Annotated in this window: 44 protein-coding genes and 1 tRNA gene (1 of these 45 running past the window's edge); 15 read left to right on the forward strand and 30 right to left on the reverse strand. The window is 56.8% G+C overall.

The window, feature by feature from the left end; all coding sequences use genetic code 11:
- Window position 1: 1 nt before the first annotated feature.
- The 3 genes from H9C73_RS12095 to H9C73_RS12105 form a co-directional block, all read right to left on the reverse strand.
- A tRNA-Ala gene (locus H9C73_RS12095) sits at window positions 2-77 on the reverse strand.
- Between the two features lie 89 nt (window positions 78-166).
- Window positions 167-1651 (reverse strand): glutamate--tRNA ligase, encoded by a 1485-nt coding sequence (gene gltX / locus H9C73_RS12100; protein ID WP_209288087.1) that lies wholly within the window; start codon window positions 1649-1651, stop codon window positions 167-169.
- 88 nt (window positions 1652-1739) lie between these two features.
- A complete protein-coding gene (locus H9C73_RS12105) occupies window positions 1740-2117 on the reverse strand; it encodes a diacylglycerol kinase (protein ID WP_209288088.1) in 378 nt (125 codons plus the stop codon).
- Window positions 2118-2520: 403 nt separating this feature from the next.
- Between H9C73_RS12105 and dusA the strand changes: the two genes are divergently transcribed.
- Together dusA and tal are read left to right on the forward strand one after the other, a co-directional pair.
- Window positions 2521-3459 carry a tRNA dihydrouridine(20/20a) synthase DusA gene (gene dusA / locus H9C73_RS12110; RefSeq protein WP_407944012.1) on the forward strand — a complete coding sequence of 313 codons (939 nt, stop codon included), beginning with the start codon at window positions 2521-2523 and terminating at the stop codon, window positions 3457-3459.
- Between the two features lie 34 nt (window positions 3460-3493).
- The gene (gene tal / locus H9C73_RS12115) at window positions 3494-4429 is read left to right on the forward strand and encodes a transaldolase (RefSeq protein WP_328797977.1); all 936 of its coding nucleotides are present in this window, start codon (window positions 3494-3496) and stop codon (window positions 4427-4429) included.
- Window positions 4430-4452: 23 nt separating this feature from the next.
- Here tal and H9C73_RS12120 read toward each other — a convergent pair whose 3' ends face one another.
- The 10 genes from H9C73_RS12120 to ppnN all read right to left on the reverse strand — a co-directional run bounded on the left by H9C73_RS12120 (window position 4453) and on the right by ppnN (window position 17544).
- Window positions 4453-4938, reverse strand: a complete 486-nt coding sequence (locus H9C73_RS12120; protein ID WP_209288090.1) for an STAS domain-containing protein — start codon at window positions 4936-4938, stop codon at window positions 4453-4455.
- Window positions 4935-6080, reverse strand: a complete 1146-nt coding sequence (locus H9C73_RS12125) for a PP2C family protein-serine/threonine phosphatase (protein WP_209288091.1) — start codon at window positions 6078-6080, stop codon at window positions 4935-4937. The genes H9C73_RS12120 and H9C73_RS12125 overlap by 4 nt, the downstream gene beginning before the upstream one ends.
- A 119-nt stretch (window positions 6081-6199) precedes the next feature.
- Window positions 6200-6901 (reverse strand): MlaA family lipoprotein, encoded by a 702-nt coding sequence (locus H9C73_RS12130; RefSeq protein ID WP_209288092.1) that lies wholly within the window; start codon window positions 6899-6901, stop codon window positions 6200-6202.
- 144 nt (window positions 6902-7045) lie between these two features.
- Window positions 7046-7975: a porin gene (locus H9C73_RS12135; protein ID WP_236014258.1), complete on the reverse strand. Its 930-nt coding sequence runs from the start codon at window positions 7973-7975 to the stop codon at window positions 7046-7048.
- A 334-nt stretch (window positions 7976-8309) separates the two neighbouring features.
- Window positions 8310-12224, reverse strand: coding sequence for an ATP-dependent RNA helicase HrpA (gene hrpA / locus H9C73_RS12140; RefSeq protein ID WP_209288094.1), 3915 nt, complete (start codon window positions 12222-12224; stop codon window positions 8310-8312).
- A 61-nt stretch (window positions 12225-12285) separates the two neighbouring features.
- Window positions 12286-13944 (reverse strand): AMP-binding protein, encoded by a 1659-nt coding sequence (locus H9C73_RS12145; RefSeq protein WP_209288095.1) that lies wholly within the window; start codon window positions 13942-13944, stop codon window positions 12286-12288.
- Between the two features lie 3 nt (window positions 13945-13947).
- Window positions 13948-14730, reverse strand: coding sequence for a class II glutamine amidotransferase (locus H9C73_RS12150; protein WP_209288096.1), 783 nt, complete (start codon window positions 14728-14730; stop codon window positions 13948-13950).
- Window positions 14730-15146, reverse strand: a complete 417-nt coding sequence (locus tag H9C73_RS12155) for a bactofilin family protein (protein ID WP_209288097.1) — start codon at window positions 15144-15146, stop codon at window positions 14730-14732. The genes H9C73_RS12150 and H9C73_RS12155 overlap by 1 nt, the downstream gene beginning before the upstream one ends.
- 5 nt (window positions 15147-15151) lie before the next feature.
- Window positions 15152-16084 (reverse strand): M23 family metallopeptidase, encoded by a 933-nt coding sequence (locus H9C73_RS12160; RefSeq protein ID WP_209288098.1) that lies wholly within the window; start codon window positions 16082-16084, stop codon window positions 15152-15154.
- 89 nt (window positions 16085-16173) lie between these two features.
- Window positions 16174-17544, reverse strand: coding sequence for a nucleotide 5'-monophosphate nucleosidase PpnN (gene ppnN, locus H9C73_RS12165; protein WP_236014260.1), 1371 nt, complete (start codon window positions 17542-17544; stop codon window positions 16174-16176).
- A 210-nt stretch (window positions 17545-17754) separates the two neighbouring features.
- Between ppnN and H9C73_RS12170 the strand changes: the two genes are divergently transcribed.
- The 4 genes from H9C73_RS12170 to H9C73_RS12185 all read left to right on the forward strand — a co-directional run bounded on the left by H9C73_RS12170 (window position 17755) and on the right by H9C73_RS12185 (window position 23619).
- A complete protein-coding gene (locus H9C73_RS12170; RefSeq protein WP_209288099.1) occupies window positions 17755-19143 on the forward strand; it encodes a PhoH family protein in 1389 nt (462 codons plus the stop codon).
- Window positions 19144-19477: 334 nt separating this feature from the next.
- Complete coding sequence (gene mqo, locus H9C73_RS12175) at window positions 19478-20989, forward strand: malate dehydrogenase (quinone) (protein WP_268927239.1); 1512 nt, start codon at window positions 19478-19480, stop codon at window positions 20987-20989.
- A gap of 108 nt (window positions 20990-21097) precedes the next feature.
- On the forward strand, window positions 21098-21379 hold the full coding sequence (yidD, locus tag H9C73_RS12180; protein ID WP_209288101.1) for a membrane protein insertion efficiency factor YidD: 282 nt from the start codon (window positions 21098-21100) through the stop codon (window positions 21377-21379).
- Between the two features lie 38 nt (window positions 21380-21417).
- Window positions 21418-23619 carry a hypothetical protein gene (locus H9C73_RS12185; RefSeq protein ID WP_209288102.1) on the forward strand — a complete coding sequence of 734 codons (2202 nt, stop codon included), beginning with the start codon at window positions 21418-21420 and terminating at the stop codon, window positions 23617-23619.
- Between the two features lie 4 nt (window positions 23620-23623).
- Here the strand turns inward: H9C73_RS12185 and H9C73_RS12190 are convergent, their stop codons facing one another.
- Window positions 23624-24433: a mechanosensitive ion channel family protein gene (locus tag H9C73_RS12190; RefSeq protein WP_209288103.1), complete on the reverse strand. Its 810-nt coding sequence runs from the start codon at window positions 24431-24433 to the stop codon at window positions 23624-23626.
- Window positions 24434-24562: 129 nt separating this feature from the next.
- Here H9C73_RS12190 and H9C73_RS12195 point away from each other — a divergent pair, with 129 nt between their 5' ends.
- Window positions 24563-25135, forward strand: a complete 573-nt coding sequence (locus H9C73_RS12195; RefSeq protein ID WP_209288104.1) for a TIGR04211 family SH3 domain-containing protein — start codon at window positions 24563-24565, stop codon at window positions 25133-25135.
- A 94-nt stretch (window positions 25136-25229) separates the two neighbouring features.
- Window positions 25230-25379 (forward strand): hypothetical protein, encoded by a 150-nt coding sequence (locus H9C73_RS12200; protein ID WP_209288105.1) that lies wholly within the window; start codon window positions 25230-25232, stop codon window positions 25377-25379.
- Window positions 25380-25410: 31 nt separating this feature from the next.
- On the opposite strand, the gene H9C73_RS12205 is transcribed toward H9C73_RS12200, so the two are convergent.
- A complete protein-coding gene (locus H9C73_RS12205) occupies window positions 25411-25614 on the reverse strand; it encodes a hypothetical protein (RefSeq protein ID WP_209288106.1) in 204 nt (67 codons plus the stop codon).
- Window positions 25615-25650: 36 nt separating this feature from the next.
- Window positions 25651-28149: an EAL domain-containing protein gene (locus H9C73_RS12210; RefSeq protein WP_209288107.1), complete on the reverse strand. Its 2499-nt coding sequence runs from the start codon at window positions 28147-28149 to the stop codon at window positions 25651-25653.
- Between the two features lie 134 nt (window positions 28150-28283).
- On the opposite strand from H9C73_RS12210, the gene ptsP reads away from it, so the two are divergent.
- The 3 genes from ptsP to H9C73_RS12225 all read left to right on the forward strand — a co-directional run bounded on the left by ptsP (window position 28284) and on the right by H9C73_RS12225 (window position 33416).
- Window positions 28284-30548 (forward strand): phosphoenolpyruvate--protein phosphotransferase, encoded by a 2265-nt coding sequence (gene ptsP, locus H9C73_RS12215; RefSeq protein WP_209288108.1) that lies wholly within the window; start codon window positions 28284-28286, stop codon window positions 30546-30548.
- A 356-nt stretch (window positions 30549-30904) separates the two neighbouring features.
- The gene (locus H9C73_RS12220; protein WP_209288109.1) at window positions 30905-32869 is read left to right on the forward strand and encodes a flavohemoglobin expression-modulating QEGLA motif protein; all 1965 of its coding nucleotides are present in this window, start codon (window positions 30905-30907) and stop codon (window positions 32867-32869) included.
- A 13-nt stretch (window positions 32870-32882) separates the two neighbouring features.
- On the forward strand, window positions 32883-33416 hold the full coding sequence (locus tag H9C73_RS12225; RefSeq protein ID WP_209288110.1) for a mechanosensitive ion channel domain-containing protein: 534 nt from the start codon (window positions 32883-32885) through the stop codon (window positions 33414-33416).
- On the opposite strand, the gene H9C73_RS12230 is transcribed toward H9C73_RS12225, so the two are convergent.
- Window positions 33395-34234 carry a class II glutamine amidotransferase gene (locus H9C73_RS12230; protein WP_209288111.1) on the reverse strand — a complete coding sequence of 280 codons (840 nt, stop codon included), beginning with the start codon at window positions 34232-34234 and terminating at the stop codon, window positions 33395-33397. The genes H9C73_RS12225 and H9C73_RS12230 overlap by 22 nt on opposite strands.
- A 2-nt stretch (window positions 34235-34236) precedes the next feature.
- Complete coding sequence (locus H9C73_RS12235) at window positions 34237-35430, reverse strand: MFS transporter (protein WP_209288112.1); 1194 nt, start codon at window positions 35428-35430, stop codon at window positions 34237-34239.
- A gap of 236 nt (window positions 35431-35666) precedes the next feature.
- Between H9C73_RS12235 and H9C73_RS12240 the strand changes: the two genes are divergently transcribed.
- Complete coding sequence (locus H9C73_RS12240; protein ID WP_209288113.1) at window positions 35667-36470, forward strand: response regulator; 804 nt, start codon at window positions 35667-35669, stop codon at window positions 36468-36470.
- A gap of 74 nt (window positions 36471-36544) precedes the next feature.
- Here H9C73_RS12240 and H9C73_RS12245 read toward each other — a convergent pair whose 3' ends face one another.
- The 6 genes from H9C73_RS12245 to H9C73_RS12270 all read right to left on the reverse strand — a co-directional run bounded on the left by H9C73_RS12245 (window position 36545) and on the right by H9C73_RS12270 (window position 44033).
- Window positions 36545-38350, reverse strand: coding sequence for a methyl-accepting chemotaxis protein (locus tag H9C73_RS12245; protein WP_209288114.1), 1806 nt, complete (start codon window positions 38348-38350; stop codon window positions 36545-36547).
- A 110-nt stretch (window positions 38351-38460) separates the two neighbouring features.
- A complete protein-coding gene (locus H9C73_RS12250; RefSeq protein ID WP_209288115.1) occupies window positions 38461-39147 on the reverse strand; it encodes a M48 family metallopeptidase in 687 nt (228 codons plus the stop codon).
- Entirely contained in the window at window positions 39144-41120 is a 1977-nt protein-coding gene (locus tag H9C73_RS12255; RefSeq protein ID WP_209288116.1) for a transglutaminase family protein, read from the reverse strand. Before H9C73_RS12255 ends, H9C73_RS12250 begins: the two co-directional genes overlap by 4 nt.
- Entirely contained in the window at window positions 41117-42091 is a 975-nt protein-coding gene (locus tag H9C73_RS12260; RefSeq protein WP_209288117.1) for a DUF58 domain-containing protein, read from the reverse strand. The genes H9C73_RS12255 and H9C73_RS12260 overlap by 4 nt, the downstream gene beginning before the upstream one ends.
- Window positions 42078-43004 (reverse strand): AAA family ATPase, encoded by a 927-nt coding sequence (locus H9C73_RS12265; RefSeq protein ID WP_209288118.1) that lies wholly within the window; start codon window positions 43002-43004, stop codon window positions 42078-42080. The genes H9C73_RS12260 and H9C73_RS12265 overlap by 14 nt, the downstream gene beginning before the upstream one ends.
- 60 nt (window positions 43005-43064) lie before the next feature.
- Entirely contained in the window at window positions 43065-44033 is a 969-nt protein-coding gene (locus tag H9C73_RS12270; protein ID WP_209288119.1) for an NAD(P)/FAD-dependent oxidoreductase, read from the reverse strand.
- A gap of 236 nt (window positions 44034-44269) precedes the next feature.
- Between H9C73_RS12270 and H9C73_RS12275 the strand changes: the two genes are divergently transcribed.
- Window positions 44270-44752 carry an FKBP-type peptidyl-prolyl cis-trans isomerase gene (locus H9C73_RS12275; protein WP_209288120.1) on the forward strand — a complete coding sequence of 161 codons (483 nt, stop codon included), beginning with the start codon at window positions 44270-44272 and terminating at the stop codon, window positions 44750-44752.
- Window positions 44753-44801: 49 nt separating this feature from the next.
- Here the strand turns inward: H9C73_RS12275 and H9C73_RS12280 are convergent, their stop codons facing one another.
- Both H9C73_RS12280 and rlmKL read right to left on the reverse strand, forming a co-directional pair.
- Complete coding sequence (locus tag H9C73_RS12280) at window positions 44802-46013, reverse strand: ammonium transporter (RefSeq protein WP_209288121.1); 1212 nt, start codon at window positions 46011-46013, stop codon at window positions 44802-44804.
- A gap of 241 nt (window positions 46014-46254) precedes the next feature.
- On the reverse strand, window positions 46255-48396 hold the full coding sequence (gene rlmKL, locus H9C73_RS12285) for a bifunctional 23S rRNA (guanine(2069)-N(7))-methyltransferase RlmK/23S rRNA (guanine(2445)-N(2))-methyltransferase RlmL (RefSeq protein ID WP_209288122.1): 2142 nt from the start codon (window positions 48394-48396) through the stop codon (window positions 46255-46257).
- A gap of 305 nt (window positions 48397-48701) precedes the next feature.
- Between rlmKL and rmf the strand changes: the two genes are divergently transcribed.
- Window positions 48702-48908, forward strand: coding sequence for a ribosome modulation factor (gene rmf, locus H9C73_RS12290; protein ID WP_209288123.1), 207 nt, complete (start codon window positions 48702-48704; stop codon window positions 48906-48908).
- A 60-nt stretch (window positions 48909-48968) separates the two neighbouring features.
- Here the strand turns inward: rmf and H9C73_RS12295 are convergent, their stop codons facing one another.
- From H9C73_RS12295 to H9C73_RS12305, 3 genes are all read right to left on the reverse strand, one after another.
- On the reverse strand, window positions 48969-49997 hold the full coding sequence (locus tag H9C73_RS12295; protein WP_209288124.1) for a quinone-dependent dihydroorotate dehydrogenase: 1029 nt from the start codon (window positions 49995-49997) through the stop codon (window positions 48969-48971).
- A 66-nt stretch (window positions 49998-50063) separates the two neighbouring features.
- Complete coding sequence (locus tag H9C73_RS12300) at window positions 50064-50285, reverse strand: DUF2835 domain-containing protein (RefSeq protein ID WP_209288125.1); 222 nt, start codon at window positions 50283-50285, stop codon at window positions 50064-50066.
- A gap of 6 nt (window positions 50286-50291) precedes the next feature.
- Window positions 50292-55136 carry an NAD-glutamate dehydrogenase gene (locus tag H9C73_RS12305; RefSeq protein WP_209288126.1) on the reverse strand — a complete coding sequence of 1615 codons (4845 nt, stop codon included), beginning with the start codon at window positions 55134-55136 and terminating at the stop codon, window positions 50292-50294.
- A gap of 185 nt (window positions 55137-55321) precedes the next feature.
- On the opposite strand from H9C73_RS12305, the gene H9C73_RS12310 reads away from it, so the two are divergent.
- The gene (locus H9C73_RS12310; RefSeq protein ID WP_209288127.1) at window positions 55322-56956 is read left to right on the forward strand and encodes a BatD family protein; all 1635 of its coding nucleotides are present in this window, start codon (window positions 55322-55324) and stop codon (window positions 56954-56956) included.
- Window positions 56957-56961: 5 nt separating this feature from the next.
- On the opposite strand, the gene H9C73_RS12315 is transcribed toward H9C73_RS12310, so the two are convergent.
- Window positions 56962-57671, reverse strand: the 3' portion of a protein-coding gene (locus H9C73_RS12315) for a TIGR01777 family oxidoreductase (RefSeq protein WP_209288128.1). It continues 175 nt past the right edge of the window; 710 of the gene's 885 nt are visible here — the last part of the coding sequence; its start codon lies beyond the right edge, outside the window; the stop codon is at window positions 56962-56964.

Genomic DNA, 57671 nt, shown 5'->3' on the forward strand with positions numbered 1-57671 from the left:
TTGGTGGAGCCTAGCGGGATCGAACCGCTGACCTCAACACTGCCAGTGTTGCGCTCTCCCAGCTGAGCTAAGGCCCCTCGTCACAGGACGGGGCGTATATTAATCGCCCCACCCTGAGGTGTCAAACACTTTTTTACCAAAAAGTGACACCAAATATTCAGTCTAATCATGCGCTTAGCGCACGATACTCCTTCTCGAGCCGCTTGGTTGCCTTCTTGGAAGGCGCCCCTGCGATTTCCAGTGCATGGCGAAGGCGCGCACGTGTCATATCCGGTCCCAGGATCGACATGGCATCTACAACCGATACACTCTGCGAGGTGCCGGCAATGGCGACAAACAGCGGGAACAGGAAATCACGTATCTTCAGCTCCATGCCGTCTGCCAGTCCTTTCAGCTCGGCAAACAGGGTGTCACGGTCCCAGTGACGCTGCTGGTCCAGGTGCCAGACACTGAATTGCAGAATGCGCTGCACCTGCTCGGAATCCAGCTTCTTGTGTTCGAAGTCCGCCGCACTGATCGGCAGCATCCCGCTCAGGAAGAACCCGGCCAGAGGCGCGACATCGGAGAACTTCTCCACTCGAGGCTGAATCAGCGGGATAATCTGCATCAGGTACTCAGGGTTCAGCGCCCACTTCTGCATCTGTTCGGCAAACTGCTCGGTTGTCAGTTCTTCACGGATCCACAGGCCGTTCAACCAGCTCAGCTTTTCCTGATCGAATACCGGCCCCCCCAGGGACACGCGCTGAATATCAAAGCTGGCAAACATCTCATCCCGATTGAACTTCTCTCGCTCATCCGGCATGGACCAACCCATACGGCCCAGATAGTTCAGCAGCGCTTCCGGCAGATACCCCATACGCTGGTAGTAGAGAATGCTGGTCGGGTTCTTGCGCTTGGACAGCTTTGACTTGTCCGGGTTGCGCAGCAGCGGCATGTGGCACAGCTGCGGCATGTCCCAGCCGAAGTATTGGTACAGCAACTTGTGTTTGGGTGCCGAGTTGATCCACTCCTCACCACGGATCACGTGCGTGATCTTCATCAGGTGGTCGTCTACCACATTGGCCAGGTGATAGGTCGGCATGCCGTCGGATTTGAGCAGGATTTGAGCATCCACCTGCCCCCAGTCAAGCTCGATCGGGCCGCGCAGCATGTCGTCGATGACGCAGACGCCCTCTTCCGGCACCTTCATGCGCACGACGTAGGGCATGCCCTCGGCCATGCGACGCTCCACTTCTGCCTGCGGCAGCTCAAGGTCGCTTTGTTTCAGCGCGGTATGCTTGCCTTCGGCCTTGCGGCTTTCACGCAGCTCATCCAGCTCTTCCGCAGTACGGAAGCACAAAAAGGCAGTACCCTCTTCCACCAGGCGCATGGCAAAGTCCTTGTACATGTCCTTGCGCTCACTCTGGCGGTAGGGTCCATATTCGCCACCGACATCAGGCCCCTCATCCCACTCAAGGCCCAGCCAGCGCAGCGAGTCCAGAATCGCCTGTTCAGACTCATCGGTACTGCGTGTCTGGTCGGTATCCTCGATACGGAGAATGAATTGACCGCCGTGCTGGCGGGCAAAGGCGAGGTTGAACAGTGCGATATAGGCGGTGCCGACATGCGGATCGCCGGTAGGAGACGGCGCTACACGGGTGCGAACAGTCATATTTCCTGTACTCGGTCCTGTTGTGGTTGAGTAAAATGGTGAATTATAGCCTCTTGACCGGGTCAGCGACTATGCCAACCCCGCCAATTCAGGCTGCAATGAGATTATCGAAGATTACGCCGCCCCAGATGACCGCTACGATCAACAGGGAGAAGAGCACGGCTGCGGACCCCAGGTCCTTGGCCAGGCCGGCCAGCGTATTGAACTCGGTGCCTGCACGGTCCACCACGGCTTCTACGGCCGTGTTAATCAGCTCCATGGTCAACACCAGCAGCAATGAACTGACCAGCAAACCCAGCTGTAGACCGGACTCTGCCAGCCAAAAGGCGACCGGCAACAGGGCCAGAGCGACCCAGGCTTCATAACGAAAAGCGGGCTCGGATCGGTACGCTGCCTTCAGGCCTTTCCATGAATAGCGGGTGGCATGATAAAAGCGCGCAAGTCCTGTCGCTTTGGTCACTATCACTTAAGACTCCGTCGATTGTGATATGAATTCAGTTTGTCCTCATCGAGATAACATGCACTCAACATTTTTCAGAGCCATGTAAGCCAACCCCTTATATCACTCTATTCCTTGCTGTAGACATGTTAGAATACTGAGCTTGCTTTATATCACCTCATATTAACTTCATGAGAGCAGCACGACAGCTTCTTCACCTCCAGAAGCGAAGTGCCAAGCTTACTCATGCAGTATGACATGACTTGTCCAAGGTGGCAGCCGGGGACAAATCGCGGGACAACTGAGCCGGAAAAATAGCACAAAACGGGCAAAAATGAACGAAAACGCAACAGTAAAAAGTGCTGCAGAATCAGGCTCAAAGCCACACACCACGCGGGATACAGTGAATCGACGCTTCAGCGTAGCGCCGATGATGGACTGGACTACTTCTGATTGCAGGGTATTCCACCGCCTCATGTCACGTCACACGCTTCTCTATACCGAGATGGTGACCACTGGCGCGCTGATTCACGGCGATGCCGCACGGCACCTGGACTACGATGCCAGTGAACATCCGGTTGCGCTCCAGCTCGGCGGCAGTAACCCCAAAGAACTGGCTACCTGCGCCCGCATGGCACAGGAGTGGGGCTATGACGAAGTGAACCTTAACGTTGGCTGCCCCAGTGATCGTGTCCAAAACAACATGATCGGCGCCTGCCTGATGGAGTTTCCGGAGCGGGTTGCCGAGTGCCTGGCAGAGATGCAGGCCGCCGTGCATATCCCGGTAACGGTCAAGCATCGTTTGGGCATTGATGACCTGGACAGCTTTGAGCACCTGCACCGTTTTGTCGAGACGGTGAAACAGAGCGGGTGTACAAGTTTTACCATTCACGCCCGCAAAGCCATTCTGGATGGTTTGAGCCCCAAGGAAAACCGCGACATTCCACCTTTGATGTATGACCGCGTGTATCGCATCAAGCAGCTGTTCCCTGAGCTGGAGGTGGTGATCAACGGCGGCATCAAAACACTTGAAGAGTGTGACACACACCTGCAACAGGTTGATGGTGTCATGATTGGCCGCGAGGCCTACCAGAACCCCTGGCCCCTGCTGAGCCAAGTCGACAGCCGTTACTTTGGGGACGACCACGCAATACCCAGCCGACTGGAAACAGCCGAAGCCTTTATACCCCATTTGGAGCGCCGACTGGCTCAAGGCGCGCCTCTATACGCTGTCGTGAAACACCTGCTGGGGCTTTTCCATGGCCAGCGAGGCGGCAAGCAATTCAGGCGCTACCTGAGCGAAAACGGCCACAAACGGGATGCCGCCGTAGACACCTTTCGTGCGGCACTGGCTCTGGTACAGGGTTAAGCCGACCATTTCGATTACAACAGGACTTTCACTGATGGATCAACTGCAACAACTGAAACAGATGACAACCGTGGTTGCCGACACCGGCGATATCGATGCGATTCGCACCTACCAACCGGTTGACGCAACCACAAACCCGTCGCTTCTGTTGAAAGCTGCGCAGGACAGCAAGTATTCAGAGCTGCTGCAGGAGGCGCGCAGCTTTGCCACAGAGAGCACCTGCTCAGTTGAACAGATGACAGAGCGCTTCGGTGTATTGATCGGTCGCGAAGTCTGCGGTCTGATCCCCGGACGCATCTCGACTGAAGTAGACGCTCGCCTCTCCTTTGACACCCGGGCAACGATCGCAAAGGCCCACTCGATCATTAATCAGTATGAAGCGCTGGGCATTCCCAAAGAACGCGTGCTGATCAAGATTGCCTCAACCTGGGAAGGCATTGAAGCTGGCCGCCAACTGGAGCGTGAGGGCATTAACTGCAACCTGACACTGCTGTTCAGCTTTGCACAGGCACAGGCCTGTGCCGATGCGGGCATCTACCTGATCTCACCCTTTGTGGGACGCATTCTGGACTGGCATAAACAGCGCCAGCCGGAAGCGGATTTCAGCTTTGAGCGCGACCCCGGCGTGCAGTCCGTCAGCCGCATCTATCGCTACTACAAAACCCACGCCTACGACACTGTCGTGATGGGGGCCAGTTTCAGAAATACGGGCGAGATCCAGGCGCTGGCAGGCTGTGATCGACTCACGATCAGCCCGGCACTGATGCAGGCACTGGCCGAGGATGACAGCCCGCTGCCCCAGCGACTGAAACCCGGTACGAGCAGCGACGATGCCAAGACACAGCTGACAGAAAGCCAGTTCCGCTGGCAGATGAATGAAGATGTCATGGCTCAGGAAAAATTGGCGGAAGGGATTCGTAATTTTGCTGCTGACCAGATCAAGCTGGAACAGCTGCTGAAAGAGGCTTAAGACTGAAGCACGCTTGAGAGCTGTTAATGACAGTTCTCAAGCGTTGCCACCAGATCCTTGAAGGCTTCACGGTTACTGTCGTTGAGTTCGCTCAGCACCTTGTGCGCATCCAGAATCCGCGCGCGCACTTCCTCTTCAGATTCCTGAACGAAGGGCACCTGTTTCAACTCACACCGATCGGAAGGCAGTTCAGGCACCAGCACGAACACTTGATCAAACCCCATACTGAGCAGCACACGCGTGATATCTTCACTGGTCGAGACCAGTGTTGGCTTGGGCATACCCTTTTTCTCGGCCTTGATCGCCAGTTTCGCGATCAATCCAAGCGAGGTGCTGTCAATATTGTCGGTCTCGGTCAGATCGACCAAGCTGTCGGTAATATTGTCACGCTCCAGCACCGAGTCCAGATGACGCTCAATGGTCGAGCAGAGCGTCAAACGCACATCACCGAAGAACTTCAATACATAGTGCCCGTCACGACACGCATAGTAAATCGCGCCATCACTCATAAAGCGTCTCTACGCACTCTTAGAATCGCAACATCATCCGGGCTTTCATCCCGATCATCGTCGGGCATCATACTCTGCAAAAACTGCTCTGGCGAGTCCCATTCCTGCTCGCACAAACCGAGCAGCAGCGCTTCTTTTTCTGCCAGAGAGTCAGCCTCAATGACTTCAAGGATACCATCGGAGAAGACGCTGATCTCAAACGCGTCTGACAGCTCACATGAAAACGCCTCAAAAACCGGCTGCTCAAACAGCCCCAGCGGCATCCCCTTCCCTTCAAGATAGCGCACTTCGCCTTTTTGTCGCAGAACAGGCAGCGGGTGATGACCGCCTACCGCATATTCCAGTCGCTGCTCATGGTGATGATAAAGGCCCACAAACATGGTCAAGTGCTTGCCCAGCGAGGTCAGAAGCATCTCACGATTGATGCGCTCAAGCGTTGAAACAGGCGACAGGATGTCAAAACTGGAATGGCGCCGATAGTTGCGCAGCAACCTGTGAGTCATGTTTTTCAACAACACCGTCACCAGTGCCGAAGACGCGCCATGGCCGGATACATCAGCCAAATAAAACAGTGTCAAGTCATCACTGATCGGGAAGGCATCTACAAAATCGCCGCTCAGCAACAGGGAGGGTTTGAGCACATAGTCGAAGGACAGGCCATTAATGCGCTGTGAGGCCGGGGGCAGCAGATTAAGCTGCACCTGCTGCGCTGCATGCTGGTCATCGCGCAACTCATCCAGACTGCGCTCCAGACTGTCGCGCAGTCCATTCACCTCTTCAATATAGCGCGCCCGTTTAAGCTGCCGCTCAATGGAGCGGATAAACAGATCAGGGTGCAGATCCAGTTCACCCACTACATAGACATCATCGGCACCGTTACGCAGTGCTGCCACAAGGTGCTCGGCGGTGCCTTCAGCAATCAAGGCCACAACCGGCTTGGGGCTCAAGCGCTGAGCAAAGGCATCCATGGTGATGCTGGAGCCGACAGACGCCAGATCAAAGATCAACAGAGAGATGGGAAAGTGTTCAAGCTGCTGTTCGACCTCATCCACATCAACGCAGTGGACCAGCGTCAGACGCTGATGGTCGCAGGATTCACAGAGCTCGAAGATTCTGCCGGTGGTCGCTGCATTAGCAGACAACAGTAAAACACGCTGGTCGTGGAGGCCCATTAATCAGCCATGATCTCAAAAACTGACATATGAACCTCCACAGTAGTCGCAAGACATGTGGCTTGCAAGCTAATCAGGATCTACAGGCGTTAGAAGTCCTGATCGTACTGGACCTCAACCGTTCCATCATTGATCAGGAACTCACGGCGCTGCATGTAAGCATCACGGACGAAGCTGTATTTGTCGCCCGTAATGATCTGCTCTGCCTGCAGCAGCCGGCTGCGGGTATCAAGCAGACGCAGGCCATACAGACTGTTGCGCGTACGTACGTGATCAACATCGCCGACCGGATCGATACTGGCATCCACAAACAGAGAAACGCCATCACGCACATTGCTCGGGCCAAAGAACGGCAGCACCAGGTACGGGCCACTTTCAACACCCCAATACCCAAGGGTCTGGCCGAAGTCTTCTGGATGCTCTTTTACGCCAGCATAGGAAGCGAAATCAATCAGCCCACCAATTCCAAAGGTGGTGTTAAATGCCAAGCGTGCAGCAGTCTGACCAGCCGCTTCAAACTTAAACTGCAAGAGGTTATTTACGAGACTACCAACATCACCGATATTATCGAAAAAATTGCTGACAGCCGTCTCTGCGATATCAGGCGTGATATATCGGTAGCTTTTGGCCAGCGGCTTTACAGCATACCGATCAAGCTTCTCGTTAAACGCATATATTGAACGATTGAAGCCTTCCAAAGGATCATACTCCCCTGCTCCAACACTCAAAGGAAGCACACCGGCAACCACGACACCGGATACAAGAAAACTTCTACGCAAATAAGTCAGCATCTTTTTTCCTTAACTGGCTGAAGCATCATTCATCCCTAAATCTACCATACAACAAGCAAGCAGGCACACACGCCACACTATTCACAGACACAAAAAAGGCTCCCTGGGGAGCCTTTTTTAGATCAACTTCTTCTATAAATAATATTAGAAGTCTACGCGGTAGCCCAGCTCAACACCGTTACCGATGCTGTCATCACCGTGGTCAACGTAAGCTGCGAAGACGCGAGCCTGTTTACCCAGCTTCTGCTGAGCTTCAACAGACCATTTCTCGTCGTCGTTAGCGTCGTCGTCAGTGTAGTTAGCCAGCAGTTTGGTGTTGCCCATGGTGTAAGAACCAGCAACTTCCCAAGCATCCTGGTCGTCGCCAGCAACCATATCACGGTTTTCGTAACGAGCACCCAGGTACAGAGCGTCCATGCTGTAGGACAGACCTACAGATGTTACGTCGTCGTATGTGCTGCCACCGAACTTGGAAGCATCATCATCATAGCCGAGGTAAGACACAGCACCAGTGAAACCGCCCATCGCGTACTTGGCAGCAACGTGAGCAACGTCAACGGAAGCGTTGTTAGCAACTTCATCGTCCTGAGTAGCGTCAGTATCAGTAGTCAGAACAGCAGCCGCTACCTGGAAACCACCCATGTCAGGCGAAATGTAAGCCAGGGTTTCCGGAGTACGGTGCGCACCGATTACGTAACCAGTGTTACCGCTGGTACCGTTATCAACGATATCAGTAGTGAACACAGTCCACAGTGCGTACGGAGTCCACATGCGACCTACCTGAGCAGTACCGAAGTCGCCGGTAGCACCGATGTAGGACAGACGACCACCGCTCCAAGCACCAGCTTCAGAGTTAACAGCCTGCTCGAACTGGTAAATAGCCTTGGCACCAGAGAACAGCTCAGAAGAGCCCTTGATACCAATACGAGAAGAGTTGTCAGCGATATCCATGTCAACAGTATCGGTGTCAACCATCTTCACGCGCAGAGAGCCGTACAGAGTCGCGTCAGCCTGAGCGACCATCGGAGCAGTCATGGCACCAGCAACAGCCAGAGCAATCAGTGACTTTTTCATCAACATTTCCCCTTCATTCAACATACTAGTAGTGAATTCTAGTTTTTCTCAGCACTAATAGCGCTACAAGAAAAATACTATAAATCCAGTTTATTGCAAACCAGTGAATGTAAAAACATGAGTTTTTTCAACACGAAAGTCTGCGATGCTGCCTGGTAATTGCCATCCTTTGCGAGATTTGAGGCCCGCGTCGACTGAGCAACCACCTAAATTGGGGGCATTACACCACACCCCCTGACGCTTAACAACCCCTTACAGCCCTCTAAATACGGGGATTTGGTGAATAATCTTGATACCCATCAAGTCCCCGCATCCAGCAGGACTGGACTACTGTTCAAAGTGTCTGCAGCAGTTGACGCAACCGCTTGTTTGAAACGGTTTCTCGCGTCCCCAATTGTTGGGCAAACAGCGAGACGCGATATTCTTCCAGCATCCAGCGCATTTTAATGAGCCTTTCCGGTCGCTCATGTCGGCTGTCGTACTCTTTAACCTTTTTCAGATACTTCACGCGCCATTCGGCCAGCTCCTCCGACCATAAAACCTGCTGCCGCAGATCACGGGCATATTTTTCCAGGCGCAGTTCAATCGCCTCAAGATAGCGCGGCAGTTCATCCAGCCACTCCAGATCGGTCTCGACCAGATAATGCGGCACCATTAGCTCAGCCAACTGCTGTTTAATGTCATTCAGTACCGGCACAGCCTGCAAGTTCAGATTGCGCCGGTTCAGCTGCTTATTAATAGTATGTACGGCTCGGTGACAGCGATGAATAAATTGCCCGATGGACTGCAACTGGTCACTCATTTCTGACCGCATCCGCTTTAGGCACGCCTGAAACTGCTCGGCATCACGCGGCAGGCTTTCCCGTGAAAGCCCCGCCGCCCGAATCGCCGCCAGCAGCAGCGCGTCGTCTTCCAGGCTGCGGCGGTCAAACAGCTTGCCGGTCAGAATCACGCTTTCGTTCAGCTTCGGCAGCTCACGGCGCAGGTATTTCAACTGCTGAGCCGGCATGGCCAGCAATAAAAGACGCGCCACGCCTTTTACGCTTTCGCGCTTTGCCATATCGGTCGAGGGCAATACTTTTAATTGCACACTGGCGCCCTGATCAATCAACGCAGGCCAGGCATCGACCTCAATACCGCCTGCCTGCTTCAGCGAGACGACACTCGGCAGCTCCCCGAACGTCCAGGCGGTCAGGTCATCCTGCCCCCAGTGTTCAGAAGGCCCTGCCTGCAAGGCGGCTTCCGCACGGTCCCCAAAGCGCTGGTTCAACTTATCCCAGTCACGCCCCATGCCCAGGGTTTTACCCTGCTCATCCAGCAGACGAATATTGAAGCGCAGATGCGGCTCCAGCTCGACCTGACGCAAGGTATCTGCCTCAACCCGGGTACCGGTCATGCGCAGCAACTGCAAGGACAACGCCTCATAAAAGCTTCCTTCGCCAAAGGCGGCCGCTTCACAGAAGGCTGAGGCGTAATTGGGTACAGGCACAAAATGCTTGCGCAGCTGTTTGGGCAGCCCTTTCAGGACCGCAACAGTTTTCTCTTCCAGCAGCCCCGGCACCAGCCACTCCATTCTCTGCAACGGCGCCACCCTCAACAGCGCCAGCGGGATGTTCAGTGTAACGCCATCGTCGTCCGCACCCGGCTCGAACCGGTAGCTCAGCGCAAGCTCGACCCCATCCAGCATCAACGATGACGGATAGAGGTTATCCGACACATGGTCGCTGTCACGCTGAAGCACATCCTTTTCCTGCATGAACAGGGCATTGGGGTCCTGTTGTTCAACCTGCTTGCGCCAGTGCTCAAACCCCTTGCCATTGACCACATGGGTACCGTTCAGCTCGGTGAAACGTTCGGCGTAAAACTGATACAGCTGCTCCTCATCCACCAGCAGGTCACGGCGACGGGACTTGTCCTCAAGCAATTCAACACTGGCGAGCAGCTCCCGGTTATGCTGAAAAAACGGTGCGCGCGTGCTGTACTCCCCTTCCACCAGTGCACTGCGTATGAAGATCTCGTGGGATGTTTCGGGGTCGATGGCACCATAATTGACCTTCCGCTTGGGCACGATGATCACACCAAAGAGGCTCACCTGTTCATTGGCTATCACCTGTGCCCGCTTCTTCTCCCAGCGCGGCTCCGACCAGTTGCGCTTGACCAGGTGTTTGGCCAGCGGCTCAATCCATTCCGGTTCGATACGCGCCACCTGATGGGCAAAAAGCTGACTGGTTTCCAGCAGCTCGGCTGCAACTATCCACTTGGGGGCTTTCTTGAACACACCGGAGCCCGGAAAGATCTTGAAGCGACGATTGCGCGCACCCAGATATTCCCCCCTCTCCTGTTTGAAACCGATATGGCTCAGCAGGCCGGCCAGCAAGGATGTATGAATATCGCGGTACTCGGCTGGCTCATCGTTTTCACGCAGGTTCAGCTCACGGATACTGATATGTAACTGACGGTGAACGTCGCGCCACTCACGCAAGCGCATGAACGAGAGAAAACGCTTCTGACACCAGCGACGCAACTGGTTCTGGCTTAATTCGTCACGCTGCTCATGCCAAAGCTGCCACAGATTCAACAGCGTCATGAAGTCGGATTCTTCGTCGGCGTACTCGGCATGCTTCTGATCTGCCGCCTGACGCTTGTCATGTGGACGTTCACGCGGATCCTGTACGCTCAAGGCACTGGCAATGACCAACACCTCCTTCAGTGCGCCACGATGAGCGGCTTCAATCACCATACGCGCGATGCGCGGATCAACCGGCAGCCTTGCCAACTGGCGGCCGATTTTGGTCATTTTCCGCTTGGCATCGACCGCACCCAGCTCCTCCAGCAGTTTGAAGCCATCATTGATCAGCCGGGTATCCGGCGGGTCTACAAAGGGAAAGTCGCGAATATCTCCCAGCCGAAGCTGGAGCATCTGCAAGATGACCGCCGCCAGATTGGTGCGACGAATCTCGGCATCGGTAAACGCGGGGCGGGACTGAAAATCCTCCTCCGAGTAGAGGCGAATACAGACGCCCGGCGCCACACGGCCACAGCGCCCCGCGCGCTGATTGGCACTGGCCTGAGACACCGCCTCAACCGGCAGGCGCTGCACCTTTGAACGCACGCTGTAGCGTGAGATACGTGCCTGACCAGGATCGATCACGTAGCGGATGCCCGGCACCGTCAGCGAGGTTTCAGCCACGTTGGTCGACAGCACAATACGCCGACCGGCCTTGCGCTGCTCATGAAACACGCGATTCTGTTCGGCCAGCGAGAGCCGGGCATAGAGCGGTATCACCTCGGTATCCCGCAGATTCGCCTTGCGCAGCGTATCAGCGGTTTCACGAATTTCACGCTCGCCGGGCAGGAACACCAGAATATCCCCGGGGCCACCACTGCGCTTTTCCAGATCAATGGCGATCAGCTCATCGACGGCAGCCAGAATCCCCTGCTGCAGATCGACCGCCTTCTCATCGTCTGCTTCCATTTCATGCAGCGGGCGGTACAACACGTCAACCGGGTAGGTACGCCCGGATACTTCGATCACCGGGGCGTTATCGAAATGTTTGGAGAAACGCTCAAGATCGATTGTGGCCGAGGTAATGATGACCTTGAGATCAGGTCGACGTGGCAGTATGCGCTTGATATAGCCCAGCAAGAAATCGATATTGAGGCTGCGTTCATGCGCCTCATCGATGATCAGGACTTCGTACTGTTCAAGAAAGCGGTCATGCTGGGTTTCCGCCAACAGGATACCATCGGTCATCAACTTGACCTGTGTACTGTCCGACACCTGATCGTGAAAGCGCACCTGATAGCCTACGCGCTCACCCAGCGGGGTTTTCAACTCTTCCGCTATGCGCGAGGCCACCGTGCGCGCAGCGAGCCTGCGCGGCTGAGTATGGCCAATCATGCCGTAACACCCCAGCCCCAGCTCGAGGCACAACTTGGGGATCTGAGTGGTTTTGCCCGATCCGGTCTCGCCCGCAATCACCACCACCTGGTTGTCACGTATGGCATCGAGCAGCTCTTCACGGCGAGCGGATACCGGGAGGTCAGGGTACTCAGGTACAGTACCGGTCTGCTTGAGCGTTTCGACTCGCTCTATCGACGCCTCGACCCGGGCCTCCAGCTGCGCCAGCTGGTTTTCATTCGGCTGCGACTGTTCGCGCAAGGTGCGCAGACGGCGCCGGATAGGAAAGCGGTCGGCAATACGACAGTGTTGAAGCTGTTGTTCGAGAGTGCTGATTCGCTGAGACAAACTGGCCTGCCCTGTTACTGATCATGAAAGGGTGCCATTATCCATATACCACTGCTTATTTCTAATGCAGCGTACGCGCCACGCTTGCCCGTTCCCGCAGGCGGCGCCGACATACCTTGCCAATGGCCGTGCGCGGCAGACTGCGACAGAACTCGACGGACTTGGGCACCTTGTAGGCCGTCAGCCGCTCGCGGCAATAGTCACGCACCTGCTTGATGGTTAACTGATTGGTAGCAGGCACCACGTAGAGCTTGATCTGCTCTCCGGTAGCACTGTCCGGCAGCCCGATGGCGGCACACTCCAGAATATCCGGATGGCAGGCGATCACGTCTTCCAGTTCACTGGGATACACCTTGAATCCCGACACATTGATGATTTCCTTGCGCCGATCAATGATTTTGAGGTGACCTGCCGCATCAATCAGCCCTATATCCCCCGTATCCAAAAAACCGGACTGCATGACGGCCCGCGTTTCTTCGGCCTGTCGCCAATAGCCCTGCATCAGCTGGGGCCCCCGCACCAGGATACGGCCGGTTTCCCCCCTGGGCAGTTCACGCCCCTGCTCATCGGTAATCATGACAGCGGTATCCGGCAAAGGCTCGCCGACCGACCCGAGCCTGACTTTGTCAGGACGGTTAACGCTGACCACCGGAGAGCATTCGGTCAGCCCGTAGCCTTCGCAGATCTGATGACCCGTGACCTGATACCAGCGCTCTGCCACTGAACGGGTCAATGCCATTCCACCGGATATGGTTAACTTCAGACTGGCAAAGTCCAGGCGCTGAAACTCGGGCTGCTGGCAGAGATGAATAAACAGCGGATTGATGCCCGCGAGTACGGTCGGCTGCAGCCGGTCCCAGGTTTTGACCAACGCTCGCATACGACGCGGATCAGGCACCAGCTCCACATAAGCACCACGGCTCAGCAGCACCAGGGTCAGCATGAAGGCATAGATATGATAAAGCGGAAGCGGTTGCAGCAGACGCTCCTGCCCTTCGGAACAGAAGGGGTCAATGCGTGAGCGCAACTGCCCGAGGTTTGCCAACAGCGCCTGCTCGGTCAACATGGCGCCTTTGGAAGGCCCCGTTGTGCCACCCGTATATTGCAACAGGGCCAGAGGGTTGGCCGTTTCTACATCGGGCGGTTGCCATATCAAGCGTGAGCCGCGCTGCATCACGGCTTCAAAGCGCCAGTGCAGCACCTGCGGGCTTCTCCATTTTTGCGGCATCAATGCCCTGAAGCCTTGCAGCCTGACTCGCAGTGCAAGGTTGATCGCCCAGCGCCCCGGAGCCGGATGCAGGTCTGCAATCTGAGTCGTCACGAGGTACTCTACCGGGGTGTGTTCAAGGCGACGACGTGTCTCGCGGGCAAGGTAGTTCGTGGTCACGAGCATACGTGCTTCACTGTCACGCAACTGCCTGATCAACTCGTCATCACAACTCAATGGGCTGGTATTCACCACCACCAGCCCGGCCCGTCGCGCCCCAAAAAGCACAACCGGGTACTGCATGATGTTGGGAAGCTGAATCGCGATACGGTCCCCCGGCTTCAGGTCCGTATCATGCTGAACCCAGGCTGCAAAACGGCGCGAGAGTCGCTCAAGATCGGCAAAGCTGATCGAGGCACCCAGGTGGCCGCACGCAGGTTTTTCATCGTAGCTGCGCGCCAGATCATTCAGTAAACCCGACAGCGACAAGTACTCACTCGGCGGCTGCGCCATATTCTAGCTCCTGTGCCGGCCCACGACCTCACCATCCACGAATACGATCATCTCACCGGTATCCAGTTTTTCCCAGCGTTCGTTATCCGTCAGCGGCTCCGTGGTAATCACCGTAACCACATCGTCCGGGGTCGTTTCGGCTCCAAAGTCGACACTGACCTCGCAGTCTTTCAGGCGCGCTTCTCCAAACGGCGAACGACGGGTAATCCAGGCCAGCTTGGTGCTGCAATAGCAGAACAGGTGGGTCGACTCGCTCAGCAACATGTTGAAGACGCCCAAGCCCCGCAGCCGCTCACAACAGCCATGGATAAACGTCTGCAGTGCTTCCAAATCGTCAGGAGGCTCCGGGTAACGTTCACGAATCTGGTCCAGCAGCCAGCAGAAGGCATACTCGCTGTCGGTGGTCCCGACCGGCCGATAATAGTGCAGAGGCCTGTCAAACAGTGACGGATCAAGCTGACCGTTGTGCGCATAGGTCCAGGTGTAACCCCAGAGTTCACGACTGAACGGGTGCGTATTCTCCAGACAGACCGACCCCACATTGGCCTGTCGAATATGGCTGATCACCACTCGGCTTTTAATGGAATAGTCGGCCACCAGGCTGGCGATACGGGAATCGGCACTGGGTTCAGGATCATGAAAGCAGCGCAGCCCCTTACCCTCGTAGAAGGCGATACCCCAACCGTCACGGTGCGGACCGGTGCGTCCGCCACGCTGCATTAGGCCGGTAAAGCTGAAACAGATATCGGTCGGAACATTGGCGCTCATGCCCAGAAGTTCACACATCAGTCATCCTCTCCCCTGCTGAGGGTAATGCGGTCAGGCAGCGTATCAATCAACTGGTAATCAAGCCCTTCCAGACAATCGTCATCCGCTTCAGTGTCACTCCCCGGGGGCAACTCCGCCCGCTGCTGCATTCTGCGCTCACCGACAAAGGAGGCCTGAGGATCAACAATCAGTTCATCGCTGTATACCCGAGCACTCACACGCCCTCCCTTTTCAATATGCAGGGAGTCACAATGAAGCTCGCCCTCGAGCGTACCGTTAACCGTTACCTGGCGCGCACGCACTGTCCCTCTTACGACCCCCTGACGGCCCACCGCCAAGTCGTCCGACGAGTCAACATAACCTTCCAGTACTCCGTCAACATGCAGCCTGCCGGTCACCTGCAGCTCACCCTGAAGCCGGTTGCCTCTGGCCACGATCGTTACTGCGGACCGGCCTGATTGAGCGGATACATTGCGCTTAAGGATTCCCAAGGTATGTCCTCGACATCGGTAAACAAAAGATCAAAGTTTTCCAGTCCCCACTGCATAAAGGGTTTCGGGTTCAACGGCCGGTACAGGTGGCGTACCTCGTAGTGAAGGTGAGCACCGGTGGAGCGCCCGCTGTTACCGCTCAGAGCAATTTTCTGCCCCTTACTCACGAAGGTTCCACTCTTGACCAACACCTTCTGCAGGTGAGCATAGTAAGTCTTGAAGCCGAAATTATGCTGCAAAACCACCAGGTTGCCAAAGCCGCTCCCCTTGCGATAGCCGGCATATTCCACCACACCGTCGGCCGTCGCATAGACCGGCGTCCCCCGGTCGGCCTTGAAGTCCATTCCGTTATGCATCTTGCGACGTTTCAGGATGGGGTGCATGCGCATGCCATAGCTGTCATTGATCTGCTCAGCTTCAATGGGCACGCCGTTGGGGATGCTGTGCAGCATGAACAGGCGCTGCCGCGCTGCCACTTGCGCCAGTTCGATACGCTGCTCGAGCGTCTGAGCACTGCCCCGGTCGGAAAGCCCCAGGCGCGACTCAAGATCACTCAGGCTGGACCCCATGAGCGCGTTCTCTTCTTTCAGCTTGGCATATTCGCTGCTGAGGCTGTTGAGGGACTCACCCAGGTCGCCAAGTTCGGAAATGTATAACCGCTGAGTGCCCAGCAAAAGCTGATACTGCTCGTTCAAGGCCTCGTGGTTTCGCTCAAGGCTCACAAGGTCGTCCTGAGTCTTGACCAGCAGCCAGTTGGACACGAAGAAGCTGGCTGCAGACAGCAGCAGGAAAATCAGCAGCAGCCAGGCCAGCAGCTGGTGCAGGAATATCTGTCGGGACCCCCGCGTCGTCGTGAGGGTAAGAACCAGTTTACGTCGCAACTACGATACTCTTCGAACAAAGCGCGTATCATACCTGCTGACGCGGTGCAGCACCAAGGCCCGGGGCTTACCCGCCGGGCCTGTGCCGTTCAGGATGCCAGCTCGAAGCAGGGCTCGTATTCCTCATGGTTGATCTTCATTCGGCGCTGATTAACAAACGCCTGCAGCAGCTTGTCCAGTTCCTTGATCACTTCAGACTCGCCGTGCAACTGGAAGGGGCCATGCTCCTCGATCGCACGGATACCGGGCTCTTTCACATTCCCTGCCACAATGCCCGACAGGGCACAGCGTAACTGAGCCGCCAGTGCGTGCTCGGACTGCTGCCGAGACAGCAACAGCTGTCGCATCGCGTCATGGGTTGGCTCAAATGTCTGCTGCAGCGCATAGGGAATTTTAAGCTGCCAGTTGAAGTGGTAGGCCTCCCCTGTTGTCTTGCGGAAATCGGTTACGGTCTCCAGCCCCGCGCGCATGCGCTCGGCCACCTCGTGCGGATCATCGATTACCACCTCATACAGGCTCGCCGCTCGCTCGCCAAGCGTAGCCCGGATAAAGCTGTCGACGGTATCGAAGTAGGCTTCGCTGCCAGCCGGTCCGGTAAAAATCAGCGGGAACGGGTGCTCACGGTTTTCATCCTGCAGCAGAATGCCAAGGATATACAGGATCTCCTCAGCCGTACCCACACCTCCCGGAAATACCACAAACCCGTGCCCCAGCCGCACAAAGGCCTCCAGACGACGCTCAATGTCCGGCATGATGATGAGTTCGTTGACAATCGGGTTGGGTGACTCGGCCGCGATGATGCCCGGCTCGGAAATCCCCACATAGCGCCCATTGGCAATACGCTGCTTGGCATGGGCGATGGTGGCACCTTTCATCGGCCCCTTCATGGCACCGGGGCCACAGCCGGTACAGATATTCAGGCCGCGCAGGCCCAACTCATACCCCACCCGCTTGGTGTATTCATATTCCTCGTGCTGTATGGAATGCCCGCCCCAGCACACGACAAGATTGGGTTTTACGTGCGGGCGCAGCGCATCCGCGTGACGCAACATGTTGAACACCTGATTGGTGATCATCGCCGAGGGATCCAGCCCTTCACAGCAGCTTTCGACCTTGTCCGCCACATACAGCAGATCCCGCACCACCGCGAACAGGTGCTCATTAATCCCCTGTATCAGTTCACCGTCTACAAATGCCGTTGCAGGCGCGTTGATCAAGTCCAGCTGAACGCCTCGGTGTTTCTGGCTGATCTGGACATCAAATTCACGGAAGCGGTTCAGCACCTGACGCGTACTGTCGAGCTCGCTGCCGCAGTTCAATACCGCCAGTGCGCACTGACGAAAAAGCGAGTAAAGGCCACCCTGGCTCTTGTCCTGCAGTCGTGCCACCTCAAAAGGCGAGAGAACATCCAGGTTATCCAGCGGTGTCACACTGGAGGAGATGAAATGCTCGGTCATCATACTGACCTCCTTGTTCCTGTCGAACCTGTCTCACACGCACCAGAGTGGTTCGTGCCATTTAACTATGAACCCTGATACGCAGATTTACTACTGTTTGATGAACAAGGGGTTACAGGAACCAGCTGCGGAAATAACGGGGTGTTTGGATTGTATTTGCGCGGGGCTTGAATTAGTTTGAACCTGAAGCCAGTCGTACAAGGAAGCCTTCCGATGTCTGCATCCAAACTCTACATCCTCGACACCAACGTTCTGCTTCACGATCCCAAATGCCTGTTCCAGTTCAAGGAGCAGGACATCACCATACCGATGACCGTGCTTGAGGAGATGGACTCCATCAAGGACCGCAAACAGAGTGTTGCCCAGGAAGCGCGTCATGCCATCCGGGTAATTGATGACATCCTCTCCACGGCTACCAATGCAGGCCAGATTACCAAGGGGGTGCGCATCCAGCTTGCGGGCAAGGACCGTGAACAGAAGCTCGGCAAGCTGTCCATCTTCCCGGATCATGAGCTGACCAATCGGCAGGGCTTCCTGCCGGACATGAGCAACAAGGATAACCGAATCATCAACTGCGCCCTGCATCTGCAGGCGACCTTCCCGCACCGCCAGATCATCCTCGTCACCAAGGATATCAACATGCGCCTCAAGGCCATGGGTGCGGGGCTACAGCGCGTTGAGGACTATCGTACCGACCAGCTGGTCAGTGATGTGGAGATGCTTCCGGCCGGCCACCACCACCTGGACAGCCCGTTTTGGGAGCGCGTCGAGAAGGTCGACAGCTTCCAGAAAGACGGCCGCACCTACCACAAGGTGGACCGCAGCCTGCTGCCCGACACCTACCCGAACGAGTACATTTTTGACGACAGCAAGGACTTTGCCGCCCGCACCGAGTCCGTGGACGAAACCAGTGTTACCCTGCTGGACTTGGGTTATGAGCGCCTGATGGATCAGGTGTGTTGGGGGATTCAGCCAATCAACCTGCAGCAGGCCTTCGCCATGCAGTCGCTGATGGACCCGGAAGTGGACCTCAGCATCCTGCTGGGCGCCGCCGGCTCCGGCAAAACCCTGATCGCGCTGGCCTGTGCACTGGAGATGGTGATTGAGGAGCAGCGCTTCAACAAGATTATCGTGACGCGCTCCACGCCCCCGGTCGCTGAAGATATCGGCTTCCTGCCCGGCACCGAAGAAGAAAAAATGACGCCCTGGATGAGTTCAATCAACGACAACCTGGAAGCGATGCACGAGCAGGACGAACGCCCCCAGAGCAGCGTCAAGTACGCTATCGAGAAGGCCAATATCCAGTTCAAGTCGCTGAACTTCATCCGCGGTCGCAGCATCCAGAATGCCATCGTGCTGATCGATGAGGCCCAGAACCTGACGCCTCAGCAGCTGAAAACCATTCTGACCCGCTGTGGCAAGGGCACCAAGATGGTCTGCCTGGGCAACCTGGCGCAGATCGACTCCAACTATCTGACCCCACTCACCTCGGGCCTGACCTATATCGTGGAGCGTTTCCGTAACTTTGAAGGCGCCGCCAGCGTGCACTTCGAAGGCATCTTCCGCTCACGCTTGGCCGAATACGCCGAAGAACACCTCTGATAATGATCAAAATGCGGCGGGCACTTTGCCCGCTGCAACTCTCTGTTTCCATTCTGACAGACCAAAGTCTAAAAATGACCCTCAGCGCCACAGTGGCGCGGGTTACAGCCTGATGACAGCCGACCGGACAGCAGACCGGAAAGCCCTCTGTGTTTTCTTCTGTCGACAGTTGAATATAATGCACCGCACCAAAGTACTAAGCGTAAATGATCAAGCAATCTGCTCAGCGCATCACCCAATCGGAGGATAGCCGGAGCAGTGAGACGCAAAAGTCCTCAGTGAACACACCTGACTGGACGCGCCAAAAGCCACCTTTTGCGGTCTCTCAATCCCATTGTTTACGACCAAATGGCGAACTCTTATGACCACTAAAACTGTAGATGTACTGCTCGTCGGCGCCGGCGCAATGAGTACCACCCTCGGGATGATACTCAAACAGCTGGACCCGGCCCTGAAGATTGGCATGGTCGAACGGCTCGACCATGTTGCCCATGAAAGTACTGATGGCTGGAACAATGCCGGTACCGGTCACGCTGCCTACTGCGAGCTGAACTACACTCCGCAGCAGCCTGACGGCAGTATCAATACGACCAAGGCGTTCGCAATCAACACAGCGTTTGAAGTCAGCCTGCAGTTCTGGTCCTACCTGGTGGAGCAAGGCAAACTGCCCTCCCCGAAAGAGTTCATCAACCCGACACCTCACTGCAGCTTCGTCTGGGGCGAAAAAAACGTCGAGTTCCTGCGCAAGCGCCATGCGGCACTGGTCCAGCACCACTGCTTCCGCGACATGGAGTACACCGAAGACCATGACACTCTGCGCGAGTGGATGCCGCTGATCATGAAGGATCGCCAGCCGGACGAAAAGCTTGCGGCGACCCGCGTGCGCTACGGCTCCGATGTCAACTTCGGCCAGCTGGCACGCAACATGGTGACACACCTGGAGCAGCAGGATAATTTTGAACTGATGCTCGGCCGTGTGGTTGAAGATCTGGACAAACAGCCTGACGGCAGCTGGAACGTCACCCTGAAAAGTACCCAGGGTGGCCAGAAGGAAGTGATCAACAGCCGCTTTGTGTTCCTCGGTGCCGGCGGTGGCGCTCTGCCGCTGCTGCAAAAATCGGGCATTCCGGAAGGCAAGGGGTACGGCGGCTTCCCCGTAAGCGGCATGTGGCTGGTCTGCAAGCGTCCTGAAATCATCGAACAGCACCTGGCCAAGGTATACGGTATGGCGCCCATCGGTGCGCCTCCCATGTCGGTTCCGCACCTGGATACCCGTGTGATTGATGGCAAGAAAGCCCTGCTGTTTGGTCCCTTTGCCGGTTTCACCACCAAGTTCCTCAAGCAGGGTTCCTTTATGGATCTGCCCTGCAGCATCCGCATGAGCAACCTGAAGCCGATGCTGTCCGTGGCCAAGAACAACATGGACCTGACCCGTTACCTGATCAGCGAAGTGATGCAGTCACACACCTCCCGCGTTGACTCACTGCGCAACTTCTTCCCCGAAGCCAAAGACGGTGACTGGGAACTGTCGTACGCCGGGCAGCGTGTCCAGATCATCAAGCCGGGTACCGATACTGCCGGCAAACTGGAGTTCGGAACCGAGGTCATTACCTCCGCAGACGGCAGTCTGGCTGCCCTGCTGGGTGCCTCGCCGGGCGCTTCCACCGCCGTCAGCGCCATGCTGAGCATTGTGGAGCGCTGCTATGCTGACCGTATGCAGGAAGCTGGCTGGCAGGACAAGATCCGCGAGCTGGTTCCCTCCTATGGTCAGAGCCTGACGGACGATGCCGAACTGCTGGAAAAAGTTCGCGCCCGTACACTGTCCGTGCTGGAGCTCGACAGCTAGAGCTGACCTGTAGCAGGGAGCCAAACGGCTCCCTGCTTTCATTGCACTGGAGACTGGCCCCCCGACAGTCGAACGTCTATGATCAGAGATCATGCTGACGAGGTGCCCATGTCACTGATCCAAACCCTGTTGTCCCATCTGCTGATCGGGCTCGTACGCCTGTATCAACTTCTGATCAGCCCCGTCATGGGCAGCAACTGCCGTTTTTACCCTACCTGCTCCAGCTACATGATCGAAGCCATCCGGGTACACGGCGCTCTCAAGGGACTTTGGCTGGGTACACGGCGCCTGCTGCGTTGCCACCCGTATTCAGATGGCGGGCTGGACCCGGTGCCAGAGCCGAAAGGTTGTGGCGCCAATTGCGGACACAAGCCTTCAAAGACCGACTAGACTGTACTTATGAGACTTTGCTGCCCTGAGGAGCCTGGATGTTTTCGCCACTAAGCGTAATTCTGGTCATTGTTGCCTATATCGGTATCCTCTTCGGGCTGGCGCAATGGGGTGAGCACCGGACGCGCAACGGCCGCCCGATCAACTCGGCGACCATTTACGCGCTGTCTCTCTGCGTTTACTTCACCAGCTGGACCTTCTATGGCAGTGTCGGCTTCGCTACCGAATCCGGTCTACTCTATCTGGGCATCTACGCCGGTTCACTCCTGTCACTGTTTTTCTGGAAGCTGACCCTGCGCCGCATGATCGCGGTCAAGGAGACGTTCCGTATCACCAGCGTGGCCGACTTCATATCGACACGTTATCGGCGCTCCCAACGTATTGCCGCACTGGTGACAATCACTGTTCTGCTGGGGCTGCTGCCGTATATCAGCCTGCAGCTTGAAGCGGTCGTCCGTTCCTTCCGTATCATCACCCATGAAAGCGCAAGCGGTATCCACTGGGGCTCATCCGCCCTGCTCATCACCTTCCTGATGACGGTCTTTACCATCATTTTTGGTGTGCGGCGGCTGGACCCGACCGAGCGCCATCAGGGGATGATGCTTGCACTGGTCGCCGACTGCCTGGTCAAGATCATCGCCATGCTGGTAATCGGGGTGTTCGTGACCTATCAGTTCTTTGATGGCCCCGCTGATGTCATCCTGCAAATCAGCGACCTCAACCTTGATCACCTGCTGAGCATGGGTGGCGAAGGCAGCGGCATTCACTGGATTACCCTGATCATCCTCAGCTTTGTCGGCGTTCAACTGTTGCCACGCCAGTTCCATGTCGGCGTGGTTGAAAACGTCTCTCCACGCCACCTGAGCCGGGCCCTTTGGGTGTTTCCGATATATACCCTGCTGGCCACCCTGTTTGTGATTCCGGTCGCTGCCGCCGGCCTGATTCTGGGCCTGCCACGGGCTTCCGCCGACTTTTATATGCTGATGGTGCCTCAGTTCCTGGACCAGCCGGTCATCACCCTGCTGACCTTTGTGGGCGGTTTCGCGGCAGCCAGCGGGATGGTCATCATTACCACCATGACCCTGGCCACCATGGTTTCAAACCACCTCCTGCTGCCCATATGCGAGCGTTTTACCAACCTGGCCTGGATGCGAACCTGGCTGCTGCAGATTCGCTGGATACTGGTGGCCATCATTCTGTTTGGCAGCCTGCTGCTCGCTCGACTGCTGACCGATACCAACATGCTGGTTGCCGTGGGCATGATTTCCTTTGTGGCCACCCTTCAGCTCGCACCTGCCGCCCTGGTCGGCCTGTTCTGGAACCGTGGCAACAGCATGGGTGCCATGCTCGGGCTGGCAGCGGGCTTTGGCGTCTGGGGCTGGACGCTGATCATCCCGGCTTGGGTGGATGAAGGCTGGCTGCCGGTACAGATTCTGACGCAGGGCCCCTTTGGCATCGAATGGCTGCGCCCGGGCGGCCTGTTCGGGGTTGAACTGCCGCATATTCCTCATGCCACCTTCTGGTCACTGGGCTTGAACACGGCGCTGTATGTGCTCGGATCACTGCTGTATAAGCCGCAAAAACAGGAACGCACCCTCACAACCGAGTTCCTCTATACCGCACGTACTTTGCGCACCCAGGAGAAAGCCCGCCCAACCGGGCTGAACGCCTACATTGAACTGGCCCCCAAGCTGGTCGAAGCGGAGCACCTGCTCAAACGCTACCTGGGCGAGGACAAGGCTCAGCATAATGTGAATCGTATCGCGGAAGACCTGCAGGTCTACGACAAGAGCCACATTTCCGTCGTGGAGCTGATGGAGTTCCACCGGATGCTTGAGCAGGTTCTGGCCGGCTCCATCGGTGCCGCCAGTGCGCATACCGCCATCGAAGAAAATATCCGCTACACCGACCGTGAGCGTTCGGACCTGACGGCCCTGTACAGTCATATCGTCAATGAACTTCAGGGCTCCTACCGCTTTCACCCTGACAAGGCGCAAGACCCCAACAGTCGCGGCTTTGAGATGCTGGATGACCTGCAGAACCAGCTGGAACATCTGCAGCTCAAGATCGATCAACAGCAGGGCGAAATCGAGCAACTGGAATCCAAGCTGGAATCCCAGTACCAGCAGGTGTTCGATTACAGGATAGAAGCGCAGAAGTTGCGGCAGGAAAATGAGGGGCTGCGCCAGCAGTTACTGAAAGAGGGGCCTGCCGACCCCTCTATCGTGACGCGAAGCTGATGAATCAGTCTGCCTTCTGCTCTGAATGCAGGTGTACATCCATCTGCGGGAAGGGAATGCTGATACCCTGGCGGTCGAATTCCATCTTCACCTTTTCCGTGGTATCCCAGAGCACGGGCCAGTAATCAGCTGTCTTGACCCAGGGGCGGACATTGAAGTTCACACTGCTGTCCGCCAGCGCCGCTACATTCACAACCGGTGCCGGGTCCTTCAGAACACGTTCATCCTGCTCCAGAATCTCCTGCAGGATACGCTTGGCCTTCTGAAGGTCATCGCCATAGCCGATGCCGAACACCATATCCACGCGGCGTGTATCCCGCTTGGAGTAGTTCACAATGCTGTCGTTGTAGATCTTGCCGTTGGGCAGAATGATCTCTCGGTTGTCACCGGTACGGAAGACCGAGTTGAAAATAGTAATATGTTCTACGATGCCGCTCACGCCACCCGCTTCTACAAAGTCACCTTCTCGGAACGGGCGAAACACAATCAGCATAACCCCTGCCGCAAAGTTCTTCAGCGAATCCTGCAGAGACAGGCCAATCGCCAAACCGGCCGCACCAATCAAGGCGATCAGAGAGGTCGTATCCACCCCAAGTTCACCCAGGGCTGCAACAACCACAAACAACAGCAGTAGCGCATGTGCTATTGACGTAACAAAATTGACCAGCATCTGGTCCATTTTCGTCTTGCGCAGTACGCGGGCCAGTATATTGATCAGCAGCTTCGCCGCCCAGCGACCAATAACGAAAATGGCAAGCGCCATACCGATATTAATCGCCCAAGGCAGAATATAGTCTTGAGAGAAGGATTCCATGATAACTCCCTTTGATCCTCGAAATGGAAGCGTTAAATTCGACTGTCGTTCATATGCAGGACAGCTCCTAAACGATAAAGTGTTTGTCGTGTAAAATCATTCTTTTGTTAGTTTGCTGCTGGACACACCATGAAAAAAATTTTGTTGCTTACAACGCTGCTGGGGCTTTCCGCACCGGCCTGGGCTGAACAAGGGCATATCGCCGATGATGTTTATGTGTTTTTCCACGGCGGTCCCAGTAACGAATACCGTATTACCGGTCGTATCAACAGTGGTGAACCCGTTGAAATTCTGGGGCAGAATGGCTCCACCGGTTATATTCAGATCAAAACCGAAAGCGGCCGCACCGGCTGGCTGCCTGAACAGTTTGTTGCGGAGGGTAAAAGCAAACTGTTCAAGCTGCCAGAGCTGGAGCAGGCACTGGCTGACAGCCGCACGACCATTGCCGAGCAGGCTGAAACCATTGAGCAGCTGAATACTCAACTCGCCCGCCTCAAGGAAGCCAGTAGCGGCTATACGGGACAAATCCGTGACCTGCAGATTGAAATTCGTGATCTGCAGTCCACAATTAACAATATGGACCAGAGTAACCTGATGCGCTGGCTGACCTATGGCGGGCTGATCGCCTTTGGCGGGGTCGTGCTGGGCCTGATCGTGCCCTACCTTCCGCGCAGGCGGAAGCGCCGTGATGACTGGTTCTGATATTCGCTGAACCTTTTGCCGTCAAACCGCGTATAGAAGGGAACACTGAAAGACAGTGGCTGTCGAATGTTGAGCTGAACAGGAGAACCACGACATGCTGATGACCATCACCGTGATGACAGCGTTAATCGCACTGGGAGTAGCCATGGCTGCTGCCGTGAAGCATTCCGCTCGCCCGCAGCCACTGCGTGTTCGGGTCGAGGACGAGTCCAGAGGCGCACAGCGCCGGCAGCGCATTCGCTAACGCAAACGGGCCACCCTGAGGTGGCCCGTTTTCAATCCGGCACTGGCAAGTCTGGTTTGACAGGGTCCAGTTCATCAAACCCTTCCTCAGGGGTCCAGTAACGACGCCCCTGCTCTACGCGCACCACACCCTTGAATCGGTTTTGCAGATAGACGACTGCATCTTCCAGCGTGTCGATATCGCACAGAATCACGCCGCCTCTGTCATTGTCGGTGGCAAAGATGTAACTTTTCACGGTGTATCCTGCTCCTCTTTCAAAGCCGAAGCGATATCAGCAACCATCGCGCTCAATCCACTCTCGCATGAGTTCACCCGACATCGGGCGGGCAATATAATACCCCTGTGCCTGGTCACATCCCAGCTCCTTGAGGATTTCCAGATCTTCCGACTGCTCAATCCCTTCCGCGACTACTGCCAGGCCCATGGCGTGGCTCATGTCGATCATCGCCTTGACAAGGTTGCGATCCGTTTCGGAGTGCGGGATGGGCTGAATAAAACTTCGGTCGATCTTGAGCAGATCCAGCGACATTTCGCGGATATAGCTCAGGCTGGAGTACCCCGTACCGAAGTCATCGATGGCGACTCTGACCCCTTTCTCACGCAGCCGCACCAGCTCACGCTCGGTTGCACTGGCACTGTGCATGAAACTGGTTTCGGTCAGCTCCACCACCAACTGTTCCGGTGCCACCGCATGATGCTCCAGTGCAGCCAGCACCTGATCGGCAACTTCCGAACGTTGAAATTGCCGTGCCGATACATTCACCGACATTTTGAGCGTGTGACCCATCCGGTTCCAGCGGGCAAGCTCACTCACGGCTTCATCCAGCACCCAGGCACCGATCTCATCAATCATGCCGGTATCTTCGGCCACCGGTATAAACCGGTCAGGCGTGACTTTACCGAGCGTACTGCTGTCCCAGCGCAGCAAGGCCTCCGCCCCGACCAGCTGGCCATCTTTCAAACTGACCTGCGGCTGATAGACCAGGCTGAACTCCTCCTGCTCGATCGCCTGATGCAGCACGGAGGCAATCCTGTAGCGGCTCTGACGGTCATCCAGATGCCGCGGCTGATAGAAGGCGATGCTGTTGCGCCCCATCTCCTTGGCAAAGTGCAATGCCGACTCAGCCGCCAGAATGAGGCCATCCGGTTGATTGGCATCATCGGGGTACAGCGCGATCCCAATACTGGTTCGAACCTTGACTTCCTGCTCTTCCAGCCAGAACGGCTGCGTCAGCGCCTTGCTCAAACGATTCAGATATTGGTTCACATCTTCATACTGACGGACCTCGGTCAGCAGTATGTAAAACTCATCGCCGGAGGGGCGTGCTGCCGTCCCCTGCTCTTCAAGGGTGGACTCGATGCGTTCGGCTACCATTCTCAGCAATTGATCACCGGCCTGATGGCCAAAGCGGTCGTTGAACTGCTTGAACAAGTCCAGATCCAGAGCCAGAAGCGCCCCGCAAGAAGCGTGTTCCGCACTGTAGTTGAGTGCAATCTGTAAACGATCATTGAACAGGCGACGGTTCGCAAGACCTGTTACCGAATCAAACCAGGAAAGACGCTTGACGCGCGCCTCAGACTTTTTGCTTTCGGTCAGATCATGGAAAATGGCGGCATATTGGCAGACATCACCCGCATCGTTCTCAATGGCCGTTATGCTCAGCCATTCAGGGTATACGCTTCCGTCCTTGCGGCGATTCCAGATCTCACCCTGCCAGTTGCCGTTCTCGGCCAGTGCCGCCCACAAGTGCTGATAAAAGACTTTGTCATGTCGCCCGGAACTCAGCATGCTCGGGTTTTGCCCTAGGGCTTCCCAGGCTTCATATCCGGTGATGGCCGTAAATGCCGGGTTCACACTCTGAATTCGCCCGTTGGCATCCGTAATGACAATGCCTTCGTGCGAGGCGTTAATAACGCGCTCGATCAGTTGCAGATTATGTTCGGATTGACGCAAGGCCCGGCTTTTGTCATCCAGCAGCTCGCGCAGGCGGTAGATGTAATCCAGCTCGACACTGCGCAGGATGTCTGAATAGGAGGCCAGACCGACAATACTGCCGTGACTGTCACGCACGCCAATATGCCTGAATCCGTTTTCCTTGAAATAGCGGCGCGCATTGAACAGGCTAACGGCACCATCAACCGCCATCAGCTCCGGCAGTCCCAGCTTATACAGCGGCGTATGCAGGGGCGTGCGGCCTGACAGGTGCCGAATGACATCGGTTTCCGTCATGATCTGCCAGCCTTCATCCTCACTGCCCACCAGAACAGCGGTGTACTGCATGCTGCGCATGCGCTCGATGGCATCTCGAAGACAGCAACTGCCCCTGAAGCGCAGGACATTGAAATTGGTGACCTCCTCCAGTGACCTGAGGAAAAGGTCATGCTCCAGACCGTGATGATTGACCACATCACTTTGACTGACGATGCCCAGGTGATGTCCGTTGATATCCATCACGATTGCGTGACTGATGTCCTGACTGATCAGCTCAAGACCAAGCTCATCGACGCTGAGTGACGCATCGACCTGCAGCACCCGGTCGAGCATCGCCCGGGTGACCACTTCCGCAGCCGGTTCTTTCAGGCTCTCTTCCATGGTCTTGCGGCGTGTCAGCAGCCCGCATACCTCACGTCCATGAGTGACAAGGACTGAACCGATGTGCCGCTCGGCCATCAAACTGATCGCACGGGACAACGGCTGGTGCAGCTCGACTGACACAATGTCCGACTGACAGATGGCAGAGACTTTGAGTGCCTGAGAATGTGATGGCATCTGATTCATGTACAAAGAGTAACACAAGCGTCCGAAGTGAGTGACACCCCTTCCCTTTCTTTGCAGCAGGATTGCCCTGAACTCAGGAGTGTGCAAGCATCAGATTGACTCGTACCCCCTGATGAGAATTATTCATGCAGCAACCCTCACTCAAGGCCCTGACCGCAATTGTCGATGAAATTGCCCGCTCCGGTAACCCCGAAGCCATGATGAGCCGAATCGTGCAACAGTTGCGCGCGCTCTTGAGTGTGGACGTGTGCAGCCTTTACCTCTGCACACCCGACCAGCAACACCTGATACTGGCAGCAACCGAAGGACTGGCGAGCGAAGCGGTTGGACATGCCCGCCTCCAACTGGACGAAGGGCTGGTGGGCCATATCGCGTCAAGTCTCAGCACCCTGAATCTTGGTGATGCCCCCACCGATGATCGATTTGTCTTCATCCCCGAAACCCATGAAATGCCCTACCACCGTTTCCTGGGTGTGCCGCTGTTGCACCTGCGCAAGCTGGTGGGCGTTCTGGTGATTCAGGGACGTGAGCGCGTTCCCTTCTCGCAGGAGACTGAGGCCTTCATGATCACGGTTGCCTCGCAGTTGGCGGGCACTCTTTCAAGCCTGCAAAGCCGTGGCGACTGGTATGAGCGCAAACACGCCAGCACCGGGTATCGCCGCTTGAAAGGTCAGAAAGGGGCGCCGGGCATCGGAATGGGCACGCTGTGGCCAGTCCGACCGCATGTATCGCTCGATCAGATTGTCGAAGGGACCTGCTCCGACCCGGCCAGTGAGTCCCAGGCGCTTGAGGATGCCATTCAGGCGGTGGCGGACGATCTGGAATCCAGCTCCAGTCATCTGGATCAGCACCTGCCTGCCGATGTGCATGCCCTGTTCAATGTATACCAGATGATGTTGCACAGCCCTGAGTTGCACACTGAATGCTGTGAACACATTAACCGGGGTGATTCCGCCGCCTGGTCTCTGCGGCAGACCGTTGACCGAATGGCCGAGCAGTTCCAGAGCTCTGAAGACCCCTATTTGAAGGCGCGCGGCGAGGATATCCGCAACATTGGCCAGCGTATTCTCAACCAGCTGCTGTCCCGGGACAGTATTTCCCGCACACCACCCGATACAGACCTGATTCTGGCTGGTGAACTGATCAGCATCGCGGATCTGGCCGAATTTCCGCTGCAGAACATTCACGGCATTGTATGCACCCGTGGCTCGACCCTTTCCCATACAGCCATAGTTGCCAATGCACTGGGGGTTCCGGCCGTGATGGGGCTTGAGAACTTCGAGCCCGAGCAGCACACCCACGCCCAGATGATTGTCGATGGCCACCGTGGCGAATGCGTACTGAACCCGCCGGCTCCCCTGCTGCACGAATATCGCCGCATGATCAATGAAGAGCAGCGGTTCATGCAGGACCTGGAGCGGCTGAGGGACGAGCCCGCCGTATCCCGTGACGGCTTCAGGGTCTGCCTGCTGACCAACACGGGCCTGTTGGCGGATGCAACACCCGGCTTGCAGCGCGGCGCTGAAGGGGTTGGCCTGTACCGGTCGGAGATCCCTTTCATGATTCATGACGGCTTTCCGACCGAGCAGGAACAGTACAGCCTGTATGCCAAGGTCCTGCAGGCGTACGCTCCTCACCCCGTCAGCATGCGCACCCTGGATATCGGCGGTGACAAGCAGCTGCCCTATTTCGATATCAGTGAAACCAACCCCTACCTGGGCTGGCGCGGTATTCGTTTTTCGCTGGATAACGCCCAGTTATTGATCACCCAGATCCGGGCCATGCTGAGAGCCAACGCCGAGTATGGCAACCTCAAGCTGCTGGTGCCCATGGTCAGTCGCATTGATGAAATCCAGGGCTTTCGCCGGCACGTCGAAAAGGCCCTGAGCACTCTGGAGCGGGAAGGTGTCCGCGTTGGCATGCCGCCGATCGGCATGATGATTGAAGTGCCGTCTGCCATGCTGCTGCTGCCCCGGTTGGCACCCTATATCGACTTCGTTTCCATTGGCTCCAACGACCTGACCCAGTATCTGTTGGCGGTCGACCGGAACAATCCGCGTGTTGCCAGCCTGTTCGATCACCTGCACCCTGCCGTGCTGGTTGCACTGGAGCAGATCCATGATCAGTGTGAGGCACTGGGGCTGCCCGCCTCACTGTGCGGCGAGATGGCCTCCGACCCGGCGGCTGTACTGCTGTTACTGGCGATGGGATATGACTGCCTGAGCCTCAGTGCCTACAACATCCCGCGCATCAAGCACCTGATCCGGTCTGTAAACCGAAGTGAGTTGAAGCCGCTGCTGGAAAGTACACGCCTGTGCCAAAGCGAAACGGATGTACGCGCACTGGTTCAGCCCCTGCTGGAAGCGGCCGCCAGACGCCAGGCAACATGAATTAACTGCACTATACTCCCCATTAATGATGAGAAATATGATGTTTCAGGGGAGTAATAAAGATTGTCAAATCAGTGCTCCTGGCGTCCAATGCAAATCCCTTGTCCCGAGGTGCCCGCTCGAGTGTAGGTGCATCCGGCTCCCCATACGCCGGAACCAGACCTGGCCCGACACAGACATCACTCTGATCAGGATGGAAGCGCTGAACGGCATTAACCACAAGGACGTTACTCTGAAGATCAAACAGCATAACCCCGTTCGCCTGCAGCGCCAGGCTGTCGATTCCGTTGCTACCATGCACGAGGCCCGTACGATGGTGGACCCACACAACTGTAACTTCCGGAAGGTGGTGCAAGATGCGCAAGCTGTCTGAAGCACGGCTGTTAAGCCTGATCGCTGATCGGCAACCGATCCACTGTCAGGTACGTGGCAGTGACCTGGAAGTACGCATCAGCGAGTACACCCCACTGGTCTGCACCAGTCTGCGTGCAGGCACGCACCTGCCTGACGAGCAGGTCGACAGGCTTGCCATTGACGAGCCGACGCGGCTTGAGCTTGAGCATCGGCAGGTTGACCGTCTGGCAGACCTGCTGCCCATAACACTGGTCGCACGCGAGTCCCGCCTCGGCTGCAGTCTGCATTCACAGCCTGCCAACTGTCTGCGACAACGTCTTGAAGGCGTAGCGCTCTGGCGACTGCCGCCGACCAAGGCGATGCGCAGCCGGGCACTGCGTTTACATCGGCAGTTCTATACGGTTCTGGATGCGCTGCTCAGTGTTCTGGAAGAAGGCTTCGGTCACTGTCTGCTGGTAGACCTGAACCGCTTTCAGGCCAAGCCCCCGCCGGTTTTCCAGTTGCTGAGCCATACCCCTGATCAGGGTGACATCATCGACCGCACCCGGGAAACGCTGGAGGGGGTTGAACTGCCGCACCTTGAAAGCCAGTGCGAGACCGGCAAGGCGCCCGACAGTGGTAATCAGCTGCACCGGCATATCAAACAGCATCACCGTGCCACACGCATGCTGACGCTCAACGTGGCACCTGTTTTCACCGACCCCAACCAGGCACTCTACCCGATCATGACAGACGCTCTCTGCCACGGTCTGCATGACAGCTTGTATGAAGGGGCGGCGGCCCTGGCCACGGATGCAGGTCCACGACCGGTATCCGGCCTTGACCTGATGCCGCGCCAGCTGCCTCAGGAGGTGTTAAAGGTTGATCATGCACTGAAGAAGCTCGCACGCGGGCTGGAAACCCTGCTGTATATCAACCCGACCAACCTGGCACGGGAAGAGCGCCGCTTCATGCGCAAGCCGGGACAGTACCAGCCTCAGTTTCATTACCGTCAGCTCAAGATCGACCCTTACCTGCACCGTGAGCGGCTCTACCGGCTGTCCGTGGATGAAATCAGAGATCCCTCGCTGCGCCAGCTCTATCGGGATGTGATCGATACGCTCGCGGAACGTATCGACCTGCTGGTCAGCATCGGTACCGATCGATTCCTCTACAACTCACTGCGCTACTACGGTGAGCCCACGGCAGAAGACCTCGCCAACGCCCGCTTTCTGCTGCATGCGGCTGAACGCTCATCGGAACAGGGCGTCGAAATGTTCAACGCTCAGGAAATGAAGCCTTTTTTTGAGAAGCTGGCACAGGACTGGGGCCTTGACTGCAAGGTTGAGCTGTCTGACCGCATTCTCGCCCAGGCCATGGTCAGCAGTGGCCGCAAGACCCTGATGGTCAAGCGGGACACCCGTGCGACCCAGTCGGAGATGCATGCATTGGCGCATCACGAACTGGGCGTGCACATGGTGACCTCTCTGAATGCCGCCGCTCAGCCACTCAAGGTTTTCAGCCTGGGGATGCCGGGCAATACGCATGCTCAGGAAGGGCTGGCGATCTTGAGTGAATACCTGTGCGGCCATCTGACGCTTAAACGCCTCAAGACGCTGGCACTGCGTGTCGTGGCCGTGGATCAGATGCTGCGCCATGGCGACTTCTGCCGCACCTGGCGCTTGCTGGTCGAGGATCACGGCTGCAGCCACACGGAAGCCTTCAAAATTACCGCGCGGGTTCACCGCGGAGGCGGGTTTACCAAGGACCACCTTTACCTGAGCGGTTTTCGTCAGGCACTGCGGTTATGGCGCGAAGGTGACATCAGCGCACTGTATATCGGCAAAACCGGGTTCAATTATTTATCGCTGCTGCAGGACCTGCTGGCACGCGGACTGATTGAACCGCCCCGTTTCCTGCCGGAAAGTTTCAAGAAGCCCATCACCAGCCATCCTGAGATGGCATATCTGGTTGAATGTATCCGCTAGGGAGTAACGCTGTATGTGGGAGACTCAGCTTGGATTAAGTCTGGTGGCCATCATGGCGCTGTTCGCCGCCCGCTGGTTGAGCCACAGAATACTGGACCGCATAGGGTTGCAGAAACAGGTCGCAACCCGTCGACTACTGGTTGTTAAACGTTTCTTCAGCATGCTTCAGGTCGTCGTCACGACCATGCTGATCTGTATCATCTGGGGCGTGGACTATGCCGAGTTGATGATCCTGTTTTCATCCGCATTTGCCGTTATCGGTGTTGCCCTGTTTGCCCAGTGGTCCATTCTGAGCAACATAACGGGCAGCATCATCATATTCTTCGCCTTCCCCTATCGTATTGGGGATCGCATCAAGGTGCTGGACAAGGATGATGATATAACGGGCGTTATCTCCGAGATCAGCCTGTTCCATATCCATATTCAGATGGATAACGGTGAGGCCATTCACTACCCCAACAACCTCATCCTGCAGAAAGCCGTGCGCAAGCTGAACAGCACGGCCGTGACAGCTCAGGAGGTACCTCAGTCACCCAGCAGTGACTGAGCTTCATGCCAGAGCGTCAAACGCGCACAGCGTTCAAGCAACTGCCCGCGCCGGAACATCAGCACCTCCCCTTCCGGCAGCGGGACCCAGTCACGCTGGTCGAGAGGAACACTGGCAATCAGCGTGGTGTTGACCGGGCCATGCGCCTCCAGCTCCAGGCCTTCAACCCCGGAGGCGTCTCCACAGGCATCCTCAAGCCAATAAAGGCCCGGTGCAGAGACCTCACCGTCCGCCTGCCGGCGCCGGTCGCTGTGCACAAACAACAGCTCGCCATCTGAATAGATGAAGTTGGCAGGCCCCAACTGTCTGAGGCGCGCCGCAAAGTCTGCGACCACGGCAAGGCGCACATCCGGGTCGGGACGACCGTCCTGCCACACGGCAGCGATGCGGGCCATCAACACGCAGAAGGCATGCTCCGAGTCTGTCTCCCCCACCGGGGTATACGCCCCTTTCGGAAAGCGTTTGGTGTTGAAGATAAACCGGTTCAGGTCTCCATTATGGGCAAACAGGTGGTTGGCACCTCCCGCCTCACGCTGAAACGGTTGAGTATTGCGCAAGGCCACCTCACCCTGGGTTGCGTGACGAATATGCCCCATAAACAGACTGGATGGCCGGTGGCGACCTGCCAGCCAATGGGCCATATCGCTCTGAGCACAGGCCGCCGCTTCACGAATAAGCTGACAGTCTCCCTGTTCATACCAGGCCAGGCCCCAGCCATGCCCATGCGGCCCCTCCTCGCCCCCGTGGCGGGCAAAACGCGCCAGTGAGATCGAGAGGTGCACGGGATCTGCGGTTGATATTGCCAACAGCTCACACATGTCTACACCTGCACAGAAGACGTTTTTTCAGCCTCCGCCTGCTTGCGAAGCGGCTCGAGCAACAGCAGTGCCAGCAAGGCCACCACAACGACGGGTATCATCATCACGTTCATGCTGGCCCAGCCCAGCGTCGCTTCCATCCAGCCTGCCGCCAGCGCCGACATCGTCACGGTACCAAAAACCAGAAATTCATTTGCGGCCTGAGCCCTCGGTTTCTCTTCAGGCCGGTATGCCCCGGTCAGGTAGGAGGTGGCACAGATAAACATCCAGTTCCAGCCAAGACCCAGCAGGAAGAGCGCAGTCCAGAAATGCCATTCTGTCTGACCATGCAGGTTCACCGCAATGCACACCAGCATCAGGATGCTCCCCGCCAGCATCAGGGCGCGTTCGCCAAAGCGACGAATCAGGTGCCCGGTAAAAAAGGATGGCAGATACATGCCCAGAACATGCCACTCAATCACATTTGCGGCACTGGCAAAGCTGTAGCCACAACGTGCCATCGCCAGTGGCGTTGCGGTCATCAGCAGATTCATCACGGCATAACTGATCATGCCCGTCAGCACGGCCATCAGAAAGCGGGGTTGCAGTATGATGGTCATGACCGGCCGGGCAGCTTTGCCCGACTCTGATTGAGTCATCGGCGGAATCCGGACGCGCGTCAACAGGACCAGAGCACATAGATACAAGCCGGCCAGCACGGCAAAGGCTCCACTGAACATGGCGCCCACTTCCAGTTCACGCGAGTGCACGGCCAGGTTGGGGCCCAGCACGGCCGCAATGATACCGCCGACCATGACCATGGAAATGGCTCGGCTTTCATACCCCGGCTGACACACCTCAACCGCTGCAAAGCGATACAGCATGCCAAAGCCGATACCGACCCCGATCAGGCCTGTTCCCAGGCAGAAGAGCGCGAACGCTTTTTCCTGCAACGCCAGCAGACACAGGATCGCCCCTGACAGGCCGATCAGATTTCCGAGGACGAACCCCTTGCGCCGCCCAATACGTGCCATAATCAGTGAGGCCGGAATGGTTGCCAGCATCAGGCCAATGAACTGACAGGCCACCGGCAGCGTAATGAGAGTGGCTGAAGGCGCCAGTTGCTGCCCGATCAACCCGTTAACGGCGACCAACAGTACATTGCCGGTATTCAAAAGTGCCTGACACAAGGCCAGAAGCCATACATCCCTATTCATGCCTTGCCTCAATTCTCAAAAGGGGTTTATTAAAAATGACTAATGCAGAGGGATGCAAGCAAATGCCGGGGTTTTCCAACAGGAAAATTACCGTTACGTATTTAAGACACTTTGCACAGAGGCTAAGATATCGCAATATGACATCAGGGCGGCATCGACACGCGTACCCGAATGGACGCTCCCCCTTAGCCTACAACCCGCATGGTGAAATGCTGGTCAGAACGGATTGAGTAACTATGAATTTAGATGACCTCGTGGTACTGGTAATCGAGCCATCAAAAGTGCAACGGCATATTATCGTGGACCAGTTGCGTGCACTGGGGCTTGAAGATATCGAAGAGTTCGATGAGGCAAAGCCTGCGCTGGACAGAATGCAGCATGTCACCCCTGACATCGTGGTATCGTCGATGCATCTGCCGGATATGACCGGCACCGAACTGGTCACCCAGATGCGCAAGGTACCCGAACTGATGGATGTGACCTTCCTGCTGATCTCCTCGGAAACCCATTACCGCTACCTTGAGCCCATCCGTCAGGCAGGGGCTATTGCCATTCTTCCCAAGCCCTTCACACGTGAAGCGCTGTCCACGGCTCTGCGCAACACCATGCATTATATCCAGGATACTCAAGAGACCGAGCCACTGGATAATGACGAGCTTGACTACATGCATGTGCTGGTTGTCGACGACAGTCAGCTGTCACGCAAGTTTGTCCGCAAGAGCATGAATGCGATCGGCATCGAGTACGTGATCGAAGCAAAGGACGGTGCCGAAGCACTCCAGATCATGAAACAGGAGCGCTTTGACCTGGTCATTTCCGACTACAACATGCCCAACATTGACGGGCTTGAGCTGGTTGAGCACATTCGCCACTACAGTGACCAGCCGTCCGTACCCGTGATGATGATCACTTCCGAGCAGAATCAGGGACGCCTGGCAGCCGTACAGAGCGCCGGTGTTTCGGCGATCTGCAACAAGCCGCTCAACTACGACATGCTCAAGCAGCTCGTGCGTCAATTGGTCACGGGTGCCGAAATCTAGCCATAGGTTTTCAGTAAACAACCTGAACCAAAAAGCCCCGGTTTAGCCGGGGCTTTTTGGTTCTTTGGTACTGGCTAGTCCTGTTCGCCCCCCTGAAGCAGCTGCTCAGGGTTGAAGCCCATGATCAAGGCCCCCCAATGTTGCCCGTTGATATAGAGCGGGATGGAAAGGTCATTGAGGACCTCCCCCGTATCACGGACAAATGTCTGCAACAGGAAGGGGGACGTATGCGATGCCCGGCGCTTCTCCGCCCGGTTACCCGCAAAGATGCGTCGATGACGGCTCTGCAGGTTGTCGACTGAAAAGTCGCCTGTCAGGGGTTTAGACACCTTGGCATGGTGTGCCGGCGCATAGCCGTTTTTATCGACGGCGATCGCATAAATGAACTCAGGACGCTCGCTGATAAAGCTGTCGAACAGCGGCTGCAGCTTGCGTTCAAAGCGATCGGTATAACCGCAGTCATACTTTTCGGGCTTCTGGCCGTCATTGGTACGTCGATAGTTGTGATCAAACAGGTTCACGCCCTCAGACTGAAGCTGTTCCATCTGCTCGCACGTTTTCTGTGCCCACTGCTTGCCGGTCTGAATCATGCGCTCAAAGCCACCGTAGCCGATGATAAAGCGAGACAGCAGCTCTTGCGTTTCTTCCGTCGAGATTTCCAACTCTTCCGAGTATCGACGCGACTCGGCCATCTCGTCCCGAATACCTGCAGACAGCTGCGTGATCTCCTGCACATGCCCGTGCGACTCACGGTTGGTATGTGACAGCTCATCGATCGCCGCACTGATGCCGGTCAGCTGGGAATTGACCTCCTCAAAGTCCGACACCATACGTTCAAACTGCTGATTGGTCTCGGCAATAAAGCGATCCGTATCGCCGACATACTCGAGAATGTTATGGGCACTTTCGCGCGTATTCTCGACCAGGGCCGACATTTCACTGATATTGGAATCAATTTCCTGCGTTGCAGTACTTACCTTCTGAGACAGGTTACGCACCTCATCAGCCACCACGGCAAAGCCGCGCCCCGCCTCTCCGGCCCTGGCCGCTTCAATGGAGGCATTCAAGGCCAGCAGGTTGGTCTGATCAGAAAAGTCCTTCACCATGGAAAGGATTTTGGTGATATTACCCGAGTTCTCGCTGAGCTTATCAACCGTCTCCTGAAAGCTTTCAGCCAGACTGCATACGGCACGCACCTGCTCACGCACACGCTGCAACTCGGTGTTGGAGTTGTGCACTTCCCCCATGTTGGAGTTGTTCTGCTCACTGATGGTCAGAGTGCTGGCGGCGATTTCGTCTATCGCCTGAGTGGATTCCTGACTGGACTGGAACACCATCTGCGCCTGCTCTTCCTGACGCTCGGCTGAGCCGTGCGACTGAATCACCACTTTCTGCAGGCGTGTCGCACACAGGGCAACACTGACCGAGCGTCGCTGACTCTCGGCAATCATCTTCTTGAGCCGGCCAGAGAAGTCGTTGTACGCCTCCGCCATATCGGAGATTTCGTCATAGGTGTAGACCGGCAGGGTGCCGGAAATATCGCCATCCTTGTCACGAATCGCCCTGAGCACGTCGGTAATTTCCCGAATGGGCCGCAAAAACAGGTGGCGCATGAAAAAGATAGTGAAGATCCCGCCCAACAGGGCAATGGCGATGGTTACCAGGATACTGTTGAAGAGCGCACTGAGGCTTTCATTCACCAGGGCCAATTGCGCCGGTGTCAGATCAAGCCCTGCGAGCAGCTCCCGGATGTTACTGGAATAATGAAACCCGAGGCCGATCAAAACCACATGCGGCAGCAGCAGGAACACCACATTGCCTGTAATTTTCTTGGTCAGGGTATTGAAGAACGTGCGTTCAATGGATGTATAGAGACTCATGACCATCCTTTTTATCGTTATAAACGGTCTCTCCGCCGGCCCTTATCAAGCAGAGTGTCACAAATTATGAACACAATGCCGCCCTGCCAGCTATTCTCCTAAGGTATCAACTACCACTCCAACCATGCACTATAAACAGTCATCTGTTTGGCCAATTGACGGTGATCAGGAAAATGGCGCGCCATCAAACGATGAAAGCCCTTTCCATGGTTCATGTGCCGGAGATGGCAGAGTTCGTGTACGATGACATAGTCCTGCAGCCTCAGTGGCAACTGGATGAGGCGCCAGTTAAGCCCCACTTCACCGGTGCTGGAGCATTGACCCCAGCGCCCGCGCCAGTGGCCAATATAGCTGCGTGCCGGGGCAAGCCCTGTCTCGGCCACACAGGCCTCCAGCCGCTGTGTCAGCTCGGTTTCTGCCTGCTCACGGAACCACCGATACAGCTGCTCCCGCACAACCTCAAGCTCAGGCCGGCGGATACGGCGTGACAGACGCACCTGAAGTGCCTGCTCCGCGTCGACTCTTTCAACTTCAGTGGAGGCACCCGAGTACCAATTGAGCCTGAGCCACTGCCCGGCCAATGGGACTCTGCCCTGCTGGCAAATTCTGACCTCGTACTGCTCACGCACCTGCTGCTGTTCCGACAGGTGACGCTCAATCCAGCTCCGTCGGCTGCGCACAAAGGCTTCTACCTGCCGTTCTGACACACCGACCGGCGCGCGAACGATCACCTCGCCGCGCTTCACCTGGAGCCCCAGTGTCTTGCGGCGGGGACTGTAGGCCAGCGAATATTTCATACGACTCTTGTCCGTCTGGGCAGCTGCTTTGCCAGGCGTCTGGTCAGTGCCAGAATTGCCTGATCCTGATCGTCTTGCGCACCGTACCGATAACGGCGTGCATTATCCAGCTCTGCCAGCTGCATCAGTTCATCGGCTGCTTCAGGCCAATGCGGCACCAGGTCCGAATGAATCCACGCCGACAGGCTTTGCTGGGGCTGACGCCTTGAAAAGCAGGCCCCGGCTCGCTGCTGGAAACCTATCAATGCTGCTTCTACCGGATCACCCCTGCGCAGGGTTCGCGCCATCCACTGCCGCATGGACAGGCCGACCAGAACCAGTCCTCCGGGCAGCAACAGGAACGCCGCCACCCGCCAGTAATCCAGACCACCCAGCCAGTCCCTCAGCAGGTGTTCCTGCTCGCCTTCGTAGTTCAACACCCAACGCTGCCACGCAAAGTTAAAGGCGTCATAGCGCTGCCGCAGTCCCAGCAACCAGCCCGTTTGCAGGGCACGGGATGCAACCTGGCCGGAATCCACACTGCGCAGAAACACATCGGCCGAAGACTCTATCCGCTCGGGTGCAACGGCTGCAGTGGGATCAATACGCACCCAGCCACGCCCCTCCTGCCAGGCTTCGACCCAGGCATGAGCATCATATTGACGGACTTGCAGATAGGATTGGTGGGGGTTCCACTCGCCGCCCTGATAGCCTGTCACCACGCGCGCCGGAATGCCGACCGAGCGCAGCATGAACGCCGACGCCGATGCAAAGTGCTCACAATACCCCTGCTGACTTTCCATCAGGAAGCGGTCTATCCGGTCGCCGAGGAGCCTGCCCGGGCTGAGCGTATAGGTAAAACTCTGGTTGTAATAATTCAGCATCAGGGCGATAAAGGCGGCGGAGTCACCACCGGCCTGTGCCAGCCACTGCCGAGCCAATGCCCGCGCTTCACCGTTGCCCCGCTCAGGCAGTTGCAGGTAATGAGCACGCTCCTGTTGCGTCAGCATCGGCTGAAGGCGATAGCGGCGATGCGAGACCAGCGTATAACGTACACGCCTTTCAACAGGTTCACGCGCCTCCAGTGTCCGACCGGGTTTCACAGCTGCCCAGTCCGGCACGGCCAAGGGCTGATCCAGCGCAACAAGCCAGGGGCGTTGAGAGGGTTCCAACACCACCTCGTAGCGCACCTCTCCTCCCAGGGGCTCCAACTTTTCCTGCCGCAGCCGCTCCCTCTGTGGTGAACGGGACCACTGGCGACCATCGAAACGATCCAGTACCAGCACCCGCCAATAGCGCTCAGCCGGCACTGGCGGCTCTGCGTCGAAGGTGACCCGGAACGCAAGTTCATCCGATTGCGCCAGCTGGCTCACATCCCCCGGCGAGAGGGTATCCGACAGGCCTGTGGTTGCCCCGCCTGAATCCAGCGTCACGGACCAAAGCGGCTCCAGTCGTGGAAAAACAAGGAACAGCAGCACCATCAGTGGCAATGCCGGCGCCGCCAGCAGGAGGACGCGGCGTAAGGTCTGAAGCGCCGAGACACCATCTCGCTGGTGGATACTGAGCAGTGCCGCCAACACAACGACCAAAGCGGCCAACGCATAGAGCGCGGTCCAGACACTGCTGGAAAACAGGAAGGCCGTGCCGAGCACAAAAAACGCCACATAGATCAGCACCAGCGCATCACGCCGGCGATATATTTCGATCAGTTTGAGCGCCATGGACACGACCAGCAGGGCAACCATGGTTTCAGGGCCGGCCTGCTGACCAAAGCTGAAGATCAGCCCCAACGTGGCGGCGACCACCAGCACCAGTTTCAGAGTCCGTGAAGGCAAGGACCAGCGCCCAAGGTGCATCATCACGCGAGCACCCAGTGTCAGCATCAGCAGCACGGGGATCCAGGCCGGCAGCCAGCTCAGGTGTGGCAGCGAGACCAGCACACACGCCAGCAGCTGCCACATCACGGCTGAACGAGAGATCTGCTGCCCTTTCATTCAGCCGTTCCCTCCAGCCCATAGAGCGCCAGCGCTTTCAGCACCCGGTAGCGATGCTGTTCACCCCGGTCAGGTTCCAGCACGGTCGCCCCCAGCCTGAGGCCATAGCGGCGGTCCTCTTTGGACAACTGCTCCACCCAGCCCGTGATACGGGAGAGTCGGCGTTCAAGCGGCTCCCCGCCCATGCTGTGCAGATCCAGCCAAAGGTCAGGGCTGCTGTAGTCAGTAAACTGCTTGGCATACAGCCCTCGGCCCCGCGCCAGACTTTTCCAGTCGATCTGACGTGGCGACATGCCCGGCCTGAACCGCTCCAGCCCGGTAAAGTCCTCGGTGCCGTCACGGCCTTCATTCTGTTCAATGCCTTCCCAGGTGGATTCGCTCTGTTCCGGCAGAGGGCTGTCCAGGGGCGCCGGATATACCAGCGCTTTCATCTCCAGCCGCGCCCAGGTCCAGGCACGAAACAGCCCCAGGGGATACAGCGTTTCCAAACGCACCCATGAGGGCTTGAGCCAGCCACGTTCAAGCGCCGGGCACCCCAGCTCCAGCCAGTGTATCGGCTCAACCAGATCCACCGTCACCGGGCTCCCTCCCGGCAGAAGCAGACGAATGCGATCGCGTACGCCCTGCTGATCAAGACGCAACTGAAAGTAGGCCGTTTCCCCGGCATGGCAATGATTGCCCCGCACAGCCGTCAGCTGGATGCCTGCCAGGTTATGGTAGGTGTGCAGGATCGTCACCAGGAACAGGCTGCCAAGCAGAAATGTCAGGGCATAGATCAGGTTGTTTTCATAGTTGATCGCCATCAGCAACAGCAGCATCAGGAGCACCAGAAACAGCGTCCCCGAAGCCGTTGGCAGGATGTAGATTCTTTTCTGGGTCAGTCTGATGCTGGTTTCAGGAGACTGGCGTGACAACGACCAGCGACGGATGCGCCCCATCAGCTCAAACCGCGGGCGGCTAGCCCAGGACATCCACTTCCTCCAGCAGCCGGGCGGTCAGACGATCCCCCTCGCGCGAGGCAACGTCATCGGCTGCCCGCACACGGTGGGTTACAACAGCGGCCAGCACCGCTTGCACATCCTCGGGTACCACATGGTCGCGTCCGCTGAGCCAGGCCCAGCAACGTGCGCACCTGAGCAGGGCCAGCCCGCCGCGCGGTGACATTCCGTAACTGAACTCGGCATGATCACGCGTGAACTGCAGCAACCGCTGAACATAATCGATCAGGCTGTCTGACGCATGTACCTGCTCACATGCCTGCTGGGCCGATACCAGCTCTTCCGGCGTCAGACAACGCGGCAGGTCCTCGATTCGATGGCGGGTACCACCACTTTTAAGCAGTTCACGCTCAACTGAGGCGGCGGGATACCCGAGCGTAATCCGCATCAGAAAGCGGTCAAGCTGAGACTCGGGCAATGGAAAGGTGCCATATTGGCTGGAGGGGTTCTGCGTCGCAATCACGAAAAATGGCGTGGGGAGGGCATGACGCTCACCATCCACGCTGACCTGACCCTCCTCCATCGCTTCCAGCAGAGCAGACTGTGTTTTGGGTGTCGTCCGGTTGATTTCGTCCGCCAGCAGCAGCTGTGTAAAGACCGGCCCCGGGTGGAAGCGGAAACGGCTGTCAGACGGCTCAAAAATCGAAACGCCCAGAATGTCGGCCGGCAGCATGTCACTGGTGAACTGGACCCGGGTATCACTAAGCCCAGTCACATGAGCCAGCGCATGGGCCAGGGTTGTTTTGCCCATCCCGGGCAGGTCTTCTATCAACAGGTGGCCCCTGGCAAGCAGGCAGGTCAAGGCCAGTCTCAGCGGCTCTTCCTTGCCCAGCAGCACGGTTTGCAGTGCGTCCAGCACGCCATTCAACTGCTCTCTAAGCAACATGATGACTCCCCTGTCGATACTCTTTGCTTCAGTCTAACGGCCGCGGCAGTCTGCGGCCAGTCATGACCAGTGGCTCAGCACCCTGCGGGCACTGTCAATGGCAGCTTCGATGCCGCTCCCCCCCGCTTCTGTCCAGTCACCGCACACCTGAACACTGTCAGACGGTGGAACAGGCATCGCTGAAGGATCAGCTCCGGCATACAACCAGCGATGTGCCCGCATGGCTGCAACGTTGACCGTCTCACCACAGAGTGCATTGAACGCTGCCATCAACTCCTGCGCCATCGCCTCGGCTGACGCCTCTACCCGGGCAGCACTCCATTCTCGCGATGCCTGCAGCACCCACTGCCCGGGATCCCGACCGGGCTTGGCGCCATTGCGGATGACCCGTGACAGCACAGGATGAGCACCCTCCAGCCAGTCCATGCCATCAAGGCCTGGCAGGGGCTGCTCGGTTGTCAATATCAGTACCCATTGGGGGAACATGGGGTGAGCTGCTGCCCATGCCGACAGCTCCGGCAAGGCGCGCAAGAGCGGTACGGCTTGAGGTGCCGGGGTGGCAATGACGACCTTCTCGAAGGTTCCCAGCGCCCGCCCCTGATCATCTTCCAGTGACCAGCCGCCCTGGCCTGCCGGCTGCATTGCGCCCACGCGCACCGCGGTATGCAAGGGAACCCCGTCCAGCAAACCACGCGTGAGTGCACTGGAGCGAGCACCGGGCACGTGGAGGGTTTCAACCCGATCACTTCGCTGCCCGTCCAGCTGCCCCAACTGGACATCCCAGGCCTGCAGCAGCCCTTCCGCTTCGGGTGCCAGTGCCAGCAGGTGCTGGCGCTGGAGTTCCGTCAACGCGGCTGCGCCCAGATCAATCGCCCCCTCACCCAGACGCGCGCTGGCCAAACGGCCACCACTCCCCCGGCTCTTTTCAAACACCTCGACCTGCCAGCCCTGTTCGTGCAACCCCCGGGCGACCAACACACCTGACAGACCCGCGCCGACAACGGCGACACGCTCCTTATTGCTGTGCATACACGCTCCTGATGATGAAAAATTTTTATATTACGCCCATATTCCGCCCAGAGATCACATCTGCGCCCCGATTCGGGTTGCGCTGCCCTGATACGCTCGTTAGCATGAGCGCCAAACTAACCGGGAGCCCTGCCAAGCTGCCTGTTACCGTGCGGAGTGTTCGTTGTCTGTCTGGCAGGGAAACTCATCAGGGTAATGCGGCAACCCGGCAGCTCCTTGCAACCGGGAGATCCCTGATGCAGATCGCTGATAAATCCGTCGTATCCATTCACTACACCCTGACCAATGCCGAAGGCAATGTGCTGGACAGCTCAAACGGCCAGGATCCCCTGGCGTATCTGCACGGTGCCAGCAACATCATTCCGGGCCTTGAAAACGCACTGGTCGGCAAGGCCGTTGGCGACAGCCTCAAGGTAACCGTTGAACCGGAAGAAGGCTATGGCCCTGTTCGTGACGAGCTGGTTCAGGACGTTGACCGCAGTGCATTCAGCGGCATCGATGATGTTCAGGTTGGCATGCAGTTCATGGCACAGACTCCCTGGGGTGAGCAGCCGGTAACCGTTATCAAGGTTGAGGGGGACAGCATCACCCTGGATGGCAACCACCCGCTGGCTGGCCAGACCCTGACGTTTGACGTGGAAGTGGTTGAAGTACGCGACGCGACCGAAGAAGAGCTTGAGCACGGTCACGCTCACGGTGCTGGTGGCCACGAGCACTGATGCTCAGATTGGGTGCGACTGGCGTCAGTCGCACCCACGCCTCGGGTGATCAGCGATCGTCCGAGGTTGCTTCGATACGGTGAATAGTCAAATCCGCACCGTTGTACTCTTCCTCTTCATTCAGGCGCAGCCCAACCAGCGATTTCAGGGCACCGTACACGATCACGCCACCCACCAGCGCAATGGCAACCCCCAGCGCACTGCCAATCACCTGAGAAACCAGGCTCACACCACCGAGACCACCCAGCGTCTCTGAACCGAAAATGCCGGCTGCAATACCGCCCCACACACCGCAGAGACCGTGCAGCGGCCACACACCCAGAACATCATCGATTTTCCAGCGATTCTGTACCAGCGTAAAGGTCCACACAAAAAGTGCACCTGCAACGCCACCCACAACCAGTGAGCCCAGAGGGTGCATCACATCGGAACCGGCACAGACAGCCACCAGGCCAGCCAACGGACCGTTATGGATAAAGCCCGGGTCATTACGACCGAAGATCAGTGCGGTGATGATACCGCCAACCATGGCCATCAGGCTGTTGAAGGCCACCAGACCGGAAATGCCATCCAGTGTCTGCGCTGACATCACGTTGAAACCGAACCAGCCGATACACAGGATCCAGGCACCCAGCGCCAAAAACGGAATATTGGACGGCGGGAAGGCAACCAGACGGCCATTCTTGTAACGGCCATTGCGAATACCCAGCATGACTACAGCAACCAGCGCCAGCCAGCCACCCACGCCGTGCACCACAACGGAGCCGGCAAAATCATGGAAAGGCGCACCAAATTGGGTCTCAAGCCAGCTCTGGAATCCCCAGTTTCCGTTCCAGATGATGCCTTCAAACAGTGGGTACACCAGACCCACCACCAGTGCAGAAGCTGCCAGAAACGGCCAGAAGCGTCCGCGCTCGGCGATGCCGCCTGAGATAATGGCAGGGATCGCAGCCGCAAACGTCATCAGGAAGAAGAACTTAACCAGCTCATAGCCGTTGTTCTCGGACAAGACGGCCGCACTGTCGTAGAAAGTCACGCCATACGCGATCCAGTAGCCTACGAACAGGTAAGCCAGAGCTGAAAAGCCGAAATCGCTCATGATCTTGGCCAGCGCGTTCACCTGGTTCTTGCGGCGTACGGTGCCGACTTCCAGAAACGCAAAGCCTGCGTGCATCGCAAACACCAGAATCGCACCCAGCAGAATAAACTGGGTGTTGGCACTTTGAGAGAGCACCGAAATGGCGCTACTGATCGATTCCACGGAATCCCCTCCATTGTTGTTGTACACGGCGTGCCACATTTGGGGGCATATGCACCATAAAATGGCACAAAATTCATGTAGCCTTTGGTTAGATCAACGGCTGCACCGCAAAGTAGCGGGCTTTGCCCTGCGTGCACTCTGAATGGGCAGCCAAGTGGCCCGATACAATGCAGGATTTATGCCAATAAAAAAGGCAACCGGTTTGACGCGGTTGCCTTCTCATCAACAGAAACAGGTCTAATCAGTTTTTGTGACGGATCTCAAAGCAGCAATGGATTTTGGGATTCCGCTTGAAGTCAGGGTCCAGTGTTCGGGCCGTCACATCCTCAACCTGAAACTCATCCCTGAGTGCATCATCAAGCTTGAAACGGCGGTAGTTGTTGGAAAAGATCAGTGTGCCCTCCGGTCGCAAGCGCTGCATGGCCTGACGTACCAGCCAGCCGTGATCACGCTGAACATCCAGCACATCATCCATCCGCTTTGAGTTGGAAAAGGTTGGAGGATCCATGAAGATCAGATCAAATGTACGGCCTGCAGGCGCCGCCAGCCATTTCATACAGTCGGCCTGCACCAGCTCATGCGCCCTGGCATCAAGCCCGTTCAACTCCAGATTCTGCCGTGCCCAATCGAGATAGGTCGCCGACATATCGATACTCAGAGTAGAGCGTGCCCCACCGACTCCCGCATGCGCCGTCGCGGAGGCCGTGTAGCAGAACAGGTTCAGTACATCCTTGCCTGATGCCAGCGCCTGCAGCTGCCGCCGTGCCGGGCGGTGATCGAGAAACAGCCCCGTATCCAGATAGTCCCAGAGGTTAACCTTCAGCCGCACCCCATGCTCGAGCACCTCCAGAAAATGCCCTTCTGCATCCTGGCGCTCATACTGCTGATGTCCCTGCTGACGCTTGCGCTGTTTTAAAATGATGCTGTCCCGTGGCAGCTCCAGCACCTCTGCCGTCGCCTGGAGCGCATCCTGCAGCCGCTCAAAGGCTTTTACTCGGTCAACCTTGGCCGGCGGAGCATACTCCTGCACGACCGCATGGCCGGGGTAGATATCAACGGCAACGGCATACTCCGGCATATCGGCATCGTAGGCGCGGTAGCAGCTGATGTCCTCGCGCTTGACCCAGCGTGCAAGCTGTTTCAGGTTCTTCCTGAGCCGGTTGGCGAACATCTGTCCCTGCTCGGACAGGCCCGCACCGGACACTTCCATAGCCGATGGCTCATCACCGGGGGCACGCTCGTGTACCGTGAACAGCAGCAGTTTGCTGTCCAGCGCACCATTGAACATGCGGTACTGCTTCTCCGCCCTGAGCTTCATCACCTTGCACAGGTCAGGATTGGCCGTGAACACACCGGCTTGCCAGCCACCAAAGGCACTTTTGAGCTTGCTGCCCAACTGACGGTACAGATGCATGAGTTGCGACATTTCACCCAGCCGCTCGCCATACGGTGGATTGGTCAGCAGCAACCCGCGATCCAGCTCGGTTTCATTGGCAAGATCTTCCAGCGCCTGGTGCTGGAAGCTGATCAGGCGCTCGACACCGGCGCGGCGCGCATTCTGGCTTGCACGGTTCAGCACCTCAGCATCACTGTCATAGCCCAGCAGCTGCGCATTCACGCTCGCCTGTCCCTGATATTGACGCTCGCGTGCTTCCTCCTGCAGCCGGTTCCAAAGCTGCGCGTCATGCCCCAGCCAACGGCTGAAACCGAACCGTTGACGCATCAGCCCCGGGGCCGAGTCGGTTGCCATCAGGGCCGCTTCGATCAATAAGGTGCCGGAGCCACACATGGGGTCAACCATAACGGGGAAAGCTTCGGCATCAGGCCAGCCTGCCCGGATCAGGACGGCGGCTGCGAGGTTCTCTTTCATCGGGGCTGCGCCTGCTTTCAGGCGATATCCCCGCCGATGCAGGCTTTCGCCGGAAAGGTCCAGTGCCAGTGTTGCCTGACCACGATTCAAGTGCACATTGACACGCAGGTCCGGGTTGGCGCGATCAACACCTGGTCGCTGGCCTGTTGCCGCACGGATCTGATCGACTATGGCATCCTTTACCTTCAACGCACCAAAATGCGTATTGTTGATGCCCTTGGAACGGCCATTGAAGTCCACTGTCAGTGTGCCCGAGGGGCGCAAATGATCCAGCCAGTCAACACTCCCGACCAGTGCATACAGCTGTTCAGCCGTTTCCGCCTCGGCGGTCACCAGCGGCATCAGAACCCGGTTGCCCAGACGCGACCAGAGGCAGATGCGATACGCCAGCTCCAGGTCCCCTTCGCAAGCCACGCCGGCCAGAGTTTGCTTGGTCTCCTGTGCCCCCAGCGCCGTCAACTCCTCTTGCAACAACAGCTCCAGCCCTTTGGGGCAGGTGATAAACAGCTTCATGAAACGCAAACTCCAAACCTTGAACATAGTGGCTGTCGGCAACCGCTGACAGCCACTTCAAATTGAAAAAAATTCATTAAATGACCATTAAGATGCAGCTTTTACATAACCATCTGATTTCAGACTTATTGCTGCAAGTGCGCTGTGGTCCGCTCTATTACAGAACCATAACAAAATAGTTAATTTTAATCGCTTTATGGGCCGTTTTCAGATATCAATAGGGGTGTGACGTCACGGAACAAAAGCGCATTACCCGATCGTTTGGCACTTTCGGGCTAGTATAATCAGAATATGTGAGGCGCAATATGAAGAAACAGAAACGAGATCGTACCTCTACTCTGTTCAACCGTGGTTTTGTGGCTGGCTTAAACGGTAAAACCCGTGATTCCTGCCCCGTCCAGGCGGTCGAGCTGCGAAGTCACTGGATGAGTGGCTGGCGTGAAGGGCGTGAAGCCCACTGGGGCGGAATGTCCGGCGTTTCTGCAATTCAGTCAAATCCATCTTTACACTGATCACAGGTTGAAGGCGGGGTGGGTTGCTTCAACCCACTCTCGCCTGAGGGATATGCCTGCCTAGCGACCTCTCAATTCGGCAATCGCATTCACCGAATCCTTCACCAGCTCAGGCCCTCGGTAGATAAACCCTGTATAGATCTGAACAAGGCTGGCCCCTGCTTCAATTTTCTCGGCCGCATCAAAACCTTCGGTAATACCGCCTACTCCAATAATCGGCAGCGCGCCCTCAAGGTACTCAGATAGCTTGCGAATGACGGTAGTGGAACGATTGCGCACCGGCGCTCCACTCAAGCCTCCAGCCTCATCTGCAATCGGGCTGTCTTCGACCCCCTCGCGTGACAGGGTCGTGTTGGTGGCAATCACACCATCAATCTCATAGGTCTTGAGTGCTGATGCCACCATGGCAAGCTCTTCATCATCCATGTCGGGCGCGATCTTGACCGCGATCGGGACATAGCGCCCGTGCAGTCGGGCCTGGCGGGCCTGCTCAGTCTTGAGCGCGTCCAGCAGGCTGTTCAGCGAGTCACCGAACTGAAGCGTGCGCAATCCCGGCGTATTGGGCGAAGAAACATTCACCGTGATGTAGCTCGCATGCGGATACACCTTGCGCATGCAAAGCAGATAATCCTCATGCGCCTTATCGTTCGGTGTATCCTTGTTTTTGCCGATGTTGATCCCGAGTACACCGTTGTAGTGGCTGCGCGAAAGGTTTTTGAGCAGCTGATCGACACCATCGTTGTTGAACCCCATGCGGTTCACAATGGCACTGTGCTCAGGGATGCGAAACAGCCTGGGTTTAGGGTTGCCCGGCTGCGGGCGCGGCGTCACGGTGCCGACCTCTACGAACCCGAACCCCATGGCCGCCAGACCATCCACCGCTGTTCCGTTTTTATCCAGCCCTGCGGCCAGGCCGACCGGGTTGGGAAACTTGATACCCATCACTCGAGTTGGCAGCGATTGCTGACCCGCTCCCATCAATCGAGGCAATCCCAGCGACGCGGCCAGGTTCATACTGCTCAAGGCCAGTTCATGCGAGGTTTCAGCATCCAGTCTGAACATGAGAGTACGTGCGAGATCATATAGCATGGTGATTCACTGCCGATTGAGAACGGATGCCGCATTATAGGGGAGGAACGCCTGGATGAACACAGCTCAGCCCAGGCGCTGAATGTCCTGCAGTTTACCTGCATCATTGAAACGGATACGAAAACAGCCCCGAATGCCGTCTCGGGTCACCCAAGGCTGTAGAATTCTGGCAGGAAAGCGAACCCGGCGTCCATCCCGGGCTCGCACTGAAACAAACCGGGCAACTCCCTGGTACAGTTTCAGATATTCATCACTGCTGATCCTCAGATCAACAATAATTTCGTTCATCGCACCTCATGCTTCCAGCTGCGTACTGCATCGGGCCATATCGGCCAATTCTCTAACCGCTACAGTATACATGGCATAGTCTTCACTGGACGCATTTTTGAGCTCGTTGAGCATATTCAGCCAGCGATCAATGTGCTGCTGATTATGCTCCAGCCAGTCGGCCATCCGTTCAGGTGCTGCCTGATTGTCACTCTTGGCAGACTTGAGCACGGATGCGGTCAGGGCTCGGTGCTGGGTATCCAGATCGTCCCTGAACGTATCGCGTGCCAGCGCCTGCCAATAACTGTGAATACCCAGATCGTTCAACTGGGAACTAAACCACTGCAACTGCAGCCGCTCGCCCAGTCCGAAGAACACCTGAGCCGCCGCCTCCACGGAGATGGACTCCTCACTGGCAACCTCAATGATGCTAAGTGCCGAATACAGTGCTTTGGAGCCTGCAATGATCTGTGCCAGACGCGCCGGCACACCTTCATCACAGTAACGGCTGTAGGCCTTGTGCCAGGTTTCGTAAGGCTCACCGCACAGCAGGTCCCCCAGGTTACGCATGATCGCCTCAAGCTGAGGCGCAAAGTTACCCGCTTCCTGTGCACATTCGAGCCGTGCCGGTCGGTTGCGCACAAACCAGCGGGTTGCACGCTTGATCAGATTCTGCAGGCTGTACATCAGTTCTGCCTGAATCTCGGCCGACACCTTGTAGTCCAGCTCTTCGACCGCTTCCCATAGCGGTATGAGACCGAAAATATCACGTGCCAGTACATAGGCCCTGACGACCTGCTCTATTTCCGCGCCGGTCGAAGTCAGCAGTCGGTCGGCGAAGTTGATCCCCATCAGATTCACCATCTGGTTGGCGATCTGGGTCGATATGATCTCCTTGCGCAGGCGATGCTGTTCCAGCGCAGAACCGAACTCTTCATGAATCCGCGCCGGGAAGGCCGTCTGCAGTTCACGCGCCAGATAGGGGTCATCCGCCACATCAGATGCCAGCAGCTTTTCTTTCAGGTCGGATTTGCTGTACGACACCAGCACGGACAGTTCCGGCCGCGTGAGACCCTGCTCTGCGTTCTGACGATCCGCCAGCACATCATCCGAAGGCAGGTTTTCCAGCTCTCGGCTCAGCTTGTCCGCGCTTTCAAGTGCATTGATAAAGCGCCGGTATTCCGCCATGGAGCCCAGCGAACGTGATTCGGCCAGTGAAATCGCCTGTACCTGGCGGTAATTGTTTTCCAGCACCAGTTCAGCCACGGTTTCGGTCATGTCGCTCAGGAGACGGTTACGCTGCTTGGAGGTCATGTCATCGTTGCTGACCATTTCATTGAGGAGAATCTTGATATTCACCTCGTGGTCGGAGCAATCGACACCGCCGGCGTTATCTATAAAGTCCGTATTCAGACGACAGCCTTTTTCAGCCAGCGCCATACGTGCACGCTGAGTCAGCCCCAGGTTACCCCCTTCGCCAATCACACGCGCACGCACTTTCTGAGCGTCCACTCGCAGGCCATCGTTGGCCTTGTCACCCACATCGGCATGGGTTTCCTCGGCAGCCTTGATATAGGTACCGATGCCACCATTCCAGATCAGGTCAACCTTGGCACACAACAGAGCCGAGATGAGCTCATTGGGCGTAATGCGGCTGCCTGTCAGCCCGGTAAGTTTCTTGATTTCGGGCGTCAACGTGATCGATTTGGACGCACGGCTGAATACACCGCCACCTTTGGAGATCAGCTCCGTGTTGTACTCACCCCAACCACCGCGCTCTTCAAACAGACGCTGGCGCTCCTTGAAGCTTGCGGCCGGATCCGGGTCCGGGTCGATAAAGATATGCAGATGGTTGAATGCAGCCTGCAGGCGGATCTTGTCGGAACAGAGCATGCCGTTGCCGAACACATCGCCTGACATGTCACCGATTGCCAGCACGCTGAACGGGTCCTCGGCGGTATTGATCCCCATCTCGCGGAAGTGACGCTCCACGGATACCCAGGCACCTCGAGCCGTGATACCCATCTTCTTGTGGTCATACCCCTGACTGCCGCCTGATGCGAAGGCATCTCCCAGCCAAAAGCCATATTCTGCCGCGATTTCGTTGGCAATGTCGGAGAAGGTTGCGGTGCCCTTGTCTGCCGCCACAACCAGATAGGTATCATCCTCATCATGCCGCACGACCTGTTTCGGCGGCACGACTTCGCCGTTCACCAGGTTATCTGTCACATCCAGCAGTGCGCGAATAAAGGTGCGATAGCACTCTACCCCTTCTCGCTGCCACTCTTCACGCGACATGCCTTCATGGGTACCGCGAGCAACAAAGCCCCCTTTGGCACCGACCGGCACAATGACCGCGTTTTTCACCTGTTGCGCTTTTACCAGACCGAGAACCTCGGTGCGGAAGTCTTCATGACGGTCCGACCAGCGCAGCCCCCCACGGGCCACCTTGCCACCGCGCAGGTGAACACCTTCCACCCGCGGTGAATGCACATAGATCTCGAACATCGGCTTGGGCTCAGGCACCAGCGGAATTTCGCGAGGCGACAGCTTGAACGATACATAGGGCTTGGGCTTGCCGTTTTCCTGCTGATAGAAGTTGGTTCTCAAGGTTGCCTTGATCAGCGAGAGGTACTGGCGAATCGCCTGGTCCTCATTCAGGCTGCTGACATTTTCCAGCCCCTGAAGTATCGCTTCTTCCTGTGCCTGCTGTTCCTGTTCCGAAGCCGCATCCGGATCAAAGCGCGCAGCAAAGAAGGCAAGCAGCTGACGCGCCAGATCGGAATGGTGACGCAATGCCAGGCTAATCGCTTCCTGACTGATCGGGAAACGCATCTGTTTCATATACCCGGCATAGGCCCGCAGCAGAGTGACCTGACGCCAATCCAGTTCCGCACCCAACACCAGCTTGTTGAAATCATCATTGCCGGCAAGGCCGTACCAGATATTCAGGAAGGCATCTTCAAATACCGCCTGCATGGTATCGGCCGTCACCTGCTGACGCCCCGTGTAACGCAGGTTAAAGTCATGCACCCAGACACAGTAGTCATCGACCTCGACCTGATAGGGGTGCTCATCAATCACCCTCAGCCCGAGGTTTTCCAGAATCGGCAGCACATCAGACAACGGCAGTGCTTCGCCGCGGTGGTAAAGCTTGAAATTGAGCTCTTCCGGCTCACGCTCCAGGGCTTCGTAAAAGCTCAACGCCATCGGCTCCGCTTCGGTCAAACGGGACATGTGCTGAATGTCCACGACCGCCGCCCGCGGGGTAAAGTCCGCCCGATAGCCAGCCGAGAAACCGCCATGGTAGTGGTTGTAGGCCTTGATTCCTTTCTCTTCGCCCAGCATTTCAATCAAGGCGTCATACAGCTCTTCCTGCCAGCTGCTGGCTGCATGTGATACCTGCCGCTCCAGCTCACGCTCGTCATAGTGATCCGTGACTGACCGGCGATCCGAACGGCGCAGCAGGAATTGAGTACGTGCCAGCACAGACTCGGAGAAATAGGTGGTGAACTCCGCCCCATCACAATCCAGCGCTGCCTGCAGAATTTTCTGCACCCGCAGACGGAAGTCGGTGCTGTAGATTTCCCTGGGCACGTAGACCAGCGCAGAAAAGAACTGACCATAGTAATCACGGCGCAGAAACAGGCGGATCTGGCGGCGCTCGTGAATCTGAAGAATCCCCATGGCGATGCGGTACAGTTCATCCAGGCTGGATTGAAACAGGTCATCGCGCGGGTAGATTTCAAGAATCTGTTGTAGCTCTTTCCAGTCATGTCCTCCCTCGGGCAGACCCGAGCGCTGCATGACTGCTTTCACTTTGTGGCGCACAACAGGAATATCGGTTGAGCCGTGCAGATACACCGCCGAGGTGTACAGACCAAGGAAGCGTGACTCACCCACCAGCTTGCCCTGCTTGTCGAAACGCTTGATGCTGATGTAGTCAGGATAAGCCGGGCGGTGCACCCGGGACTTGCGTGACGACTTGGTGAAAGACAGCAATTCGGGCACCAGCGTAAACGCACCTACGTCACGCTCCTCACTGAACAGAGGCCCCTGATCAAAGCCTTCCCGGTCATCCCGCAGCAGGCCAAGGCCACTGTTGGCCACCGGCTCAAGCTGCTGTTTGTCGCCCTCGCCTGTCAGGACAAACTCATCGTAACCAAGGAAGGTAAAGTGCTCCTTGAGCCAGCGAATGAAGTCGCGTGTTTCCTGCACGTCATCCGCGTCCATCTGATTGGGCGCCTTGTCGTAAATTGCCAGCAGGTCATCCGTCTTGGCCAGCATGTGATCAAAGTCCTGCACGGTCGCTTCGACTTCGGACAGAACTTCCAGCAGTCCATGCTGCAGGGCTTTCAGCTGTTCCGGATCGGTATGGCGGTCCACCTCGATTGCCACGACCGATTCACAGATACAGGACTTGTCGTTGCTGCAGTCGGTTTTGCACAGCTGCTTCAGGTTCCCGTTTTCATCCCGCTCAACGTGCAACAGCGTGTTGAGAATGGCATGAATAGACAGGCCTCGACGGTTCAGCTCCATCCGAAGGGAATCAACGATGAAGGGCATATCCTCCTGCACAACCTCAATCACGGTATGCGTCGACTGCCAACCATGACGCTCATAATCCGGATTGAATACTCGCACCTTGGTTTCACCATCGGCACGTTCCTGGATGAACTGCCAGGCATTCAAGGTTGCGCCATACAGGTCATCAATGCGCCACTTGAACAGATCCGTTTCTGCCATATGAGCAAAATACTGGTCCGCGAATTCACTCATGGGAAGCGACCGCTTCTGCGGGAGTCGATCACAAATCATCTCTTTGAGCTGGTGCAGAAAATCAGCTTTGCTCTCGGTAGTCTGAGAGGACATACCTACCCTCCTATGGCAAATGGAATTGGCTTTTGCAGCAGTATAGTTAAACAATAGATTAAGTCATGTTTAAAGGCCTGATCTTACGGTTTAAAAAGACAGGTCGATTAAAATTGATATGTACTAGCCCATAGCTGATAATAAACCGAGTTCACAAATTCATTTACGAGCGTTTGGACGTAATGATGCGTGCATTTTTCGCACTGCTTTTGGTTATTTTTTCGCCGCACCTGATGGCTCAGGTTTTGGCGACGCTGGATCGGTATTCCATTACGGCTTCTGACACCCTGAATTTGACCCTTGAGGCGGCTGACCAGATTCAGCAGCGTCCAGATCTCAGTGCGCTGCAGCAGGATTTTCGAATTCTTGGCAGCCAGCGCATCGTTGTGTCCAGCCATTCATCCGCATCACGTGATGTCAGCACACGCTGGCACCTCCAGCTGCGCCCGCTCAAAACCGGCAACCTGACAATTCCCCCGGTACGGCTGGGTGACGGGATCAGCGCGCCGATCGATGTAACGGTTACAGGTGCCCTGCAGCAGCGCACAAAACCCGACAACCTGTTTCTGGACAGTCTGGTCAGTCAGGACCGGGTCTACAGTCATGCCCAGCTGTTGTATACGGCACGACTCTTTCTTCGCACCGCCCCACCGGCTTCCATGGAATTTCTCCCCCCCAGCATGCCTGGCGCACTGGTGGTAAAACTGACCGACCCGCGCACCTACAAAACAGACCGGGGTGGTGAAAACTGGTTTATTCGTGAACAAACCTTTGCTTTATTCCCGTCCGAAACCGGTCTACATACCCTGATAGGCGCAGAAGTCAGGTCTGATGACCTTAACTTTTCTACTCCTTTGCCTGAACGTTTTGAAATTGAGGTTTTACCCCCGGCACATCAAAATAGCCGTGGTTATTGGTTACCTGCTGAACAAATTTCACTGTCTGAAAACTGGGACAGCAGCATTAATGTTCAGCCGGGAGAAAGCTTTGTACGGGAAATCACCCTCACCGCAAAAGGGCTTCCGGCTGATGCGCTGCCGACCTTGTTCACCCAGCGCAACGATGATTATTTTGCGCAAAAGGAAGATGTGAGCCTGACCGAGACTCAAACCCCTCAGGGGCTGGTCAGCACCCGCACCGAGCGCATTCGAATTGAGCCACTGGCGCCGGGCGACCTCAGCCTGCCCGCCATCGACCTGAACTGGTGGCACACCCTGAATGAAAAAGCGGAAACCGCGACTCTGCCGGCACGCGAGGTCAAGGTGGTACAGCCCGTCATCGCGGCACCAACACCCTCGACTCAAGTCACCCGGTCAGTCAATGAGCCATTGGATGTCTGGTTGTGGGTCTCGGTCGGACTCGGACTGTTATGCACGGCGACGACAGGCGGGTGGATTCACAGCCTGCATCAATTGAAACAGGCCCGCCAGCAGCATCAGGTGGATGACCAGCTGGAAGAACAGCGACGTGCACAGAAGCTGCTGCTCTCCCACCAGCGCGCCGAACGTAACACCTTCCAGGCCCTGGCAATTGCCTGTCAGCAGAATGATGCGGAAATCGCGCGTACGCGCCTGATTGAGTGGGGCCAGAATTTCTGGCCCGAGCATAATATCGATTCACTGGAAGGGTTGTGTGAAGCGGCACACAGCCAGACCGTTGATTATCTTGTGCTGGACCTTGACCAGCACCTGCACCAGTCTCCCTTTGAATGGCAGGGAGATCTGCTGCTGGAAGCGGTCGAGAAATTGCGCCAGAAACGGCTGCGTCAGGCAGACCCGGGCAATGAGGACGCCGACTTCATGGTGCCACTGGCGTCCTGAGCAGACTATTGGATTGATGCCTTGAGGGCAGCTTCCAGCGAAGTGTACTTGAAGGTATAACCCGCCGAGTTCAGGTGCTTCGGCACCACCCGCTGTCCCTCAACCAGCAGTTCGCTGGCCTCACCCAGCATCAACTGCATCACAAAAGCCGGCATTCTGAAAACAGCGGGCCGCTTCACGACCTGCCCGAGCGTTTTACTGAACACTTCATTGGTCACAGGCTCAGGTGCCGTTAAATTGAACGGTCCTCTGAGTGAGGGGTTGTCGAGCAGATACAGAATCGCACCCACCTCATCATCCAGATGTATCCATGACATCCACTGCTGGCCGTCACCGATAGGACCTCCCAGCCCCAGCTTGAACGGGGGAAGCATCTTGCTCAAGGCTCCCCCCCCTGGCCCCAGAACCACGCCGGTCCTCACAAGACAGACGCGAGTGGTACTGCTTTCAGCCGCCATCGCGGCCTGTTCCCAGGTGCGGCATAACTCATGGGGAAAACCCGCCGAGGGGTCGGCGGACTCGTCCAGCACTTCATCCTGATGGGAGCCATAGTAGCCGATGGCTGAACCGCTGATCAGCGTATGGGGCGGGGTGTCGAGCGACGACACCCATTCCACCAGCTGACGTGTCAGGTCTATCCGGCTGGAGCGCAGCAGCTGCTTGCGCGCATCAGTCCATCGCTTGTCCACGATTGGGGCACCGGCCAGATTGACTA

The sequence above is a fragment of the Marinobacterium alkalitolerans genome (genome assembly GCF_017776525.1).
Taxonomy (GTDB): Bacteria; Pseudomonadota; Gammaproteobacteria; order Pseudomonadales; family Balneatricaceae; genus Marinobacterium; species Marinobacterium alkalitolerans.

Coding starts and splice junctions, on each gene's coding strand:
- H9C73_RS12170 (WP_209288099.1), top strand. CDS start 17,755: ATGTCTGCATCCAAACTCTACATCCTCGACACCAACGTTCTGCTTCAC.
- H9C73_RS12255 (WP_209288116.1), bottom strand. CDS start 41,120: ATGAAAGGGCAGCAGATCTCTCGTTCAGCCGTGATGTGGCAGCTGCTG.
- H9C73_RS12260 (WP_209288117.1), bottom strand. CDS start 42,091: ATGTCCTGGGCTAGCCGCCCGCGGTTTGAGCTGATGGGGCGCATCCGT.
- H9C73_RS12270 (WP_209288119.1), bottom strand. CDS start 44,033: ATGCACAGCAATAAGGAGCGTGTCGCCGTTGTCGGCGCGGGTCTGTCA.
- H9C73_RS12295 (WP_209288124.1), bottom strand. CDS start 49,997: ATGCTATATGATCTCGCACGTACTCTCATGTTCAGACTGGATGCTGAA.
- H9C73_RS12200 (WP_209288105.1), top strand. CDS start 25,230: ATGCTGATGACCATCACCGTGATGACAGCGTTAATCGCACTGGGAGTA.
- ppnN (WP_236014260.1), bottom strand. CDS start 17,544: ATGATGACCGAGCATTTCATCTCCTCCAGTGTGACACCGCTGGATAAC.
- rmf (WP_209288123.1), top strand. CDS start 48,702: ATGAAGAAACAGAAACGAGATCGTACCTCTACTCTGTTCAACCGTGGT.
- H9C73_RS12220 (WP_209288109.1), top strand. CDS start 30,905: ATGCGCAAGCTGTCTGAAGCACGGCTGTTAAGCCTGATCGCTGATCGG.
- H9C73_RS12265 (WP_209288118.1), bottom strand. CDS start 43,004: ATGTTGCTTAGAGAGCAGTTGAATGGCGTGCTGGACGCACTGCAAACC.
- tal (WP_328797977.1), top strand. CDS start 3,494: ATGGATCAACTGCAACAACTGAAACAGATGACAACCGTGGTTGCCGAC.
- H9C73_RS12145 (WP_209288095.1), bottom strand. CDS start 13,944: ATGGCGCAGCCGCCGAGTGAGTACTTGTCGCTGTCGGGTTTACTGAAT.
- H9C73_RS12120 (WP_209288090.1), bottom strand. CDS start 4,938: ATGAGTGATGGCGCGATTTACTATGCGTGTCGTGACGGGCACTATGTA.
- dusA (WP_407944012.1), top strand. CDS start 2,521: ATGATGGACTGGACTACTTCTGATTGCAGGGTATTCCACCGCCTCATG.
- H9C73_RS12305 (WP_209288126.1), bottom strand. CDS start 55,136: ATGTCCTCTCAGACTACCGAGAGCAAAGCTGATTTTCTGCACCAGCTC.
- H9C73_RS12245 (WP_209288114.1), bottom strand. CDS start 38,350: ATGAGTCTCTATACATCCATTGAACGCACGTTCTTCAATACCCTGACC.
- H9C73_RS12310 (WP_209288127.1), top strand. CDS start 55,322: ATGCGTGCATTTTTCGCACTGCTTTTGGTTATTTTTTCGCCGCACCTG.
- H9C73_RS12190 (WP_209288103.1), bottom strand. CDS start 24,433: ATGGAATCCTTCTCTCAAGACTATATTCTGCCTTGGGCGATTAATATC.
- H9C73_RS12300 (WP_209288125.1), bottom strand. CDS start 50,285: ATGAACGAAATTATTGTTGATCTGAGGATCAGCAGTGATGAATATCTG.
- H9C73_RS12225 (WP_209288110.1), top strand. CDS start 32,883: ATGTGGGAGACTCAGCTTGGATTAAGTCTGGTGGCCATCATGGCGCTG.
- H9C73_RS12230 (WP_209288111.1), bottom strand. CDS start 34,234: ATGTGTGAGCTGTTGGCAATATCAACCGCAGATCCCGTGCACCTCTCG.
- gltX (WP_209288087.1), bottom strand. CDS start 1,651: ATGACTGTTCGCACCCGTGTAGCGCCGTCTCCTACCGGCGATCCGCAT.
- H9C73_RS12130 (WP_209288092.1), bottom strand. CDS start 6,901: ATGCTGACTTATTTGCGTAGAAGTTTTCTTGTATCCGGTGTCGTGGTT.
- H9C73_RS12135 (WP_236014258.1), bottom strand. CDS start 7,975: ATGAAAAAGTCACTGATTGCTCTGGCTGTTGCTGGTGCCATGACTGCT.
- H9C73_RS12150 (WP_209288096.1), bottom strand. CDS start 14,730: ATGTGTGAACTTCTGGGCATGAGCGCCAATGTTCCGACCGATATCTGT.
- H9C73_RS12185 (WP_209288102.1), top strand. CDS start 21,418: ATGTTTTCGCCACTAAGCGTAATTCTGGTCATTGTTGCCTATATCGGT.
- H9C73_RS12235 (WP_209288112.1), bottom strand. CDS start 35,430: ATGAATAGGGATGTATGGCTTCTGGCCTTGTGTCAGGCACTTTTGAAT.
- yidD (WP_209288101.1), top strand. CDS start 21,098: ATGTCACTGATCCAAACCCTGTTGTCCCATCTGCTGATCGGGCTCGTA.
- H9C73_RS12210 (WP_209288107.1), bottom strand. CDS start 28,149: ATGCCATCACATTCTCAGGCACTCAAAGTCTCTGCCATCTGTCAGTCG.
- H9C73_RS12195 (WP_209288104.1), top strand. CDS start 24,563: ATGAAAAAAATTTTGTTGCTTACAACGCTGCTGGGGCTTTCCGCACCG.
- H9C73_RS12275 (WP_209288120.1), top strand. CDS start 44,270: ATGCAGATCGCTGATAAATCCGTCGTATCCATTCACTACACCCTGACC.
- rlmKL (WP_209288122.1), bottom strand. CDS start 48,396: ATGAAGCTGTTTATCACCTGCCCCAAAGGGCTGGAGCTGTTGTTGCAA.
- H9C73_RS12240 (WP_209288113.1), top strand. CDS start 35,667: ATGAATTTAGATGACCTCGTGGTACTGGTAATCGAGCCATCAAAAGTG.
- H9C73_RS12250 (WP_209288115.1), bottom strand. CDS start 39,147: ATGAAATATTCGCTGGCCTACAGTCCCCGCCGCAAGACACTGGGGCTC.
- ptsP (WP_209288108.1), top strand. CDS start 28,284: ATGCAGCAACCCTCACTCAAGGCCCTGACCGCAATTGTCGATGAAATT.